Below are 57,142 nucleotides of genomic sequence, written 5' to 3'. Positions count from 1 at the left end.
GGCAGCGGCGGCAACCTATGGTACCACCGGGTTGACAGTCACCTCTATTAGTATCGCTGTCGCGATTCCTCTTTTGAATGTGGCATCCATTGTTGTGCTGATGTATTACGGCCAGGGGACGAAGCCCGCACAAGCCCAGATAATCAGGGCATTGGTACGTAATCCTGTCATTATTTCGGTGCTTGCCGGGCTGCTCTTTAATATTGCGCGTTTGCAGTTACCACAGACTGTATCTGACATTTTGCATATCCTGGGGAGTGCTTCTCTGCCTCTGGGGCTACTGGCTGTTGGCGCAGGTCTTGACCTTAAAGCGGCCCGTGCCTCTCACGGCGCCGTGTTGCAGTCAACATTCGTTAAGCTGCTGTTTGTTCCGCTGGTGACATTGCTTATTGGCATAGGGTCAGGGATAAGCGGCCCTGTTCTGGCAACTGTCGTACTCTTTAACGCGCTTCCCTGCACACCCTCTGCCTACATCATGTCCAAACTGCTTGGTGGAGATTACCGCCTGTCAGCAGGCATTATTTCTGTCCAGACGGTATTAGCGGCGGTAACAATTCCGGCAATTCTGTTTCTGACCACATTGTCACCGAGCTAAGGGGTGTGTGCTGCTCATACTGCGCCCAACTTTCTACAAACCACGCATCGCTTCCCTGCTGCTTACACAGCAGGGCAAGCCCTTCATGACATAACTCATGGGCCTGTGCATACAAGTTTTGATCTCCGGCTGTCAGGACGCTTAACAACCGCTTCATCTCTAAAATATACTCACGGGCAAAAATCGGATCCCGTGCCACAATATCTCGCGCATTATCAATAAGGTCACATAGCTTTATGGTCTGCGCTGCGGCATTTGCCTGCGCGCTATGAATGAGATTGGCGTTCTTGCGCTCAATACGAGAGCCTCCCGTTCGCCGGGTCCTGACATCTGTAAGCATTTCAACATATTGTCCGACCTCCGCGCCGAACAACGCATTGATGGTTTCAAGGGTGACACCAGTATCTTCAACGACATCATGGAGCCATGCCGCTGCGACCATTTCTTCGGTTGGGTTTATGCTTTGAAGTAATTTGACAACGGATGCCGGGTGGACAATGTAGGGTTCGCCTGTGAACTTTCGTTTTTGACCGGCTTCACGATGCGCTTGGGTAGCAAAGCGTCTGGCTCGTTCACTGAGTGTCATGATTTTCACCTAAAGCTTTATTTTATATTGTGTTTTTTATGTTTGTTCCAGACCGAAATATTATATCTTATCCTTCATTCGATTAAGACGCCCGCCAGACGAGACATTGTGCCGACAGAGGCATAAGCCATATGTGGCTGCCTGGTATGGAGAGGGGACATTCAGGTGAAAAAAAAACGCATCCTTTTTAATAAGATACGGTTTGCTTACTTCCCCGGATAAGATGACGTATCCCAGGAATATGACATGTGACGGGGCGTTTTTATCGCAGATAGCAAAAAAGCGCCTTTAGGGCGCTTTTTTACATTGGTGGGTCGTGCAGGATTCGAACCTGCGACCAATTGATTAAAAGTCAACTGCTCTACCAACTGAGCTAACGACCCGAAATGGTGGGCGATGACGGGCTCGAACCGCCGACCCCCTCCGTGTAAAGGAGATGCTCTACCAACTGAGCTAATCGCCCATTTCGGAACTGCTGCGATAAGGTGAGAATGGTGGGCGATGACGGGCTCGAACCGCCGACCCCCTCCGTGTAAAGGAGATGCTCTACCAACTGAGCTAATCGCCCAATCTCAATACTTATCTACACTGCGAGTCTACGTGAAGTAGATGGTGGGTGATGACGGGCTCGAACCGCCGACCCCCTCCGTGTAAAGGAGATGCTCTACCAACTGAGCTAATCACCCCCGCTGTGTGGAGTCGCATTATAGGGAGAGTTGAAAATGAGTCAACGCATTTTCTAAAGTTTTTATTCGTTCGTCGTAAAATTAAACAAAACGATCGCGAAACGGGCTGTGGCGCATGATTTCTAAACAAAAATCGCAAACCTGGTCACGATAAAGGGAACAACATTGAGGAATCGCCCCACAGTGATAGAATATTGCCCATTGTTTTTTCCCCGGGATTTGCCGATTGCCGGCATCTTTATAACGTAAGGCCATTTCATGAAAATCAAAACTCGCTTCGCGCCCAGCCCGACAGGCTATCTGCACGTGGGTGGTGCACGTACTGCTCTCTATTCCTGGCTTTTTGCACGCCACAACAAAGGTGAGTTTGTGCTGCGTATCGAAGACACCGATCTCGAGCGCTCCACGCCGGAAGCAATTGAAGCCATTATGGATGGGATGAACTGGCTGAATCTGGAGTGGGATGAAGGCCCTTACTTCCAGACCAAACGTTTTGACCGTTATAACGCAGTGATTGACGAGATGCTGGTCGCGGGTACGGCGTACAAGTGCTATTGCTCCAAAGAGCGTCTGGATGCGCTGCGTGAAGAGCAGATGGCGAACGGTGAAAAGCCGCGTTATGACGGCCGTTGCCGCCACGACCACAGTGAGCATGCCGCTGATGAGCCTTGCGTGGTGCGTTTTGCTAACCCGCAGGATGGCTCTGTTATTTTTGACGATCAGATCCGTGGCCCGATTGAATTCAGCAACCAGGAGCTGGACGATCTGATCATCCGCCGTACCGACGGTTCTCCAACCTATAACTTCTGTGTGGTGGTTGACGACTGGGATATGGAAATTACCCACGTTGTCCGTGGTGAAGACCATATCAACAACACCCCGCGCCAGATCAACATCCTGAAAGCGCTGAACGCCCCTGTGCCTGTCTACGCGCACGTCTCTATGATCAACGGTGACGACGGTAAAAAATTGTCTAAACGCCACGGTGCGGTAAGCGTGATGCAGTACCGCGACGACGGCTACCTGCCGGAAGCGCTGTTGAACTATCTGGTGCGTCTGGGCTGGGCTCACGGCGATCAGGAGATCTTCAGCCGTGAAGAGATGATCAATCTGTTCTCTCTGAGCTCTGTGAGCAAGTCGGCGAGCGCGTTCAACACCGACAAACTGCTGTGGCTGAACCACCATTACATCAATACCATGCCGCCAGAATATGTGGCGACATACCTGCAGTGGCATATTGAGCAGGCAAATATTGATACCCGCACCGGTCCGGAGCTGGCGGATCTGGTGAAACTGCTCGGCGAGCGTTGCAAAACGCTGAAAGAGATCGCTGAAAGCTGCCGCTACTTCTATGAAGAGTTTGATGAGTTCGACGCTGACGCGGCCAAAAAACACCTGCGTCCTGTTGCGCGTCAACCGCTGGAAGTGGTGCGTGACAAACTGGCCGCGATTACAGAATGGACCGCTGAAAATGTCCATCACGCGATTCAGGCAACCGCTGATGAACTGGAAGTGGGCATGGGTAAAGTCGGGATGCCATTGCGCGTAGCGGTGACCGGTGCGGGCCAGTCACCGGCGCTGGATGTTACTGTTCACGCGATTGGTAAATCACGCAGCGTGGCGCGCATTAACAAGGCGCTGGGCTTTATCGCTGAACGCGAAAACCAGCAGTAATTCAAGCTGAAATGCGAAAACGGCAGGGTGACCTGCCGTTTTTTTATGCGTGCAATTCAGCAATACCAAGGCGCGTCAGAAAACCGCTTATACCTTCGCGTTTTAACAACGCGTCAAGACGCTCCTGTTCAAGCCGGGTCATATTTTCCAGCGTGTCGACGATCTGGGGAAGCAGATTCGACGATGCTGACTCGCCATACAGGGACGTGACTTCCGCCAGATGGTAAACCGCCTGACGGTTACGAATGGCCGGGAGGCTCATAATGTGCTCCTTCACGCGAGCATCAATATGAATCAGCCGCGCCCGACCGCCTTTTACGCCGTTGATCCCTTCCGTTTTCCAGCCCTGCTGACGGATCCAGCGGTTAACGGTTTGTCTGGCCACGCCCAGACTGTTCGCCAGCTCTTCCGTGGTCATCTTACTGCGTAATCTTTTCATATCAGTTATGGTCGCGAATCCCTAAACGTTGCAACAATCCGGTAATCCCTTCCCGCAGTAACAATGATGTCATCTGCTTTTGCTCTTCCGGCGTCATTTCATTCGCCAGCGTCAGGAGTAAAGTGTGAAGTGAACCGTTCAGCAAAGCGCTTTCTGGCATATCAGACGTTTCCGTTGCCCGGCGCGCGCTGCGGATAAAATCACGCACTTTCTCGTTCACATGTACCAGGCGCGCTTTCCCGCCCTGTACTCCTGGTTTCGGCGATGTAATCCAACCCTCTTTGCGTACCCATTTATTGATGGTCTGTCGGCTATAGCCAGTGAGAAGGGCCAACTCCTCTGGCGTCATACGTTCCTTGATCATGCAATTTCCTGAATATTTGTGGGGTTAATTAACGGTTCATTTTATAGCACCGTTTTAGGTGAAAACGTGACAGGATTAACTTCTGACTGCGAGGCGGCTCGCAAAGTGATTCATTTGCATGATTTTTCGGCGATTGAACAGCGGCTATTGATTTTGCCGTTGACACTCCGCAGCGGAATTCATATTATGCCGCCCGTCAACATGACAGCTTTACGATGGGGCTATAGCTCAGCTGGGAGAGCGCTTGCATGGCATGCAAGAGGTCAGCGGTTCGATCCCGCTTAGCTCCACCAAACTCTGAACCCAACAGAGTAGGGTAAGTAAAGTAACATGTGGGGCTATAGCTCAGCTGGGAGAGCGCTTGCATGGCATGCAAGAGGTCAGCGGTTCGATCCCGCTTAGCTCCACCAAAATTTAAACCCTCGTCGAAAGACGGGGGTTTTTTTATGCGTTTGTAATCACTTTCCATGACTTTTGTTGCCAAATTAGAGGTATTTCTATACCTCACCTCAATCCATCACAATAAACGAGTCTATAAATAGACTTCAACTTGATTCGCGCAATTAATAAACCTATTATCCATCCGGTCAATGATTTGAATGGTAAAATAGATTACCCACCTTAATGAATAGAAAAACTTACAATAATGTAAAGATATTTATGATTGCTCTGGCACTGTGTCTGATTACAGTGCCATTTTCCCGTTATATTTCGCCACGGGCTATCGTAAATGGTCATGATGTTTATCTGGCATGGTTGCCGTTAAGCGTTATGCTGGCCGTGATCCTGTTATTTGGGCGTCGGGCGATCATTCCCATTCTGTTAAGTTTTACTATTGCTAATATATTCAATATTAATTTAGTACCACTACAATATTCAGTATTATTGTTCTGTCAGACGTTTTCAGTCTTTGCCGCCTGTGGCGTCCTCCGCCTTGTGCTGGGCAAGCGCTGGCGCTACTGCGTGCCGAACAAACACATCGGGCTGCGTATATTCTGGCTGGGCTTTATGGTGCCGATAGGCATTAAAGTGTCGATGTATCTGGCTGGTTATTTATTTGATTTTCCCGTTACTATCTCCACGTTCTTCGGCGAAGGCACCGCAATTTACAACATCGTTGATATTCAAAGCCTGATATGCGCGGCGTTGATTTTTACCATGATGTTCTATTATCCATTAAGAATGATAATTAATCCCCGCTATGCCAGGATCTTCTGGCTGCGGAGTGTGAAGCCGGTGTTTTTTCACAAAAAATCATTGTATATATTCATCTGGCTGTCGCTTTTAATTTTCATCCTTGCAATTTTATGTGCGCCTTTTGAGTCTCCTGTTATTGCAGGCTATTTGATGCCAGTGATTTTTATTCTCTTTACGTTAGGTATCAGTCGCCTCAGCTATGCGCTCATCTCTTTGTTCTGGGCGGCGTCCGCGCTTCTGCTGTTGAGCTATAACTACAACTTCCTCACAGGCGTGGAATCAGGACATTCACTCTCTTTCATCCTGTCCGTGCTTATCTCTTTCGCTATCTGTCTGCTTTACATGTCGCGGATCTACCAGCGAAGTAACTGGCTGAAGCAGGGCTGGCAGGACAGGGCGCTTACCGATCCGCTGACCGGTTTACCCAACATTCGCGCACTGGAGGAGTTTCTTCATCTCCATCCGGATGCGAAGGTCTGTTGTCTGCGGATGGACAACCTCGAGTTTTTAAGCCGCCACTACGGCATTCTCATGCGCGTGCATTGCAAACGCAGAGTGACCATGTCGCTGCAACCTCTGTTACACAAAGATGAGAAGCTCTTCCAGCTGCCTGGAAGCGAGCTGGTCGTGGTATTGCTGGGGCCAGAAACCGCTGAACGGCTGCAATATATGGTTGATCAGCTAAACAGTCGTAAAATTTACTGGAACAACACGGGTCTGGATATTGAATTCGGCGCGTCATGGGGAATGGTCGAAAACGGCGAGAGACTGCACCATACGCTGGGCCAACTCAGCTGGCTGGCCGAGCAGTCGTGCGGCGCGCACAACGTACTTGCGCTTACCAATAGTCTGGAAGCCGCGTCGGGACAAACCACCGATCGGGTATTGATGCTAGCGCGTATCAAACATGCCCTCGATGCCGGTCAGTTTCATTTATACGCCCAGCCTATCCAGAAAGCGGACGGTAGCGGCTACTACGAAATACTGGCGCGGATGGAAAGTGAGGGCGAGATTATCACGCCTGACCGTTTTATCCCGTTGATTGCCCAGTTTAACCTGAGCCATCGCTTTGATATGTGCGTACTGGAAAAATTACTGGTGTGGTTACGTGACAATCCTGCCACCCAGGCTGGCGCCCGTTTTTCTGTCAATCTGATGCCGCTGACGCTGATGCAAAAAGAGGTGGCGACCGAGATAAGCGCGTTGTTTGAACGCTATGGCATCGCACCTCAGGCTGTTGTTCTGGAGATCACCGAAGAGCAGGCATTCTCGAACTCAGGAAGCAGCATCAAAAATCTCCAGCAACTGCGGGATCACGGCTTCCGTATCGCGATTGATGACTTTGGCACCGGTTATGCCAACTACGAACGACTCAGACGCCTTCAGGCGGATATCATTAAAATTGATGGCTGTTTTGTTAAAGATATCTGTACCGATGACATGGACGCGATGATTGTGCAGTCGATTTGTAATCTGGCGAAAACAAAATCACTGAGTGTGGTGGCTGAGTATGTGGAGACGCCGGAGCAACGGGACATGCTGCTGCGCTTCGGAGTGGATTACCTGCAGGGATACCTGATAGGTAAACCGACGCCGCTTGACGCACTTCAGGCATAAAAAAACCGGGAGCCAGGCTCCCGGTTCTTATTTAACGCGACGCGTTACAGTACCAGTGCTGCGATAGAGGCAGACAGTACGCTCACCAGCGTTGAGCCGTAAACCAGTTTCAGACCGAAGCGAGAAACGACGTTACCCTGTTCTTCGTTCAGACCTTTAATCGCACCGGCGATAATACCGATGGACGAGAAGTTCGCGAAGGAAACCAGGAACACGGACAGGATGCCTTCAGCACGTGGAGAGAGCGTGCTGGCAATTTTCTGCAGATCCATCATCGCAACGAATTCGTTAGAAACCAGTTTGGTTGCCATGATACTGCCCACCTGCAGCGCTTCGTGAGCAGGGACACCCATCACCCAGGCAACAGGGTAGAAGATGTAGCCCAGGATGCCCTGGAAGGAGATCCCCAGCACCGCGGCGAACAGGGCGTTCAGGGCAGAAATCAGAGCGATGAAGCCGATCAGCATGGCGGCAACGATAATCGCCACTTTGAAGCCCGCCAGAATATATTCACCCAGCATTTCGAAGAAGCTCTGACCTTCGTGCAGATTCGCCATCTGCAGGTTCTCTTCGCCTTCCTCAACACGGTAAGGGTTGATCAGTGACAGCACGATAAAGGTGCTGAACATGTTCAGTACCAGAGCAGCAACCACGTATTTTGGCTCCAGCATGGTCATATACGCACCCACGATTGACATGGAGACGGTAGACATTGCTGTTGCGGCCATGGTGTACATACGGTTACGGGACATCTTACCGAGAATATCTTTATACGCGATAAAGTTCTCAGACTGGCCCAGAATCAGGGAGCTGACGGCGTTGAACGATTCCAGTTTACCCATTCCGTTAACTTTGGAGAGTACGGTACCAATGGCACGGATCACAATCGGCAGAACACGAATGTGTTGCAGAATACCGATCAGCCTGGAGATGAAGACGATTGGGCAAAGTACTTTCAGGAAGAAGAACGCCAGACCTTCGTCGTTCATTTTACCGAAGACAAAGTTAGTCCCTTCATTGGCGAATCCGAGCAGTTTTTCGAACATTTCGGAGAAGCCTTTTACGAAGCCAAGCCCCACGTTGGAGTTCAGGAAGAACCACGCGAGTAAAACTTCAATAACGAGAAGCTGAACAACAAAGCGAATGCGGATTTTTTTACGGTCATGGCTGACCAGTAACGCAAGCGCAGTAACGACAACGAGTGCCAGGACAAAGTGAAGGACGCGGTCCATATTTGCTCCAAATATGAGGCAGGTTTAATTTTCGTGCACATTCTATGTAACAAGCGAAAAGAAAACGAGATCAAGGACACACTATAGTTACATCCTGTGACGAGTCTCAAAAATAGTGATCCACAATACATTTTCGTTATGTTAGGTAAATGAGTGAAAAGTTAAGTTTGTGTGCTAGTCTTCACAAAAGAGCGCGCGATTTCGGTTTCTGTTAGATCGTCCTCCGCTTACCCGCCCGTCTATCGTTCAAAGCTATCAGAGAAATCACCGTAAGCTTTACAAATGATCTTGATAATCATTCTCATTTTGATAGCATTAAACATAGCAAAGGCTATATTTCAGAGGCAGAAATGACAAACAGTCGCGTTGAGGGTAGCAGTGGCAGAGCAGCACGCAAGTTGCGGTTCGCATTAATGGGACCTGCGTTCATTGCTGCCATTGGTTATATCGATCCAGGTAACTTTGCGACCAATATTCAGGCCGGGGCCAGCTTCGGCTATAAACTGCTGTGGGTCGTTGTCTGGGCTAATCTGATGGCCATGCTGATTCAAATGCTCTCGGCCAAACTGGGGATAGCTACCGGTAAAAACCTCGCCGAGCAGATCCGCGATCACTATCCTCGTCCTGCCGTATGGCTGTACTGGATCCAGGCTGAAATCATCGCGATGGCAACTGACCTCGCCGAATTCATCGGTGCGGCAATTGGTTTCAAACTGATCCTCGGGGTATCGCTGTTGCAAGGGGCCGTGCTGACCGGTATCGCCACCTTCCTGATTCTGATGCTGCAGCGTCGGGGGCAAAAACCGCTGGAAAAAGTCATTGGCGGCCTGCTGCTGTTTGTCGCTGCGGCCTATATTGTTGAACTGATTTTCTCACAGCCGAACCTGGTGCAGCTCGGTAAAGGGATGGTGATCCCAAGCCTGCCAACCTCTGAAGCGGTGTTCCTCGCCGCCGGGGTACTGGGGGCGACCATCATGCCGCATGTGATTTACCTTCACTCCTCGTTAACCCAGCACCTGCACGGTGGGACGCGTAAAGAGCGCTATTCGGCAACCAAATGGGATGTGGCTATCGCCATGACGATTGCCGGTTTTGTGAATCTGGCGATGATGGCTACTGCCGCCGCCGCTTTCCACTTTAATGGCCACACCGGTATTGCCGATCTCGACCAGGCCTATCTGACGCTGGAGCCGTTATTGAGCCATGCAGCTGCGACCATATTTGGTCTAAGCCTGGTGGCGGCAGGTCTCTCCTCCACGGTGGTGGGAACACTGGCCGGGCAGGTGGTCATGCAAGGGTTCGTTCGTTTCCATATCCCGCTGTGGGTGCGTCGTGCCGTCACGATGTTGCCGTCATTTGTGGTGATCCTGATGGGGCTGGACCCAACACGCATTCTGGTCATGAGCCAGGTGCTGCTGAGCTTTGGGATCGCACTTGCGCTGGTGCCGCTGCTGATCTTTACCAGCAACAAAGACCTGATGGGCGAACTGGTTAACACTACGATGGTGAAACGGATCGGATGGGCTATCGTGGTCGTGGTAGTGATGCTGAACCTGTGGTTACTGATAGGCACGGCATTGGGGTTATAAAAGAAAAAGGAGCCGGGAGGCTCCTTTTTTATGATTAGTGTCGACCGTGGCCGTGGCCATGTCCACCGCGACCTTTACCGCCGCGATCCCAGCCGCCACGGCGGTCATCACGGTCGTTCCAGCCTTCGCGATAACCACGCTCGTAGGCGTTGTTTTTATACCAGCCGCGGTGCAAACCATTATCATGTTTCCACCAGCGGTCGCCGCGCCACTCATAGTGACGGTGCCAGTAGTCACGGTCGCGCCAGTAGCCACCGTCCCAGTATCTGCCGTAGTCGTCACGATCGCCAATTTGTAATTTTACTGATGGCAACAGGGTGATTTCGCCAGCAGTGGCGACCAGCGGGGCCGAAGCCAGTAATACCGCTGCAAGAATCAGTGACCTGAACATACTCTTCTCCTTCACGATCGGGGCCTTGTTGGGCCTGTTAACGCAATTTTACGAGTTGGTAAAGGCTCGTTTCATCGCCTCAACTCCGAATTCAGACGTGATAGCACTTTTTGCTAAAATAGGATTTATTTTGAGCTATTCAGGATCCCGTCAATGGTGGTCAGCTCTTCCGCCGTGAAATGGCGGTTCTCCAGCATGCCCACTGCATCGTCTATTTGCCCGGTTTTACTGGCGCCAATCAGTACGGAAGTTACCGCCTCGTGGCGTAAAATCCAGGCCAGCGCCATCTGAGACAGCTTCTGTCCCCGGCTTTCTGCCAGCGCGTTCAGTCTTCTGACTTTTTCCAGTTTCTCCTGGGTTATCTGATCCGGATTCAGGAACTTACTCCCGCTCGCGGCACGGGAGTCTGCCGGAATGCCGTTCAGATAGCGATCGGTCAGTTGCCCGCCCGCCAGCGGCGAGAACGGAATGCAGCCGACCCCTTTTTCCTGCAAAACGTCCAGCAAGCCCGCTTCCGGCGCACGTTCAAACATTGAATATTTCGGCTGATGGATCAGACACGGCGTGCCGAGGTCATTGAGGATGTCGATAGCCTGCCGTGCAAGCTCGGCCGGATAATTGGACAAACCGACATACAGGGCTTTCCCCTGGCGCACCAGATGGTCAAGCGCTTTCATCGTCTCCTGCAGCGGCGTTTCCGGGTCAGGACGGTGGTGGTAGAAGATATCGACATACTCCAGCCCCATACGTTTCAGACTTTGATTCAGGCTTGCGATGAGATATTTGCGCGATCCCCAGTCACCGTAAGGGCCGTCCCACATGGTGTAGCCCGCTTTCGTCGAGATGATCAGTTCATCGCGCCACGGCAGAAAATCTTCCTGCAAAATGCGGCCGAAATTGCGCTCGGCGGAACCGGGAGGCGGACCATAGTTATTGGCAAGGTCGAAGTGTGTGATACCAAGATCAAACGCGCGCTGTAAAAGTTGACGGCTGTTTTCGATAAGCGTGGCGTCACCGAAGTTGTGCCAGAGCCCAAGAGAGATGGCGGGTAATTTAACGCCACTTTGCCCACAGCGACGATACAGCATTGTCTGATAACGGTTTTTATCTGGCTGATAACTCATGCTCATGACCTCTGGCGCTAAAAAGAAATAACCGTGTATACGTTTACACTGATGCGAAAAAAAAGAGCATAGCGCAGCCGTTTTTGTAAAGCATTCTTTCCATGACCTTCTTTCTGTCATTTCTGGACAGCCATCACGCTTATTTAATACTCAAAGTGAGGTCAACGTCAGAAGGACACCTGTTATGCGAACCCCATACTGCGTCGCCGATTACCTGCTGGACCGTCTTACAGATTGTGGTGCCGATCATCTGTTTGGCGTGCCGGGCGACTATAACCTGCAGTTTCTCGACCATGTCATCGACAGCCCGGATATCTGTTGGGTGGGCTGTGCTAATGAGCTAAACGCATCTTATGCCGCTGACGGATATGCCCGATGTAAGGGCTTTGCCGCGCTGCTGACAACATTTGGCGTAGGGGAGTTAAGTGCCATGAACGGCATGGCCGGCAGCTTTGCCGAACATGTTCCGGTGTTACATATTGTGGGGGCACCGGGTACGGCCTCACAGCAAAAAGGGGAGTTGCTGCACCACACGCTGGGTGATGGTGAGTTCCGCCACTTCTACCATATGAGTGAACCGATCACGGTCGCACAGGCGATCCTGACCGAACAAAATGCCTGCTACGAAATCGACAGAGTGCTCACCACCATGCTGAGGGAGCGCCGTCCCGGCTACCTGATGTTGCCTGCCGATGTGGCTAAAAAATCGGCTACGCCGCCTGTAAGCGCTCTCACTCTCAAACCGGTTCATGGCGATACTGCCTGCCTGAAAGCGTTCCGTGATGCCGCCGAGAGCAGGCTGAAAACGAGCAAACGTACTGCGCTGTTGGCCGATTTCCTTGTCCTGCGCCACGGTCATAAACATGCGCTGCAAAAATGGGTGAAAGAGGTGCCGATGGCACACGCCACCATGCTGATGGGCAAAGGAATATTCGATGAACGGCAGGCCGGATTTTACGGTACGTACAGTGGCTCGGCGAGTGCTGGCGCGGTAAAAGAGGCGATTGAAGGCGCGGATACGGTGTTGTGCATCGGGACACGATTTACCGATACGCTGACCGCCGGCTTCACACATCAGTTAACCCCGGCGCAAACGATAGAAGTTCAGCCGCATGCCGCCCGCGTCGGTGATGTCTGGTTTACCGGGATCCCGATGCTTCAGGCGATTGAGACGCTGATGGATCTGTGCAAACAACACGTGCACGATACGCCTGTACCGTTGTCTCAGAGCGCGATGGCCTACCCGCAGACGGAGGGCTCACTCACCCAGGAGAATTTCTGGAGCACGCTGCAAACCTTTATTCGCCCGGGTGACATCATTCTTGCCGACCAGGGCACTTCGGCCTTCGGGGCGATTGATCTGCGTCTGCCTGCAGACGTGAATTTCATCGTCCAGCCGCTGTGGGGCTCCATTGGTTATACCCTGGCCGCGGCGTTTGGTGCGCAAACCGCCTGCCCGAACCGGCGCGTGATTGTACTCACCGGTGACGGTGCCGCCCAACTGACCATTCAGGAAATGGGATCGATGCTGCGTGATAAACAGCACCCCATCATCCTGGTGCTTAACAACGAAGGGTACACGGTAGAGAGAGCCATCCACGGACCGGAACAGCGCTATAACGACATTGCTTTATGGAACTGGACCCAAATCCCGCAGGCACTGAGCCTGGATCCTCAGGCGCAATGCTGGCGGGTCAGTGAAACGGAACAGCTGGCGGACGTGCTCGAAAAAGTGGCGCACCACGAACGGCTTTCGCTGATTGAGGTGATGCTACCAAAGGCGGATATCCCGCCGCTGCTGGGGGCGATTACCAAAGCGCTGGAGGCGCGTAACAGCGCCTGATCACTTGTCGTTACGCCAGGCCATCAACATCGGTTTGCCCGCCAGCAGGAGCCAGGCGGGCAACATCACGATGCAAAGTAACGGGATGAGGGTGGTATCCGGAACCACCACTGCGGCCATAAACAGGCTCAGCCAGGCATCGCGCGTCACCACCAATACCAGCCCCAGAATAGAGCAGGAGACAGTAATCGCCGCCGGCACTGCATCCACATGTTCATGCAGCATCAACCCCAGCGCGACGCCGACAAAGACCGCCGGAAAAATCCGTCCGCCACGAAAACCGCACGCTGCCGCCACCACCAGTGCCGCCAGCTTTATCAGCGCAAACAGCAGATAATCGGACACGCTAAACACCTGACTGAAGGCCAGCTGCTGCATCTCATCCAGACCTTTAAACAGCGTGACCTTACCGCCGATGGCCCCCAGAATGCCGAGCATCAACCCCCCGACGCCGAGGATCAATACCGGATGTTTGAGCTTATGCACCTGGCGGTGCAGACGCGGCAGACACCAGACCGCGATCATCCCCAGCGCAATGGCAATAGCGACCACAACCGCACCGCTGAAGATATCGGCTATCTGCATCTGGCCGTAGTGGGGAAGGGAGAGCGAGAAGTGCGGATTGAAAAACAGACTGGTGGTGAGTGCGCCGGCCGCGGCGGCCATCAGTGGCGCAAAGAGTTTATCCCAGAGCGGGACGTCGTTATTGCTGGAGAGCGTTTGCGAGAAGATCAGCGCGGCCGCGACCGGCGTGCCGAAGAGTGCGCCGATGGTGCCGGCAGACGCCAGAATCGTCCAGTCCAGGGCTCCGACCCGGGGCAAAATGCGTGAACCGAGAAATACCGCCAGGCCAATATTGACCGCCATGATGGGATGCTCTGGCCCCAGGCTAACGCCGCCTGCCAGACCAATAATTAACGCGATAATGAGCCCAGGCAGCGCTGCAGGTGCGACCGGGGCACCAATCAGCGGTTCCAGCGCCGGATCCGGCCCGGCATGCCCTGGGCTAAAGCGGATCACCAGACCCACCGCAACGCCCGTCAGGGTCAGCATCATAATGATCCACGCCGGCGAATCAACGTTGATACCCATTTGAGCCGGAAGCGCTGTCCATAACATCGTTTGCACCACCGAGGCGACTTTCATCACGATGATAAGTACCAGGCTTGAGACAATACCAATAATTAAGGCCGGGATTGCCAGCAACAGCATGGTTCTGGCTCGCGGGTGGAGCATGATAATTTCCTTGTACAAAAAGGTATTACGTTACTTTGCACAATCAGCATTGTGGCAATAGTGCAAAAGGTGCTGAAACGGTAAAGTTATTCTGTGACGAAGATCGATAATCCCGGGGCATTCACCTTCCGGTCGTTGTTGTTATCACGCCTTGAATTTACAGTGTTCCAAAGATTTATTCTGACTTTAGCGGAGCAGTAGAAGAATGACAAAGTATGCTTTGGTAGGAGATGTGGGCGGCACGAACGCGCGCCTGGCATTATGCGATGTAAGTAGTGGTGAAATTTCCCGGGCGAAAACCTATTCAGGCCTGGATTACCCCAGCCTTGAGGCCGTTGTCCGCGTCTATCTGGAAGAGCACAAGGTCAGCGTTGACGATGGCTGTATTGCTATTGCCTGCCCGATTACCGGCGACTGGGTCGCGATGACCAACCATACCTGGGCATTTTCCATCGCCGAGATGAAAAAAAACCTCGGCTTTGCACATCTGGAAATCATCAACGACTTTACGGCGGTGTCGATGGCTATCCCGATGCTGAAGCCAGAGCACCTGACTCAGTTTGGCGGTACCGCACCGGTAGAAGGCAAGCCGATTGCCGTTTACGGTGCCGGTACGGGTCTTGGCGTTTCACATCTGGTGCATGTCGATAAGCGCTGGGTGAGTCTGCCGGGTGAAGGTGGCCACGTGGACTTTGCACCGAACAGCGAAGAAGAGGGCATTATTCTGGAAGAGCTACGCGCTGAGATCGGCCACGTGTCGGCTGAGCGCGTGCTTTCCGGCCCGGGGCTGGTGAACCTGTATCGTGCGATTGTGAAATCTGACGGCCGTCTGCCGGAAAATCTGCAGCCGAAAGACGTGACCGAGCGCGCACTGGCAGACAGCTGCATCGACTGCCGTCGCGCACTGTCGCTGTTCTGCGTGATCATGGGGCGTTTTGGTGGCAACCTGGCGCTTACGCTCGGCACTTTCGGTGGCGTTTACATTGCCGGTGGCATTGTGCCGCGCTTCCTGGAGTTCTTCAAAGCGTCAGGCTTCCGCGGTGGGTTTGAAGACAAAGGACGTTTTAAAAGCTACGTGCAGGACATTCCTGTTTACCTGATTGTGCACGACAACCCGGGTTTACTTGGCTCGGGCGCCCACCTGCGTCAGGTGCTCGGCCAGATCCTCTAAAACCCAGCCCCTCTCTTGCGGGAGAGGGGATTTACAGATGCATTAACTGTCGGAACTCTTTGACCTTGCTGCGGCTCACTGGTACCTGAAAATCAAGATCCTTCAGGCGCAAAATGTAGGTATTGTTAAACCACGGCTCGATCTCGCGGATCTTGTTTAAATTCACGCAAAACGATCGGTGACAGCGAAAGAAATGCGCTGTCGGCAGCTTGCTGCAAAACTCGGTAATGTTCATCGCCATCACGTACGATTCCCGCCGCGTATAGACAAACGTCATCTTTTCATGGGCTTCGGCATAATAGATATCGTTAACCGGCGTCACGATGATACGTTCATCCTTCACCAGATTGATGGTGTCATTCTCACGTACTGTCGGGCTTGCGGTGACAGGCGCGGTTTGCTGTTGCCACGCGGCCTCCAGCTTTTGCAGCATGGTGATGATGCGCGACTCCTGGTAAGGCTTGAGGATATAGTCAAACGCCTCCAGTTCGAAGGCTTCAACGGCGTGCTCTTTCCAGGCGGTGACGAAAACAATGAACGGTTTATGGGCAAACTGATTGATGTTTTGCGCCAGTAATACGCCATCCAGCGACGGAATGTTGATATCAAGAAAAATGGCATCAACGCGGTTATGCTGCAAAAACTTCAGCACGTCCAGGCCATCGTCAAACGTGCCCACAATCTCCATCTGACTGTGCGTTTTGATAAGCCAGCTCAGCTCCTGTTGAGCCAGAAACTCATCTTCTACAATGATCACTTTCATCGGTTACTCCGGCTTAAGGTAACAGGGACGTTGATGCATGAACGGGAGAGCGTTCGTTCGGGATATAAAAGGCGATCTCGGTGCCCGGTTCAAGGCGCTGAATATGCAGCCCGTCGCCGTACAGGAGCTTGACCCGGTGGTGGACATTCAGCAGCCCAATCTTATTCCCTGGCATTTCGTTGGCTTCAACGCGTTCAATGACTTTGGGGTCAATCCCGTGGCCGGTATCGCGCACGGCAATCCGCACACGGTTGCCGCTTTCGGTCACGCTGATGGTCACCACCCCTTTCCCTTTACACGGCTGGATCCCGTGGACGATGGCGTTTTCAACCAGCGGCTGGATCAGCAGGCTTGGGATCACACAGTTTACCTCTTCATCAATATCGTAAATGACCGTCAGTTTGTCGCCAAAGCGCGCCTGCTCAATCGCAATGTAATCCTTGATCTGATAAAGCTCTTTTTTAATGTCGATCTGCTCATCGTCTTTCAGCTCGATGTTGTAGCGCAGGTAGCGCGACAGATTGAAAATGAGCTGACGTGCGGTATCCGGGTTCAAACGAATGGAAGAGGAGATAGCATTCAACGCATTGAACAGAAAATGAGGATTGATTTTACTCTGCAGTGCACGCAACTCTGCCTTATTTGCCATCTCACGCAGCTGTTCCGCACGGGAGACCTCCAGCTGGGTAGAGATAATCTGCGACAGCCCGATGGCCATCTCCTGCAGGGAGGAGGTGATCTGGTGCGCGTGGCAGTAGTAAATTTTCAGGGTTCCCGTTACCACGCCTTTCTCCCACAGCGGGATCACCAGCATGGAGTGGATTTCCGGGGTTCTGTGGGCTTCATCATTGTTTTTAATGATGATTTTACCGTAATTGATCGCCTGTCGGGTGGTCGGGCTGATGGTGTCATCGCTGTCCTGATAGTTATGCTCACCCACGCCAACATAGGCCAGGACATGATCGATATTGGTAATGGCGACGGCATCGGCATGAATATCGCGACGGATAATGTCGCAGACCTGCCGTAAGGATTCAGCATTAACATGGCGGAAGAGCGGCAGCGTTTTGTTGGCGATGTCGAGCGCCAGCTTGGCCTGACGTGCGGCGCTGGCCTCTTTCTCCCCTTCGACGCTTTGTACCAGCAGCACGATAAAACCGATGCAGACGCTGCCGAGGATCATCGGAATACCGATCTTAGAGACAATATCCAGCCCCAGCGCGATAGTAGGGGCCCAGACGACCACCAGAACCATGGTCAGCGTTTCGCACAGCATGCCCGCGATGATCCCGGCGCGCCAGTGCTGTTTTTTCGGTATTTTGCGGTTAATCCAGCCGGAAAGGACACCGGCGATGATGCTGGTGATAAAACAGGGCACCGCCGTCACGCCGCCAATATCTATCAGGTAACGATGTGTCCCGGCAATCAGGCCGGTAATAATGCCCACCCAGGGGCCAAACAAGATCCCGCCGGACATCACGGCAATAACCCGCACGTTAACCAGCGACCCTTCTACCGGCACTCCGGACCAGGTACTGAACAGGGCGAACAGTGAAAAGATGGCGGTAACGGCCAGCAGCTCTTTTGCCGAGTGGGCGGACTTGTGCAACAGTTCGCGAAACAGGCGAATGCGAATGAGGAAAAACAGGCAAATCAGCATTAATGCCGCACGGTCAAAAACCGCCAGCAGCATATCGAATATTTCGTGCACGAGTCGACCAGCGAAAAGAGGAAAGCCTAATGATAAAAAACCTGACGCCTGTTGACCAGCTATCCGTCGGGTTTATCAAATGAGGAAAAACCATAATCTTCAAAGGGGATTGCAGGCGAGTTCCTGAAGATTCCAGATTTTTTACTCATGAAGAACGTCAAGGTAACGGCTTTGATATCATCATGTTAAATACTGGGTGTTAAAATTGCGTAATGAGCAGGAACGCTTCCGCTTTCGGTTTCAGAGGGTTCCCGTTTTTAACGCAACATCTTTTTTTTGCGTTCCCCCTCGACAGCATGTTTTTTTTCAGGTTATTTTCTAAACACGCCACATCGGTGGCAGCGTCGCTCGGACGGTCCGGGCGCTAACGTTATTCTGAGGAATCTATGGCTGAATTCAGTCCTGAACGCCGTTTTACGCGTATCGATCGTCTCCCCCCTTATGTTTTCAATATCACTGCTGAACTGAAGATGGCTGCGCGTCGTCGCGGCGAAGACATTATCGATTTCAGCATGGGTAACCCTGACGGCCCAACGCCTGCGCATATCGTTGAGAAACTCTGCACGGTCGCCCAGCGCCCGGATACGCACGGTTACTCCACCTCTCGCGGCATTCCTCGATTACGTCGTGCGATCTCCCGCTGGTATCAGGATCGCTATCAGGTTGATATCGATCCGGAAAGTGAAGCCATTGTCACCATTGGCTCGAAAGAGGGGCTGGCGCACCTGATGCTGGCTACGCTGGATCACGGTGATACGGTGCTGGTGCCTAATCCAAGCTACCCCATCCATATCTACGGCGCGGTGATTGCCGGCGCGCAGGTTCGCTCTGTGCCGCTGGTGGAAGGGGTCGATTTCTTTAACGAACTGGAACGTGCGATTCGTGAAAGCTATCCGAAACCGAAGATGATGATCCTCGGTTTCCCGTCGAACCCAACGGCGCAGTGCGTGGAGCTCGATTTCTTCGAGAAAGTGGTCGCGCTGGCGAAGCGTTATGACGTGCTGGTCGTACACGACTTAGCCTACGCCGATATTGTGTACGACGGCTGGAAAGCGCCTTCCATCATGCAGGTTCCGGGCGCACGTGATGTGGCGGTGGAGTTCTTTACCCTGTCGAAAAGCTACAACATGGCGGGGTGGCGTATTGGCTTTATGGTGGGTAACAAAACGCTGGTGAGTGCACTGGCGCGTATTAAGAGTTACCACGATTACGGCACCTTTACCCCATTGCAGGTGGCCGCTATCGCCGCGCTGGAAGGCGATCAGCAGTGTGTTCATGATATTGCCGCCCAGTATAAACGCCGTCGCGATGTGCTGGTTAAAGGGCTGCATGAGGCTGGCTGGATGGTGGAAATGCCGAAAGCGTCAATGTATGTCTGGGCAAAAATCCCTGAGCCTTACGCGGCGATGGGGTCACTGGAGTTTGCCAAAAAGCTGTTGCAGGACGCGAAAGTCTGCGTCTCGCCGGGCATTGGCTTCGGTGATTATGGCGATACCCATGTGCGGTTCGCGCTGATTGAAAACAGCGACCGTATTCGTCAGGCGGTGAGGGGCATTAAGAGTATGTTCCGCGCCGACGGGCTTCTCGCATCAAAGAGTGCCGCTGAACAGCACGAATCTTCATAACATAAAAAAACAGGAGCCAACGGCTCCTGTTTTTTTGACTGCATGTTCTTCGCTAGATCATCAGGGCGAAGGTTCCGGCCCACACTAAAACAATCACCGAAATGCCCATAAAGAAATATTTCACGTTTCATCGCTCCGCGTATCTTCTGGTACGCACTTAAAAACAGAGTCCACCTGATTATAGAGAACTGACATTTGCCTGAGACGGAAATGAGAATTATCCCGTTACGATGCAAACTCCAGCTCAGAATTCTGTGCTTTCCTGTTGCCAGACGGCGCTAATGTACGCCTAAAAATGAGGGGTGACAAGAGGCATTTTTTTAAATACTTTCCGTAACTTACGAGTGTCGTGGAACGGCGACAGTTTGATTTCAGAGCGCAATAAATCCGCGTTGAGCGACGGCAAGAAAAGACAATTACTCAGGGTGATTACAGGTGATTGAAAAGGTTAGTTTCTTAGCGAAACTAACCTTTCTACACATTAGATATAGAGAGACGCTTCGCCAAGCGGCCGCGTTTTGAAACGGCGATGCATCCACAGATACTGTTCCGGCGCGCGCATAATTTCGGTCTCGATCACTTTATTGATGAACGCCGCGGCTTCACATTCGTTTTCCGGATAGTTAGCCATCTCCGGTGAGATGTGCAGACGATAGCCAGACTTATCAACCTTTCTCACCATTGTCACGGTCAACATCGCGGCACCTGACAGACGTGAAATCACAAAGGTGCCGTTGGTGGTGGCGACATTTTTAACCGCAAAGAAGGGCGCAAAACTGCTGCCTTTACGTCCGTAGTCCTGATCGGGGGCAAACCAGACGGCTTCGCCTTTCTTCAGGGCGCCGACCATACCGCGCAGATTGTTACGGCTGATCATCGCCTTGTTGGAACGCATGCGGCCACGCGTTTGAACCCATTCCATCAGCGCGCTGTTGTGCGGGCGGTAGGTAGCCATCATCGGCTGACAAAGCCCCATCACGCGGCCGCCCAGTTCCAGCGACATAAAATGGACACCGACAACCATCACGCCGCGGTTTTGCATTTGCGCGCGTTTCAGGTTTTCGAGACCTTCAACGTCAAACCATTTGCGGACGCGCTCATCAGGCCAGAACCAGGCCATGCCGGTTTCAAGCAATGCCATGCCGATAGATTTAAAGTTCTCGGCAATCAATGTTTCGCGCTGCTGCGCATTATACTGGGGAAAGCACAGTTCGAGATTTTTACGGGCAATAGATTCACGACGTTTGAGGAAGTGGCGGGATGCGCTGCCGAGCTTAGAACCCAGTACACGAATGACAGGGTATGGGAGTTGAACCAGCAGCCAGAGAACGCCAAGACCAAACCATGTAAACCAGTAACGCGGGTGTAAAAACTCACGTTTGAATTGGGATTGAGACAAAATAGTGAACCTATGTAAAGCCGGTGAAAGTAACGCATAAAGCGATACCACGTGCCAATTAGACCGTTGGACAAGGTCATGGTTGCAGGCTTTACCGATCTTTACGGCGTTGCCTGACCACTGCTGACGTTGGGTGGGCGGCGTAATGTAGCACCGTTATACGATATGTGCTATTACTCGTTTTTGATTAAAAAAGCGACAGCTGGAAAGGGTGTTGATTTTGTTGCTGTTGTTGATTGTCACGCATGCCAGACGGTGAATCTGAGCGCTCAATTTATGCCGGGCAAGATAACGATCTTCTCCTGGAGGGTGTAAATGGAAACCTATTTACAAACCGTAAGGGATGAGTGGATTCAGTTGATTAATGAAACGGATCCCCTCGTTCATCAACTTACTGCGCAACTGGCCAGCGATCATGCTTCTGGTCTGATTACGGAGTTTTATCGTGTTGTACTGGCCGATCCCCACGTAGCGGAGTTTCTGACCACTGAACAGGTTGAAAGGCAACTGCAGGAGGCGTTGCGCCGTTGGCTTGTTGATGTTCTCTCCTGTCGGGTTGAACAGGTTGATGAACAGATACGGGCTCAGCAGCGCGCCGCCGACGTTCACGCCCGAATAGGTATCTCGGTCGACCTGGTTGAGATGGGTTTCCGGATCCTGAAAAAGCTATTATTACCCCTTATTAATGCCACACCACACCCTTCTGAGACCAAGTTAAGCATCTATCACTACGCCATTAACAGCATTGATCTGGCCATGGAGGTGATGTCGCGCGCCTATGTCTTTAGCGAGAACAATGCGGCAAAAGAAGATGAGAACTATCGAATCTTCTCCCTTATGGAAAATGCGGAAGTCGAGAAGGAGCGGCAGACCGCCGCATTACTGACGTGGGAACTGTCGCTGCTCTATAAAGTGATGCTGGATTCCAGCATCGACAACAGCCGGCCTCTCGGGCAGTCCGACTTTGGGCTGTGGTTCAGTCATAAGGGACGTCACTATTTCAGTGGTATTGCCGAAGCAGGGCATATCTCTCGTCTTATACAGGAGTTCGACGCGGCTTTTCATGACGTTCGTCAGACAGACGATGCCCTTCACGACAGACTGCGCCAGGTGCAATTTTTGCGGCTGACGCGAACGACCTTCTCGCAAATCGTGACCCTGCTGCATGAGCTATTTGATGAGGTTGCCCGCCATGAGGTAGGTGTGGATGTGCTCACGCGTCTGCTCAACCGTCGCTTTCTGCCAACCATTTTTAAACGTGAAATTACCCAGGCAAGTCGTTCTGGTTCGCCGCTGTCGGTGTTGCTGATTGATGTCGATAAGTTCAAGCAAATCAACGATACCTGGGGGCACAACACGGGAGATGAAATATTAAGAAAGGTTGCCGGGGCGTTTTATGACAATGTTCGCACCTGTGACTATGTCTTCCGCTACGGCGGAGATGAGTTCTTGATTGTGCTAACGGAAATCACCGAAGCCGATACCCTGCGCATTGCCGAGCGGATCCGCCGACGTGTGGAAAAAATTAAGGTTCATTCCCCGACAGGCGAGCCAATACCGTTGTCGCTTTCGATTGGTGCGGCCATGTTTAATGGTCATCCTGACTACGAACGTCTGATTCAGGCTGCGGATGAGGCGTTGTATGGGGCAAAACGACGGGGGCGAAACTGCGTGGAGTTATGGAAAGCGCAGTGATGTTTCTAAAGTGTCCCCTGCAGGAATCGAACCTGCAACTAGCCCTTAGGAGGGGCTCGTTATATCCATTTAACTAAGGGGACGAGGCGGCACGAGTATAGCGTTATTTACACTTTGCGTTAAGCGCATTGCCGCCCGACTGCTCAAAGAGTCACCATTCAGGCCGATTTTTTTGCCGCTTTATCATCATTTTCCCGCGCTTTCAGTTCGGCTTTACGCTTGTTAGACATGTCGTTACGGATCTGGGCATGACTCAACAGTGCAAAAATAAAGGTTCCGCCGCAGATGTTGCCTGCAAGCGTGGGCAGTGCGAATGGCCAGAAGAAATCGCTCCAGTGAAGGGTGCCATTAAATACCAGATAGAGGATTTCTACCGTACCCACCACGATATGGGTGGTGTCGGCCAGCGCAATCAGCCACGTCATTAATATGATCACCACAATTTTGGCGCTGCCTGCGGACGGGAACATCCAGACCATTGTCGCGATAATCCAACCAGAGATAATCGCATTAGAGAACATTTCTACTGGCGTGTTTTTCATCACATCCATACCGATTTTCACAAACGCATCCCGGGTGGGTTCATCAAATATCGGCATATATTCAAACGCCCAGGCGGCGATACCTGTGCCGATAAGGTTGCCCAGCAGGACTACGCTCCACAGACGCATCAGTAAGCCAAAGTTACCCAGGGTCGGGTTTTGCATGACCGGCAGAACGGCGGTGACCGTGTTTTCAGTAAAAAGCTGCTGGCGGGCCATAATGACGATGATAAAGCCGAAGGTGTAGCCCAGGTTCTCCAGCAAAAAGCCACCGGGTACACCTTCTAGCTGCACATGGAAAATGCCCTTTGCAAGTAGCGATGCTCCCATGGAGAGGCCTGCCGCGATAGCGGACCACAGCAGGGCCATGGCATCGCGCTCCATCTCCTTTTCCCCATCCTGACGGATATGTTCATGGATCGCCATTGCGCGGGAGGGAAGGCGATCTTCATCAATCTCAATCTTTTCACCGCGCTCTTTTTCCTCGCTCTCAATTTCAAGTTCTTCATTGCTCTCGCCAATTTTCTCTTCGCCCACGTCTTTCATAACCGCTCCAGTTGGGTGTTCTTTCTTTTAAGCGTAGCGGCTTTTAACAAAATGCCCGTGGGGATGCTCTTAAAGTGAGGGTAATGGCAACAAAGGTGAGACATCTCATTCAAAGCCATTATAAAATTGCCAGCGAAACGAATTCTAAAAGCCAGGCTATGCTGAGATCAGAGTGACGGTGGTTACTGCCCGTAATTGTGCTCATAGACATCGGTAAACGTGCTGATACAATCACTTGCACGTTTACAGACGGAGCATCAAATGCTCCGTTACGGATGGCAATCAACGATAGCCATACTGAACAGGGAGAATTTTATGAAACTTCGGCTGTCGGCGCTTGCGCTGGGCGCGACGATGCTTGTGGGCTGCGCCAGCTCCGGGGAGCAAACGGGACGCTCCGATCCTCTCGAAGGATTTAACCGCTCAATGTATAGCTTCAACTATAACGTGCTGGATCCGTATGTGGTTCGCCCGGTGGCGGTTGCATGGCGTGATTATGTTCCCCAGCCTGCGCGTAACGGGTTGAGCAATTTCACCAGTAACCTTGAAGAGCCAGCGGTGATGGTCAACTACTTCCTGCAAGGCGATCCGTATCAGGGGATGGTGCACTTTACTCGCTTCTTCCTGAACTCCCTGCTGGGGATGGGGGGCTTTATCGATGTCGCCGGCATGGCAAACCCGAAACTGCAGCGTGAACAGCCGCACCGCTTCGGGAGTACGCTGGGTCATTATGGCGTCGGTTACGGCCCTTACGTTCATCTGCCGTTCTATGGCAGCTTTACCGTGCGTGATGATGGCGGTGATATGGTGGATACGCTGTATCCGGTCCTGTCGTGGCTGACCTGGCCGCTGTCGATTGGTAAATGGACGGTAGAAGGGATTGAAACCCGCGCGCAACTGCTCGATTCAGACGGTCTGCTGCGTCAGTCTTCCGATCCATACATCATGGTGCGTGAAGCTTACTTCCAGAATCATGACTTTATTGCCAATGGCGGCAAGCTGAAGCCGGAAGAGAATCCAAACGCGAAGGCAATCGAGAACGAATTAAAAGATATCGATTCGGAATAAATAAAAAAGGTGAGCGATGCTCACCTTTTTTGATCCCTGCGCGGATTAGAACGCGTAGTTGAAGTTCAGGCCATACAGCCAGGCTTTACCTTCGGAAGAGAACTCATACGGACCTTCCTTGAAGCTGACTTTTTGACCGTGCATATACGAAACACCCGCATCGACAGAGGCATCTTTGTTGAATGCATAGGTCGCACCGGCGCTCAGCCAGAAGCGATCCTGATCCGGAATAGAGATAGAACGTTTGTCTGCCGGAACCGGGCTATCATCGAAGGCAATACCGGTACGGAACGTCCAGTTGTCATCCATGTAGTAAGTGGTACCCAGTGCGATGCGGTAGGCATCACGGAAGCTTTCATCTTTATAGAACAGCGTGTCGCCTTTGCTGTTGGTCGCTTTCAGCTCCTGGAACTGGCTCCAGCTGGTGTAGGTCAGGCTATAGTGAATCGCCCACTGTGGTGCCACGCGGTTATAACCGGACAATTCCCACATTTCCGGTAAGTGCAGGCTCAGAGAACCGCCAGTGGTACGGCCATCGGTGCCCATTGGCAGGCCGAAGGTGCCGAGGATCTGATTATAAGCAGAAGGCAGGCTGCTCTTGTAGTCGCCGTCAAAGTCGATTTTCACTTCGGAACGGTAGGTGAAACCGTAACGGTTGTTTTTATCGAGTTCATAAAGGATACCGGCGTTCCAGCCAAAGCCCCACTCGTCACCCTTCAGATACGCGATCTGTGTGTCTGCCGGGATCCCTGCAACCTGTTGTGCCAGAGGCGGCGGCAGTGCGCCGGAGCCCGCAACGATTTTGCCGAGATCGCCCGCGTAACGTTCGATTTTCGCTTTAGCGTAAACGGCATCAAAGCCAACGCCGAAGCTCCAGTTACTGTTCAGACGGTAAGCACCGCTCAGGTTCAGGTTCAGGGTCTCAAGGTCGGTCTTACCGCCGTAGGCGCCTGCTGCGTAGTCGTTATTAAACTCGGTGGCTAAACCATAGTTAGAGGTTACGGATGCACCCCAGCCAAACTGGTCGTTGATTGGCGCGACGAAGTGCAGGTTGGGCACCCAGGCCGTTGGCGCGATGTTATCGGAATTCAGGCTGGCTCCGCTCGGGGAACGGCCCGTAATATCCACACCCGGATCAACAAAGATAGCGCCCGCTGAGAACGTTGGGCGATCAAACATCATGATCAGCGCAGGGTTACGACTGGCGTTACCTGCATCATCAGCAATTGCACCTTCCCCGGAATACGCACGGCCAAGGCCAGAGGAAGAAAATTCGTTTAACTGGAAGCCCGCTGACCAGGCGGACGTAGAGACGATTGCCACTGCGACTGCCAGCGCAGTCTTGTTGAACAGGGTTTTCTGGCTCATGACCATAACCTCATTGAGTTATTTTTATTCAATAATTGTTACATACCGTAACAGGAGCGCGAAGTGTAGGGTCTGAGGTATGACATACAAATCAGACCAGTGGCCAGAGTATAGGTCTGACCAGCTAGAATGTTGCAAGTTTGTTTATTAATATTTTCAAACATGTTTCTTGAAACGAGATCTGGTTGGCAAAAATGTGACCATCCCGACTCACCCAAAAGGGTGAATTTTGTTTTAGATCATTTTTTAGTGTGATATTGGTCACTTATCCCGTTTTGCGCCATTAACGGCTGGAGAGCGTCTGCATCGGGGCGTAAAATATCAGCATCGTGTTTGTCTCGCGTCCTGCGCGAATACAGAGGAAATTGAGATATGAGTAAATGCAGTGCTGATGAAACCCCGGTTTGCTGCTGTATGGATGTTGGTACCATCATGGACAACTCCGATTGCACCGCCTCTTACAGCCGCGTGTTCACCAACCGTGCCGAAGCGGAAGAAACCCTGGCGGCGCTGAGCAAGCGTGCGCGCGACGTAGAATCCGATCCGTGTGAAATCAAGTCCACCTTCACGGAAGTGGACGGCGGCGTGAAGCTGGATATCGACTTTGTCTTCGCCTGCGAAGCTGAAACGCTGATTTTCCAGTTAGGCCTGCGTTAATTCCTGCGGTCTGGAGCCCTCACCCCAGCCTTATCCACGGGTGAGGGTATAAACACTCAAAACGGTAACCTCTGGGTTACCGTTTTGTTTTTACCTCGGGGCATTTTCTTTTTCTTCTCTGTGTTTTAGTTCGCATTTTTTCGTTTCCCCAATTGGCTGAATGTAAAAAAATGGTTAAGACTATTTATCAGGTCAGACCACTTTATGTTTGCAAAAATTTTTACAGGGGAATGTTATGAGTCAGGCATTACCGCTTATCACCCGACAAGGTGACCGCATTGCCATTGTCAGTGGATTGCGTACGCCGTTTGCGCGTCAGGCGACAGCGTTTCACGGCATACCGGCTGTCGATCTGGGGAAAATGGTGGTGGGGGAGATGCTGGCTCGCAGCGAAATACCGCCTGACGTCATTGAGCAGCTGGTTTTTGGCCAGGTTGTTCAGATGCCTGAAGCCCCCAACATTGCACGAGAAATTGTCCTCGGCACCGGGATGAACGTGCATACGGATGCCTACAGCGTTAGCCGTGCGTGTGCAACCAGCTTTCAGGCGGTGGCAAACGTGGCCGAAAGCCTGATGGCGGGCACCATCCGCGCCGGGATCGCCGGCGGGGCAGACTCCTCCTCCGTACTGCCGATAGGGGTCAGTAAAAAGCTGGCCCGCATTCTGGTGGATGCAAATAAAGCACGCACCGCCGGGCAAAAACTCAAACTCTTCTCGCGTTTACGCCTTCGTGACCTGATGCCTGTTCCACCCGCTGTGGCTGAATATTCCACCGGCCTGCGCATGGGCGATACCGCCGAGCAGATGGCCAAAACCTACGGCATTACCCGGGAGCAGCAGGATGCGCTGGCTCACCGTTCCCATCAGCTGGCGGCGAAAGCCTGGTCGGAAGGCAAACTGGCCGATGAGGTGATGACCGCGTATATCCCGCCTTATCGCGAACCGCTGGCGGAAGATAACAACATTCGTGGCACCTCGACGCTGGCGGATTACGCCAGACTGCGTCCGGCATTTGACCGTAAACACGGTACCGTTACGGCCGCCAACAGTACTCCGCTGACGGATGGTGCTGCCGCGGTGATCCTGATGACGGAATCGCGTGCCAGAGAGCTGGGTCTTACCCCGCTCGGTTATCTGCGCAGCTACGCGTTCACGGCGATTGATGTCTGGCAGGACATGCTGTTAGGCCCGGCCTGGTCCACGCCGCTGGCGCTGGAGCGTGCGGGGTTGACTCTCGCTGATTTAACGCTGATTGATATGCACGAGGCCTTTGCTGCGCAGACTCTGGCTAACGTTCAACTGCTGGCCAGTGAACGTTTCGCGCGTGATGTGCTTGGCCGCGCCCATGCCACCGGAGAAGTGGATCAGAGTAAATTTAACGTGCTGGGCGGCTCTATCGCCTACGGTCATCCGTTTGCGGCAACGGGCGCAAGGATGATCACCCAAACATTACATGAGTTACGTCGCCGTGGCGGCGGCTTTGGCCTCGTCACCGCCTGTGCCGCAGGTGGTCTGGGGGCAGCAATGGTTCTGGAGGCTGAATAATGGCAATGGCATCTGCATTTAATTTGACGGTTCGCCTCGATAACGTGGCTGTGATTACCATTGACGTGCCCGATGAAAAGATGAATACCCTGAAGGCAGAATTTGGCGTTCAGGTGCGCGAGATGTTAAAGCAGATCCGCGAAAACAAAGCGATTCGCGGACTGGTATTTATCTCGGCGAAGCCAGACAACTTTATAGCCGGGGCCGATATCAATATGATCGCCCGGGCGCAAAGTGCGCAGGAAGCTGAAGATCTGGCGCGCCAGGGGCAGCAGGTGATGGCGGAGATCCACGCTCTGCCGATCCCGGTGATCGCCGCGATCCACGGTGCATGCCTGGGCGGCGGGCTGGAACTGGCATTGGCCTGCCATAGCCGTATTTGTACTGACGACGCGAAAACCGTTCTCGGGTTGCCGGAAGTACAGTTAGGGTTACTTCCCGGGTCCGGTGGGACGCAGCGTCTGCCGCGGCTGGTGGGCGTCAGCACGGCGCTGGAGATGATCTTAACCGGTAAACAGCTGCGCGCCCGTCAGGCGCTGAAAGCGGGACTGGTTGATGACGTCGTCCCGCACTCCATTTTGCTGGAAGCCGCCGTGGAGCTGGCGCTGAAGGGACGTCAGGCAAAACGTGTTCTGCCGGTGCGTGAGCGCATCCTGGCCGGGCCATTGGGACGAACGTTGCTGTTCAGCATGGTGGGCAAGAAAACCGAACAAAAGACCAAAGGTAACTATCCGGCGGCGAAGCGCATTCTTGAGGTGATTGAAACCGGATTGTCGCAGGGCAGCAGCAGCGGCTATGCCGCAGAGGCAAAAGCCTTCGGTGAGCTGGCGATGACACCGCAATCGCAGGCGCTGCGCAGCATCTTCTTTGCCAGCACTGACGTTAAAAAAGATCCGGGTAGCGATGCTGAACCAGCACCGCTCAACGCCGTGGGCGTCCTGGGGGGCGGATTGATGGGCGGCGGCATTGCGTTTGTCACTGCCAGCAAAGCCAAATTGCCTGTACGTATCAAAGACATCAACCCGAAAGGGATCAATCACGCGCTGCAGTACAGCTGGCAGAACCTTGATCAAAAGGTTAAACGCCGCCATATCAAGGCAAGCGAGCGGGATAAAACCGTGGCCATGATCAGCGGGACCACCGACTACCGTGGTTTTGCCCATCGCGATCTGGTGATTGAAGCGGTGTTCGAAGATCTGGCGCTTAAACAGCAGATGGTCGCCGACGTTGAGCAACATTGTGCGCCACACACCATTTTTGCCTCGAACACCTCTTCATTACCGATCGGTGATATCGCAGCGAAAGCCGCGCGCCCTGAGCAGGTGATTGGCCTGCACTTTTTTAGCCCTGTCGAAAAAATGCCGCTGGTGGAGGTTATTCCACACGCGTCAACCAGCCCGCAGACTGTCTCTACGGTAGTGAAACTGGCGAAAAAGCAGGGGAAAACCCCGATCGTCGTGGCGGATAAAGCGGGATTCTACGTCAACCGAATTCTGGCGCCGTATATTAACGAAGCGATGCGCCTGCTGGTGGAAGGGGAGAAGATCGAACACGTCGACGAGGCGCTGGTCAAGTTTGGTTTCCCCGTTGGCCCAATCCAACTTTTGGATGAGGTAGGAATAGACACCGGCACTAAAATTATACCTGTGCTGGAGGCCGCATATGGCGAGCGTTTTAGCCCGCCTGCAAACATTGTTTCTGCAATTTTGAAGGACGATCGCAAAGGCAGAAAAAATGAACGCGGTTTCTATCTTTACGGTGCAAAAGGGCGTAAAAGCAAGAAACAGGTCGACCCTTCGGTCTATGGGCTTATCCCGACAACCGGACAGGCGAAACTGTCTGCCGTTCAGTGTGCTGAACGCTGTGTGATGATGATGCTTAATGAAGCCGCGCGCTGTTTTGGCGAGCAGGTGATTAAAAGCGCACGCGATGGCGATATTGGCGCCGTATTTGGTATTGGTTTCCCGCCGTTCCTTGGCGGCCCGTTCCGTTACATGGACACCCTCGGAGCGGGTGAAGTGGTTGCGATTCTGCAACGTCTTGCCGCGCAGTATGGTCCCCGGTTTACACCCTGTGACGAATTATTGCAGATGGCGGAACGGGGCCAGACATTTTGGCCAGCAAGGGAAACTGTCCTCGTAAGTTGAGGTCAAAAAAGGGTAAATCCGTCGGTGAATGAATCTGATTTGGCGATTTTGTAAACAGAGATTGACTATACTTACGCCATTGAGGTAAAAAACAGCGTTTCATTCACCGAATGGATCAGGCACAATGCCCGGCCATCGGGTTTTCTACCTCAAGCATTAATCGCGGGTAGTTAACGCCGGTGATTCTGGTTAACAAAAGCGGTGCAATATGCAAGTTTTTATCATGCGTCACGGCGACGCGGCACTCGATGCCGCCAGTGACTCAGTACGTCCTTTAACCGTCTGTGGCTGTGACGAATCTCGTCAGATGGCTAACTGGCTTAAAGGTCAAAAAGTGGACATTGAACGCGTTCTGGTGAGTCCGTTCCTGCGTGCTGAACAGACGCTGGATGTGGTAGGGGAGTGTATGAACCTGCCGACCAGTGTGGATGTTCTCCCTGAACTCACGCCGTGTGGTGATGTCGGCCTTGTCAGTGCCTACCTGCAGGCGCTGTGCAATGAAGGTGTCGCTTCTGCACTGGTCATTTCCCACCTGCCACTGGTTGGCTATCTGGTATCTGAGCTGTGCCCGGGCGAGACGCCACCGATGTTTACAACCTCCGCCATTGCCAACGTTACCCTCGACGAAACCGGCAAAGGGGTCTTCAACTGGCAAATGAGTCCATGCAATCTCCGGATGGCGAAAGCAATCTGAGGTGACGTGCGATAAGGCGGGAGCAACGATGCCTCCCGCCATGTTCTCAGGGCAGTTCTGGCGGTTGCCACTCTTCAACTTCAATCAACACCAGCAAGGCGGCATCTCCGCCGTACTCTTTAGGTGCCTGATGAAACGCCATCACGTGTGGATGCTGAGCCAGCCACAGCGGCGTTTGTTGCTTAAGAACATGTTTACCGTGGCCGTGCATCACGCAGGCACAAAACACATGTTCGCGGCGGCAGGCGGCAATCAACGCCCCCAGCTCCTGCTTTGCCTGCATCTGCGTTAAACCGTGCAGATCGAGAAACAGCTCGGGTGAATAATCTCCCCGGCGTAATTTTTTCAGCTCAAAATGGCTGACATCGTCGCGTACATATTTCACCGCGCCCTGCGTGTTAAGCAGCGGCTGAAATTCATCTGAAAAATAGTGGCTATTATCCGCCTGCTCCTGCAACAGCCTTTTGACCGGCACTTCGCTGACTTTTTTGCGCATCGGCCGGTGGACAATCGTGTCCTGCTTGATTTGACGCGTCCCGGTCATGAGCTGACGGAAGAGCGCCTGATCCTCCTCGCTGAGCGATGTTTTCTTTTTCATTCGTCGTTCTCATCTCGTATTTCCGATAGTGTACCCGACTAAACGCATTTTTTAACCTCAAGCGGTATGCGTCATTGCTGATTTATCGCCGTCTTCATGGCAAACTAGCCGCCGAAAATTATGCGAGCATGCCCTGGAGGAAAGAGTGGATAAAATTTTTGTCGATGAAGCAGTAAACGAGCTGCATACCATACAGGACATGTTGCGCTGGTCGGTTAGCCGCTTCAGCGCCGCCAATATCTGGTACGGACACGGCACCGATAACCCGTGGGATGAAGCTGTTCAACTGGTGCTGCCTTCTCTCTACCTGCCGCTCGATATTCCGGAAGACATGCGCACCGCGCGCCTGACCTCCAGCGAAAAGCACCGCATCGTTGAGCGCGTGATCCGTCGCGTGAACGAGCGTATTCCGGTTGCCTATCTGACCAACAAAGCCTGGTTCTGCGGTCACGAATTCTATGTTGATGAACGCGTGCTGGTGCCGCGCTCGCCAATTGGTGAGCTTATCAACAACCACTTCGAAGGCCTGATTAACCGTCAACCGCAGCACATTCTGGATATGTGTACCGGCAGCGGCTGCATTGCCATTGCCTGCGCTTATGCCTTCCCGGAAGCGGAAGTGGACGCGGTGGACATCTCCACCGACGCGCTGGCGGTAACCGAGCACAACATTGAAGAACACGGGCTGATCCACCATGTTACGCCGATCCGCTCCGATCTGTTCCGTGACCTGCCAACGTTGCAGTACGATCTGATCGTGACCAACCCGCCGTACGTGGATGCGGAAGATATGTCCGATCTGCCAAACGAATACCGTCACGAGCCAGAATTGGGCCTGGCATCGGGCTCTGACGGCCTGAAGCTGACCCGCCGCATTCTGGCCTGCGCGCCGGATTATCTGACTGACGACGGTGTTCTGATTTGTGAAGTGGGCAACAGCATGGTACATCTGATAGAGCAGTACCCGGATGTGCCGTTCACCTGGCTTGAGTTCGACAACGGCGGTGACGGCGTCTTTATGCTGACCAAAGCGCAACTGCTCGACGCGCGTGAACATTTCAGCATCTACAAAGATTAATCCAGCGGGCTTCGGCCCGTTTCACAACGCTCAAACACAAAAAACAACATCGGAGCCGTGATGGCAGGAAACAGTATTGGACAAGTATTCCGCGTGACCACCTTTGGTGAGTCGCACGGGCTGGCACTGGGCTGTATCGTTGACGGCGTACCGCCCGGCATCGAGCTTACCGAAGCCGATTTACAGCACGATCTCGACCGTCGTCGTCCGGGCACCTCTCGCTACACCACGCAGCGTCGCGAGCCGGACCAGGTCAAAATTCTCTCTGGCGTTTTCGAAGGCCGCACCACTGGCACCAGCATCGGTCTGCTGATTGAAAACACCGATCAGCGTTCTCAGGACTACGGCGCCATCAAAGATGTGTTCCGCCCGGGCCACGCCGACTACACCTACGAGCAAAAGTACGGTTTCCGCGATTATCGCGGCGGCGGACGCTCTTCGGCGCGCGAAACCGCAATGCGCGTGGCAGCTGGCGCCATTGCCAAAAAGTACCTGCAGCAGAAATTTGGCATCGTGATCCGCGGTTGCCTGACCCAGATGGGCGACATTCCACTGGCCATTAAAGACTGGGATCAGGTTGAACAGAACCCGTTCTTCTGTGCCGATGTCGATAAGCTGGAGGCGCTGGACGAACTGATGCGTGGCCTGAAAAAAGAGGGCGACTCTATCGGGGCTAAAGTGACCGTGGTGGCTGACGGCGTACCGCCAGGCTGGGGTGAGCCCGTGTTTGACCGCCTGGACGCCGACATTGCCCACGCGCTGATGAGCATCAACGCGGTGAAGGGAGTCGAAATTGGCGACGGTTTTGACGTGGTATCCCTGCGTGGCAGCCAGAACCGCGACGAAATTACAAAAGAGGGCTTCCAGAGCAACCATGCGGGTGGCATTCTCGGCGGCATCAGCAGCGGGCAGCAGATTATCGCCAATATCGCGCTGAAGCCAACCTCCAGCATTACCGTGCCGGGCCACACGATTAACCGCTCTGGTGAAGAAGTTGAGATGATCACCAAAGGACGTCACGATCCGTGCGTGGGGATCCGCGCGGTGCCGATCGCAGAAGCGATGCTGGCAATCGTGCTGATGGATCACTTCCTGCGTCAGCGTGCGCAGAATGCGGATGTGACGACCACCATTCCACGCTGGTAACTATGAAAAAAACCGCAATTGCTCTGCTGGCGCTGCTTGCCAGTGGAGCCAGTCTGGCCGCCACGCCGTGGCAAAAAATCACCCACCCGGTGGCGGGAAGCGCGCAGTCGATTGGTGCGTTTTCCAACGGCTGTATCGTTGGCGCGCAGGAACTGCCTCTGCAGTCGGATACCTATCAGGTGATGCGTACCGACCAGCGTCGCTACTTCGGCCACCCGGATCTGGTGCTGTTTATCCAGCGTCTGGGCAACCAGGTGCATAACCTGGGGCTGGGTACGATGCTGATTGGCGATATGGGAATGCCTGCTGGCGGGCGTTTCAACGGTGGGCATGCCAGCCACCAGACCGGGCTGGATGTGGATATCTTCCTGCAGTTGCCCAAAGCGCGCTGGAGTTCTGCACAATTGCTGAAGCCGCAGGCGCTGGATCTGGTGGCGCGCGACGGCAAAAGCGTTGTGCCGTCGCTGTGGACGCCGGATGTCTTCAGCCTGATTAAGCTGGCAGCCAAAGATAACGACGTCACGCGGATCTTCGTTAACCCGGCCATCAAACAGCAGCTCTGCCTGGATGAAGGGACCGATCGTGACTGGCTGCGCAAAGTGCGACCGTGGTTCCAGCATCGTGCCCATATGCACGTGCGTCTGCGTTGCCCGGCGAACAGTCTGGAATGCGAAGATCAGCCGTTACCGCCGCCAGGCGATGGCTGTGGTGCGGAACTGCAAAGCTGGTTTGAACCGGCAAAACCTGGAACCTCTAAGCCTGAGAAGAAGACACCGCCTCCGTTGCCGCCTTCCTGCCAGGCGCTACTGGATGAGCATGTACTTTAATGGATAATTTCGTCGATCTGTTTATGGTGTCACCGCTGCTGCTGGTGGTGCTGTTCTTTGTTGCGATGCTGGCCGGTTTTATCGATGCCCTTGCGGGCGGTGGCGGGTTGTTAACCGTCCCGGCGCTGCTGGCGGCGGGCATGAGCCCGGCCCAGGCGCTTGCCACTAATAAACTTCAGGCCTGTGGCGGATCCCTTTCCGCATCGCTCTATTTTATCCGCCGTAAGGTGGTCAATCTTGCCGATCAGAAGCTCAATATTCTGATGACCTTCATCGGTTCGACCTCCGGTGCGCTGTTGGTTCAGCACGTGCAGTCTGACATCCTGCGTCAGATCCTGCCGGTGCTGGTCATCTGTATTGGTCTCTACTTTCTGCTGATGCCAAAGCTCGGTGAAGAGGACAGGCAGCGTCGGCTGCATGGTCTGCCGTTCGCGCTTATCGCAGGCGGCTGCGTCGGGTTTTACGATGGCTTCTTTGGCCCTGGCGCCGGGTCGTTCTATGCCCTGGCGTTTGTCACGCTGGCCGGATTTAACCTCGCCAAATCGACCGCCCACGCTAAAGTGCTGAATGCCACCTCGAACGTCGGCGGCCTGCTGCTGTTTATCATTGGCGGCAAGGTTATCTGGGCAACCGGGTTTGTTATGATGGCGGGGCAGTTTTTAGGCGCACGCGCGGGTTCGCGTCTGGTATTAAGCAAAGGACAGAAGCTGATTCGCCCGATGATCGTCATCGTTTCGGCGGTGATGAGCGCCAAGCTTCTTTATGACAGCCATGGACAGGAGATCCTCACCTGGTTGGGGATGAACGCATGAACAGGACGCATCACTATGAACAGCTGATTGAGATCTTTGACGGCTGTTTTGCTGACGATTTTAATACCCGTCTGATTAAAGGCGACGACGAACCGATCTATCTTCCTGCTGATGCAGAGGTTCCGTATAACCGCATCGTGTTTGCGCACGGTTTCTACGCCAGTGGTCTGCATGAGATTTCACACTGGTGTATTGCGGGAAAAGCGCGTCGCGAGCTGGTGGACTTTGGTTACTGGTACTGTCCGGACGGACGTGACGCGGCGACGCAGGGTCAGTTTGAAGATGTGGAAGTCAAACCGCAGGCGCTGGAGTGGCTGTTCTGCGTGGCGGCAGGATTCCCGTTCAACGTCAGCTGTGACAACCTCGAAGGGGATTTTGAGCCAGACCGCATTGTCTTCCAGCGCCGCGTGCATGCGCAGGTGATGGAGTATCTTGAGAAAGGCATCCCGGAACGCCCGGCACGCCTGATCAAGGCTTTACAGAATTATTACCATACGCCGGAGATCACGGCGGAATGCTTCCCGTGGCCGGAAGATCTTTAACAGAGGAAAGAAGATGATCGCAGAATTTGAATCACGCATTCTGGCGTTAATTGATGACATGGTGGAACACGCCAGTGATGATGAGCTGTTCGCCAGCGGTTATCTGCGTGGTCACCTGACGCTGGCCGTTGCCGAGCTGGAAGCCGGGGACGATCACTCTGCCGAGGCCATTCATGATGAAGTGACCCGTAGCCTGGAAAAAGCCATTCAGGCCGGCGAACTTTCTCCCCGCGACCAGTCTCTGGTGCTGGGCATGTGGGACAACCTGTTCCAGCAGGCGAAAGCGAAGTAAGCGTTTCACCTCCCTCTCCCGGTGGGAGAGGGTAGGGCACCCTACTTAACCTGCTTCCCCTTCAGTAATTTCCGCACCCACAATCGATTCGGGTTCAGCCCTGCGAGCGTAGTTCTGTCCAGCGGAATGGGCTCATCGCTCATGTGCGCGGCTAACACTTCCGCCAGCAGCGGCGCAGAACACAACCCGCGCGAGCCCAGCCCGCCCAGCATAAACAGCTCCGGATGCACCGGTGCGGCCACCGCCGTTTCCTTGTGCTCAGCCAGATCCTGATACGCTTCAAGCGTTGCCTCATAGTCCGGTACATTTCCCGCCATCGGCAGATGATCGCGAGTCGCACAGCGCACGCCGCAGCGCGCTTCTCCCTCGCTGACGTCAACCTCTCTCGCCCACGCCGCATCCGGGAAGCAGTCAATCAGGCGCTGGCGGTTTTGCTGCTGATCCTCCTCGCGGTAATGCATGTCCGTTTCACCGCGATGGTAGCTGGCTCCGATGCAGTGATGAGCATTAGACGGATTTTGCGGCGTCAGGTAGCCGTCATAGCACAGCACCTGGCGCAGTTTGCTCAGTGCGGGCGCGGTCGGGATATGGCTTACCTGGCCGCCGACCGGATAAACGGGCAAGGTTTCTGTCTGGATAAACTGGTTGATGTGATGTCCGTTTGCCAGCACAACGCTGGCATGCGTGGCCTCTTTGTCATCGGCAAAGCGCAGGGTCCAGTGGGCTGTCCGGCTAAGCGATGCAACCTTATGAGCATAATGCACCGTCAGACCGCGTGACTGCGCCAGTGTCATTGCCGCAGTGGTCAGTTCGGCGGGGCACAGCCAGCCGCCGAGGGGATACTGAATACCGCCGCAGCCCGTCTCAACGCCGGTGGTGTCTGTCACCGCTTGCGCACTTACCGTGCGGGCAATCTCTTCCGGCAGGCCCAGCGACAGCATCTGCGTGATTTTTTGCTGACTCTTCTCATCCCAGCCGAGCTGCGTTACGCCGCACCAGTCATGGTCGAACGCCACCGGAAGGGCGTCGTATACGCGACGGGCGAAGGTAAAGGCGGCCGGGAAAAACTGGAACAGCGCCGGGTCGTGTGCGCTTAAAAGCGGATAGAGTGCTCCCTGACGGTTGCCGGAAGCCCCGCTGGCTGGCGCAGCGTCAGCACAGTAGAGGGTCACCTGCCAGCCCCGGTGCAGCAGCGCGAGAGAGAGCAGGGCGCTGGCGATCCCTCCGCCAACGATCGCCACCTCGCGGGATGCGCTGGCGCGGCGTGCAAACCAGGGCGCACGGGCGGGGAGCGCCAGCGTCTGTTCCATCGTCCCGACCAGCATGTCGCGCTTGCGGCCAAACCCTTTGGTCTTTCGCATCGTAAAGCCCGCTTCCTGCAACCCACGGCGAACAAAACCGGCGGAGGTAAAAGTCGCGAGCGTTGCGCCAGGTCGCGCCAGGCGAGCCATGGCGCTAAACAGATGCTGGTTCCACATGTCCGGGTTTTTAGCTGGCGCAAACCCGTCAAGGAACCACGCGTCCACCTTCTGATTCATTGAATCATCAAGCTTATCGGTCAGCTCATTGATATCACCGAGCCATAAGTCCAGCGTGACGCGTCCACCGTCCAGCAGCAGACGATGGCAACCGCCGATGGCGGGCGGCCACTGTGCCTGAAGCTGTTCTGCCCACGAGGCAAGCTCCGGCCAGTGCTGATGTGCCTGCCGCAGATCGTGCGCGGTGAGCGGAAATTTTTCGAAACTGATGAAATGTAATCTTTGTAGCGTAGCCTCAGGATGGGCAGCGTGAAACTGGTCGAAAGCCTGCCAGAGGGTCAGAAAATTCAGCCCGGTACCGAATCCGCTCTCTGCGACCACAAACAGACTGCGCGAATGAACGGGGAAGCGTGCGCTGAGCTGATTTCCGTCGAGGAAAACATAGCGGGTTTCTTCCAGTCCGTTATCATTAGAAAAATAGACGTCATCAAAATCTCGGGAAACAGGTGTACCCTCAGCGTTGAATTCGAGGTTGGCGGGTTGTATAGCGTTTTGTTTCACGTAAGTTACTCGTCTGACAGGCAGTGGCACGATCTTAACGATGTGAGTCCATCGGTGCAAATTTCCGCAGAAAATGTCTGATCGGACTTGTTCGGCGTACAAGTGTACGCTATTGTGCGACTCGAAACTTACTATAGTGCGACTTACAGAGGTATTGAATGAAACGTGCAGTGATTACTGGCCTGGGCATTGTTTCCAGCATCGGTAATAACCAGCAGGAAGTCCTGGCATCTCTGCGTGAAGGACGCTCCGGGATCACTTTCTCTGAAGAGTTTAAAGATTCAGGTATGCGTAGCCACGTATGGGGTAACGTCAAACTGGACACCACCGGTTTGATTGACCGCAAAGTGGTTCGTTTCATGAACGATGCCTCTATTTATGCTTATCTCTCCATGCAGGAAGCGATCAAAGATTCCGGCCTGAGCGAAGAGGTTTACCAGAACAACCCGCGTGTGGGTCTGATTGCCGGTTCCGGTGGTTCGTCCAAAGCGCAGGTATTCGGTGCTGACGCCATGCGCAGCCCGCGTGGTCTGAAAGCAGTAGGTCCGTACGTGGTGACCAAAGCCATGGGTTCTGCGGTTTCCGCGTGCCTGGCTACCCCATTTAAAATTCACGGTGTGAACTACTCCATCAGCTCTGCATGTGCCACTTCCGCACACTGCATCGGTAATGCTGTTGAGCAGATCCAACTGGGTAAACAGGACATCGTATTTGCTGGCGGCGGCGAAGAGCTGGGCTGGGAAATGGCCTGTGAATTCGACGCGATGGGTGCCCTGTCTACCAAATACAATGAAACCCCGGATAAAGCATCCCGTACCTATGATGCGCACCGTGACGGTTTCGTTATCGCAGGCGGCGGCGGTATGGTTGTGGTTGAAGAGCTGGAACACGCTCTGGCACGTGGCGCGCACATCTACGCTGAGATCGTGGGCTACGGTGCAACGTCTGACGGCGCTGACATGGTTGCTCCATCCGGTGAAGGCGCGGTGCGCTGCATGAAGATGGCGATGCACGGCGTTGATACCCCAATCGACTACCTGAACTCCCACGGTACTTCTACGCCGGTAGGCGATGTGAAAGAATTGGGTGCGATCCGTGAAGTCTTCGGTGACAACAGCCCGGCAATCTCTGCAACCAAAGCCATGACTGGTCACTCTCTGGGTGCGGCTGGCGTGCAGGAAGCGATCTACTCTCTGCTGATGCTGGAAAACGGCTTTATCGCGCCAAGCATCAACATCGAAGAGATGGACGAGCAGGCGGCGGGTCTGAACATCGTGACCAAACCAACGGAAGCGACACTGACGACCGTCATGTCCAACAGCTTCGGTTTCGGTGGGACTAACGCCACGCTGGTGATGCGCAAGCTGAAAGCATAAGTTTTATGTCTGATTAGAAAGGGGAGCCATCAGGCTCCCTTTTTTTATGCATTGACAAGCGGCTGATCGCACAGGCAAACTTCACACCTCAACATTATCCTCACGATAATGCGTAAGCGTTTAACGTCAACCAACGCACCTTAATCCTGATATTCAGGTGGAGGGGGCGTGGCATTTTCCCCGCCTTACTCTTCATTTCGGAGTAAAGCATGACTGCAGTCACTCAAACAGAAACCCTCCCGTCAGCGAACGTCTCGCTGTTTCGTATCGCCTTTGCGGTGTTCCTGACCTATATGACCGTTGGCCTGCCGCTGCCGGTGATCCCGTTGTTCGTACACCAGGAGCTGGGCTATGGCAACACCATGGTCGGCATCGCCGTGGGTATCCAGTTTTTAGCGACGGTTTTAACCCGCGGCTACGCCGGACGTCTGGCGGACCAGCACGGTGCCAAACGTTCGGCGCTGCAGGGCATGTTTGCCTGCGGGCTGGCGGGCGGCGCATGGCTGCTGGCTGCGCTTCTGCCGGTAGACGCGGCGTATAAATTTGCCCTGCTGGTGCTGGGACGTTTGATTCTCGGCTTTGGTGAAAGCCAACTGCTGACCGGCACCCTGACCTGGGGAATGGGGCTGGTAGGCCCCGCGCGCTCGGGCAAAGTGATGTCCTGGAACGGCATGGCCATCTACGGCGCACTCGCGGCAGGTGCGCCGCTGGGGCTGTTGATCCACAGCCAGTTCGGTTTTGCCGCGCTGGCGGCCACCACCATGCTGTTACCGCTGCTGGCATGGGCATTTAACGGCTCGGTTCGCAAAGTCCCGGCCCATAAAGGTGAACGTCCTTCCCTGTGGAGCGTGATAGGTCAAATCTGGCAGCCGGGTCTGGGACTCGCGCTACAGGGCGTGGGGTTCGCGGTGATTGGGACATTTGTTTCGCTGTACTTTATGAGCCGCGGCTGGGCAATGGCGGGCTTTACGCTAACCGCCTTTGGTGGCGCGTTTGTTCTGATGCGCGTGCTGTTCGGCTGGATGCCGGATCGCTTTGGTGGCGTGAAGGTGGCGGTGGTGTCACTGGTCATTGAAACCATCGGCCTGCTGCTATTGTGGAATGCGCCCGTGGCCTCTGTTGCGCTTCTTGGCGCGGCGCTGACCGGCTGCGGCTGTTCACTGATCTTCCCGGCGCTGGGGGTTGAGGTGGTAAAACGCGTCGCGCCACAGGTGCGCGGTACGGCGCTGGGCGGTTATGCGGCGTTTCAGGACATCTCATACGGTGTCACCGGACCGCTGGCGGGGCTCCTGGCCACGTCGTTTGGCTATCCCTCCGTCTTCCTGGCGGGAGCCGTTTCCGCGGTGGTGGGGATTGTGGTGACGCTGGTGGCGTTTCGCCGGTCTTGAGCCGTTGTTGCCGGGTGGCCGCTGCGCCTTCCCCGGCTTACGGTTCGAGTCGTCATAGGCCCGGTAAGCGCAGCGCCACCGGGCAAAACATCAGGCAACCAGCCAGAAAATCGCCAGCGCAATCATCAGGGCAACAAACAACAGCCCCGGACGGGCAGATAGCGTTCTGAAGGTCTCCACGACCGGCGCAAACAGCGGGCTGTATATCGGCTGAATATCCCTGACTTCCGGCACGCCGCCTTCGCGCTCGGCGCGGCGGATAAAGATCTGATTCAGCAAATCCTGCACCTGCGCGGTGGTCAGTACCGTTTGCGGCGTGGCCTGCCAGGTCTGCTGGGCGTAATCCCGAATCACCTCAAATTCATGCGGCTCCAGCGGCTGTTTTAGTGCCGCCTGTAGCGTATGCAGGGTCGGGGTACTCTGGGTACTCAGCGTCTGGCGGGCCTGTAGCCAGGTGACCAGATGCGTAAACTGTTTGGCCGGGATCAGCTCACCCGCTTTCACGCCGGAAAGCTCCAGCATCGATTGCCAGATAAGCTTCGTTGACTCGCCGGTGGCGGCGGCCAGTTTGGTCACCATCTGGTTCAGCGTATTGTGTTCAGCAGGCAGAAGTGGACGCTCGGTTGACGGACGCTGTTGCGGTTGCGGGATGGCCAGCTGATTGGTTTGCAATAGCGTCAGCACGGTTTTCAATTGTTCTGGCGTCAGCTGGCTCAGGGCGGTCTGGCCAAACTGCTGGCGAATGAAATCACTGACCGCCTGACGGTTATTGCCCTGGCCTAACAGCTCGGTGAGCTGTGAAACAATCTGCCGGGTGGTGTGATTTTGCTGCGCGGCGGTAATACGCTGATTCAGATTTTGCTCGGCCGCAGGGAAGTGGCGCGACTGCAACGGTGCATCGTTTTTGACACCTAAATCATGCTTTACCCCGGCCCAGACTTCCGCATTTTGCTGGGAAGTCAGCGCGATCAGGCGCGTGATCAGGCGCTCCAGCACGGTGCGCTGTTGCGTGGATAGCGGTTGTTCACCTGCAACGTTTGGCGTGACAGGGCCTTCACCCGGAGGGCGTGGTGGCGTACCTGAAATAGGCTGCATCGTCAAAAATCCTTAAAGTCTAAACTCAGCGTAAACCCGGCATGCGTATATGCCTGGCGGCCAGATTATGGCACACTTGGCAGGTTTTCTTCCTCTCAAACAGGTACTCAGACGTGAAAATCCTCGTTGATGAAAATATGCCTTACGCCCGCGAGCTGTTTAGCCGCCTTGGTAATGTTAAGGCTGTCCCTGGTCGCCCCATTCCGGTAAACGAGCTGGATGATGCAGATGCCCTGATGGTGCGCTCGGTGACCAAAGTAAATGAGGCGTTGCTCTCCGGTAAAGCGATTAAATTCGTTGGAACCGCAACGGCCGGGACGGATCATGTGGATGACAAATGGCTTAAGCAGGCGGGGATCGGTTTTTCCGCCGCGCCTGGCTGTAACGCCATTGCGGTAGTGGAATACGTTTTCTCTTCCCTGCTGATGCTGGCAGAGCGCGACGGGTTTGCGCTGAAAGACCGCACCGTAGGCATTGTCGGGGTGGGCAACGTGGGGGGACGCCTGCAAAAACGCCTTGAGGCGTTAGGCATTCGCACCCTGCTGTGTGACCCGCCGCGTAAAGACAACGGTGATGAAGGTGACTTCCGCACCCTGGATGAGCTGGTTGAAGCGTGCGACGTGATCACCTTCCATACGCCCCTCTTCAAAGAGGGGGCTTATAAGACGCTTCATCTTGCTGATGAGGCGCTGATCCGCCGTCTGAAGGCTGGCACTATTCTGATAAATGCCTGCCGTGGCCCGGTCGTCGATAACGCCGCGCTGCTGAAATGTCTGGAAGAGGGGCAGGAGCTCAGCGTGGTGCTGGACGTCTGGGAGCCGGAGCCCGATCTCAACGTTGCGCTGCTGAACAAGGTCGATGTTGCGACCGCGCATATCGCGGGTTATACGCTTGAAGGAAAGGCCCGCGGCACCACCCAGGTCTTTGAGGCCTATAGCGCCTTTATTGGTCATCCGCAGCAGGTGGCGCTGGACACCTTACTCCCCGCGCCTGAATTTGGCCGTATTACCCTCCATGGCCCGCTCGATCAGGCAACGCTGAAAAGGCTGGTACATTTGGTGTATGATGTGCGCCGCGATGATGCGCTGCTGCGTAAAGTGGCGGGGATCCCGGGTGAGTTTGACAAGCTGCGCAAGAATTACGTTGAGCGTCGTGAATGGTCTTCTCTGTATGTGATATGCGATGACGCGGCGGCGGCAACACTGCTACACAAACTGGGTTTTAACGCCGTTCATCACCCGGCGCATTAATGTCTTCTTAACGCTCCCTGTTGGATACTCCGACAGGGACGCTTTTTTATTTCTGGAGTAAACCACCATGTCTGAAGGCTGGAACATTGCCATTTTAGGTGCCACGGGTGCCGTGGGTGAAGCCCTGCTCGAAACCCTTGCTGAGCGTCAGTTCCCGGTGGGTGATATCTATGCACTGGCCCGCACCGACAGCGCCGGTGAGCATCTGCGTTTTGGCGGCAAATCCGTCATGGTTCAGGATGCCACCGAATTCGACTGGACGCAGGCGCAGCTGGCGTTTTTTGCGGCAGGTGCTGAAGCCACCGCGTCGTACATTGAAGAGGCGACGAATTCTGGCTGTCTGGTGATCGACCTGAGCGGCCTGTTCTCAATGGAGCCGGATGTCCCGCTGGTGGTGCCGGACGTGAACCCGTTTGTGCTGGCCGACTACCGTAACCGCAATATCATTGCGGTTCCCAATAGCCTGACCAGCCAGCTGCTGACCGCTCTTAAACCTTTAATCGACGATGGCGGTCTGTCGCGTATCACCGTGACCAGCCTGCTTTCCGCTTCTGCGCACGGCAAAAAGGCCGTCGACGCGCTGGCAGGACAGAGTGCGAAGCTCCTGAACGGCATCCCGATTGATGAAGACGATTTCTTCGGCCGTCAGCTGGCATTCAATATGCTGCCGCTGCTGCCGGATCGTGAAGGCTCCGTGCGCGAAGAGCGCCGTATCGTCGACGAAGCGCGCAAAATTCTGCAGGACGAGGGGCTGATGATCTCCGCAAACGTCGTGCAGTCGCCGGTCTTTTACGGTCATGCGCAGATGGTAGGTTTCGAAGCCCTGCGTCCGCTGGCCGCAGAAGAAGCGCGTGATGCATTCGGCCGTGGTGAAGACATTGTGCTCTCCGAAGAGAGTGAATTCCCGACGCAGGTTGGCGATGCCACCGGCAGCGCGCACCTCTCGGTGGGCTGCGTGCGGAATGACTACGGTATGCCGGAGCAGGTTCAGTTCTGGTCCGTTGCCGATAACGTGCGCTTCGGCGGCGCGCTGATGGCGGTCAAGATCGCTGAAAAACTGGTGCAGGAGTATCTGTACTGATGTCAGACCTGGAACAAAAGCCGGTTCATAAAGTCGCCCTCGGTATCGAGTACGACGGCAGTAAATATTATGGCTGGCAGCGTCAAAATGAGGTGCGCAGTGTCCAGGAAAAACTGGAGAAAGCGCTCTCTCAGGTGGCGAACGAACCGATTAACGTCCTGTGTGCAGGGCGCACTGACGCCGGTGTCCACGGAACGGGGCAGGTGGTTCACTTTGAAACCACCGCCGTGCGCAAGGACGCTGCCTGGACGTTGGGTGTAAATGCGAATTTACCTGGTGACATTGCGGTGCGCTGGGTGAAAGCTGTGCCGGATGATTTTCATGCGCGATTCAGCGCCACTGCGCGCCGTTACCGCTATGTCATCTACAATCAGCGTCTTCGTCCGGCGGTATTAAGCCAGGGCGTGACGCATTTTTACGAGCCGCTGGATGCAGAACGTATGCACCGTGCGGCGCAGTGTCTGATTGGTGAAAATGACTTTACCTCGTTTCGTGCGGTGCAGTGTCAGTCCCGCACGCCGTGGCGTAATGTCATGCACATAAACGTCAGCCGTTTTGGCGCGTATGTGGTGGTGGATATCAAAGCCAATGCCTTTGTACATCATATGGTGCGGAATATTGTGGGCAGCCTGATGGAAGTGGGCGCCGGACACCAGCCGGAGAGCTGGATTGCAGAACTGCTGGCAGCGAAGGACAGAACGCTTGCGGCAGCAACGGCGAAAGCGGAAGGGCTGTATCTGGTCTCGGTGGACTATCCGGACCGGTTTGACCTGCCAAAACCGCCAATGGGCCCGCTGTTCCTGGCGGACTAAACAAAGGTGCAATTAAGGCTTAGACAATATGGACGTAATACGTTTTCTGATTGATTTCATTCTGCATATTGATGTTCACCTGGCGGAGCTGGTCGCGCAGTATGGCGTCTGGGTGTATGCCATTCTGTTCCTCATTCTGTTCTGTGAAACCGGTCTGGTAGTCACGCCGTTCCTGCCGGGGGATTCGCTGCTGTTCGTCGCGGGGGCGTTATCCGCGCTGCCCACCAACGATTTGAATGTGCACATAATGGTGGTGCTGATGGTGATCGCCGCAATTGTCGGTGACGCGGTCAACTACACCATTGGACGGGTCTTCGGTGAGCGCTTATTCAGCAATCCGGACTCAAAAATTTTCCGTCGTAGCTATTTAGATAAAACCCATGCGTTTTATGAGCGCCACGGTGGGAAAACCATTATCCTTGCGCGTTTTGTGCCTATTGTGCGTACATTTGCACCGTTTGTGGCGGGAATGGGGCACATGTCCTATCGTCATTTTGCGGCATACAACGTAGTTGGCGCGCTGCTGTGGGTGCTGCTCTTTACCTATGCAGGCTACCTGTTTGGCGATCTCCCTGTGGTTCAGGAAAACCTTAAGTTACTGATTGTAGCGATTATTGTGCTTTCCGTTTTACCGGGTGTTATCGAAATTATTCGCCACAAGCGCGCGGCGGCAAAGCAAGCGAAGTAAATGCACGCAGGCGGTTCGACCACTTTTTTATCCAAAGTTTCGGGCTGTTATGTTTTAATGTGCAACATTCATGGTCTGTTGGAGGCAAAAATGGCATTATTCGCCTCTTACAGCAAAACTGGCATACGACCAGGTTCAGGCAGAAAGGTTATCAATGAGCTGGATTGAACGAATTAAAAGCAACATTACCCCAACGCGTAAAGCGAGCATTCCTGAAGGGGTATGGACGAAGTGTGATAGCTGTGGTCAGGTTCTGTATCGCGCAGAACTGGAGCGCAATCTTGAGGTGTGTCCGAAGTGTGACCACCACATGCGCATGACGGCGCGTAATCGCCTGCACAGCCTGCTGGACGAAGGTTCTCTGGTAGAACTGGGTAGCGAACTTGAGCCAAAAGATGTGCTCAAGTTCCGTGATTCCAAAAAATACAAAGACCGTCTGGCCTCTGCACAGAAAGAGACCGGCGAGAAAGACGCACTGGTCGTGATGAAAGGCACCCTGCACGAGATGCCAGTGGTGGCCGCCGCGTTTGAGTTCTCCTTCATGGGTGGCTCAATGGGCTCCGTGGTGGGGGCGCGCTTTGTGCGTGCTGTTGAGCAAGCGCTGGAAGACAACTGTCCGCTGATCTGCTTCTCTGCCTCTGGCGGTGCGCGTATGCAGGAAGCGCTGATGTCATTGATGCAGATGGCGAAAACCTCTGCTGCGCTGGCGAAAATGCAGGAACGCGGTCTGCCGTACATCTCTGTACTGACCGACCCAACCATGGGTGGCGTCTCCGCAAGCTTTGCGATGCTGGGCGATCTGAACATTGCTGAGCCAAAAGCGCTGATCGGCTTTGCCGGCCCTCGCGTTATCGAGCAAACCGTACGTGAAAAACTGCCGCCGGGCTTCCAGCGCAGTGAGTTCCTCATTGAGAAAGGCGCGATTGACATGATTGTCCGCCGCCCGGAAATGCGCCTGAAACTGGCGAGCATCCTGGCGAAGCTGATGAATCTGCCAGCGCCGAACCCGGATGAGCCGCGCGAAGGCGTGGTGGTACCGGATCAGGAACCCGAGGCCTGATAACTGAAAAGGGCAGGGCCGGTTGGCGCTGCCCTTTTGCTTTGTAAACTGTTAATGACAACCGGGCATCATGGAAAATAAAAGCATTCCCCAAGCCACGTCGCCCCTGGCCACGTGGCTTTCTTATCTGGAAAACCTGCACAGTAAAACCATCGATATGGGGCTTGAACGCGTAAGCCAGGTCGCTGCGCGTCTCGATGTGCTGAAACCGGCGCCGTTTGTTTTTACCGTCGCCGGCACCAACGGTAAAGGCACCACCTGCCGAACGCTGGAAGCTATCCTGATGGCAGCCGGTTACAAGGTTGGCGTTTACAGCTCTCCGCACCTGGTGCGCTATACCGAGCGGGTTCGCGTGCAAAACCGCGAACTGCCAGAGTCTGCGCATACGGCGTCGTTCGCGGAAATTGAAGCAGCGCGCGGTGAAATTTCATTAACCTATTTCGAATACGGAACCCTGTCGGCGCTGTGGCTGTTTAAGCAGGCGCAGCTGGATGTGGTGATTCTGGAAGTGGGTCTCGGCGGGCGTCTTGATGCCACCAATATGGTGGATGCCGATGTTGCGGTGGTCACCAGCATCGCGCTGGATCATACCGACTGGCTTGGCCCCGATCGCGAAAGTATCGGCCGTGAGAAGGCCGGTATTTTCCGCACGAATAAGCCTGCTGTGGTCGGCGAGCCGGATATGCCGCACACCATTGCCGATGTGGCAAAAGAGAAGGGCGCTCACCTGCTGCGACGTGATGTTGACTGGCAGTATGAGGTCCGGGACAACGGCTGGCGTTTTAGCGATGCACAGGGTGCGCTGGACAACCTGCCGCTGCCGCAGGTACCACAGCCTAACGCGGCAACCGCCCTGGCGGCACTGCGCGCAAGCGGACTGGCGGTGAGCGAACAGGCAATCCGCGACGGTATCCAGAATGCGATTCTGCCCGGGCGTTTTCAGATTGTCAGCGACGCTCCGCGGCTGATTCTGGATGTCGCACATAACCCGCATGCTGCGGCGTATCTCGCCGCGCGTCTCAAATCGTTACCAAAAACCGGGCGCGTGCTGGCGGTTATCGGTATGCTTCATGATAAAGATATCGGCGGTACGCTGGCCTGCATGGAGAGTGTTGTCGATAGCTGGTATTGTGCTCCTCTGGAGGGGCCGCGCGGCGCGACGGCTGAGCAGTTGCTGGAACATCTCGGCAAAGGCGCAATCTACAATAGCGTGGCTGAGGCCTGGCAAGCCGCGATGGCGGATGCTAAACCAGAAGATACCGTGCTGGTGTGTGGTTCGTTCCACACGGTGGCACATGTCATGGAAGTAATGGACGCGGGGAGAACCGGTGGCGAGTAAGTTTCAGAACCGTTTAACAGGAACCATTGTGCTGGTCGCGCTCGGGGTGATTATCCTCCCGGGTCTGCTCGACGGGCAGAAAAAGCATTACCAGGATGAATTTGCAGCCATTCCGCTGGTGCCGAAGCCGGGCGATCGCGACGAACCGGATATGCTGCCTGCGGCGACCCAGGCGCTGCCTGCTCAGCCGCCGGAAGGGGCAGCTGAAGAGGTGCGTGCCGGGGATGCGGCCGCGCCGTCCCTCGATCCGTCTCGTCTGGCGGCGAATAACAACATCGAAATCGATCCGGTGCCGGTAGAGCAGCCGAAACCGGTTGAAAAACCGAAGCCGGTGGAAAAAACACAGCCGAAACCGCAGCGGGATAAAGCAGCAGAACAGCTGGCCGCAGCTTCAGAGACGCCGCCTGCGGCAAAACCGGCTCAGCAAGAGGCCGCGCCGACGGGGAAAGCCTACGTCGTGCAACTGGGTGCGCTGAAAAATGCCGATAAGGTCAATGAGGTCGTGGGCAAGCTGCGCAGTGCGGGTTATCGCGTGTACACTTCACCTTCCACGCCAGTGCAGGGTAAAATCACCCGTATCCTTGTGGGGCCAGAAGCGTCTAAGGATAAGCTCAAAGGCTCGCTCGGTGAGCTGAAGCAGATCTCTGGCCTGAGCGGTGTGGTGATGAACTACAGCGCCAACTGATAAGGCTTCACCTCACACTCACCCTCTCCCCAGAGGGGCGAAGGGACGGTTTGCTCTCTCTCCCTTGAGGGAGAGGACTGGGGTGAGGGGGAATGGCAGGCGTCCACAGAGACGTCAAATGGAGGGGGCGTTGAACATTTTTTCAGCGCCTTTTTTATTTACGCGCGGGAAGGAAATCCCTACGCAAACGTTTTCTTTTTCTGTTAGAATTCGCCCCGAACTGGATGACAGGGCGTTAAATCGTGGGACACATATGGTCTGGATTGATTACGCCATCATTGCGGTGATTGGTTTTTCCTGTCTGGTTAGCCTGATCCGTGGCTTTGTTCGTGAAGCGTTATCGCTGGTGACATGGGGTTGTGCTTTCTTTGTTGCCAGTCATTACTACACTTACCTGTCTGTCTGGTTCACGGGCTTTGAAGATGAACTGGTCCGAAATGGAATCGCCATCGCGGTGCTGTTTATCGCGACGCTGATTGTCGGCGCTATCGTGAATTACGTGATAGGTCAGCTGGTCGAGAAAACCGGTCTGTCAGGAACGGACAGGGTGCTCGGGATCTGTTTCGGCGCGTTACGAGGCGTGCTGATTGTGGCCGCGATACTGTTCTTCCTGGATACCTTCACCGGGTTCTCCAAAAGTGAAGACTGGCAGAAATCGCAGCTCATTCCGGAGTTCAGCTTCATCATCAGGTGGTTCTTTGACTATCTGCAAAGCTCGTCGAGTTTCTTGCCCAGAGCGTAACCCGCTCTGAGATGTGGCTTAACGAGGAAAAGACGAATGTGCGGTATTGTCGGTATCGCCGGTTTCATGCCGGTAAACCAGTCGATTTATGACGCGTTAACGGTGCTTCAGCACCGTGGGCAGGATGCTGCGGGTATCATCACCATTGATGCAAACAACTGCTTCCGTTTACGCAAGGCGAATGGCCTGGTAAACGATGTGTTTGAAGCCCGCCATATGCAGCGTCTGCAAGGTAATATGGGGATCGGTCACGTTCGTTATCCTACTGCTGGCAGTTCCAGCGCCTCTGAGGCACAGCCTTTTTACGTTAACTCACCGTATGGCATCACGCTTGCTCACAACGGCAACCTGACAAACGCCCATGAGCTGCGTAAAAAGCTGTTTGAAGAGAAACGTCGCCACATTAACACCACTTCTGATTCAGAAATCCTGCTCAATGTGTTTGCCAGCGAGCTGGATAACTTCCGCCATTATCCGCTGGAAGCGGACAATATCTTTGCCGCCGTTGCTGCGACAAACCGCCAGATCCGCGGTGCCTACGCCTGCGTGGCGATGATTATCGGTCACGGCATGGTCGCCTTCCGCGATCCAAACGGTATCCGTCCGCTGGTGCTCGGCAAGCGTGACCTGGGTGATGGCCGTACCGAATATATGGTTGCCTCTGAAAGCGTGGCGCTGGACACCCTGGGCTTCGAATTCCTGCGTGACGTAGCCCCTGGCGAAGCGGTCTACATCACTGAGAAGGGCCAGCTGTTTACCCGTCAGTGTGCAGATAACCCGGTCAGCAACCCGTGCCTGTTTGAATACGTCTATTTCGCCCGTCCGGACTCGTTTATCGATAAGATCTCCGTCTACAGCGCCCGCGTGAACATGGGAACCAAGCTGGGTGAGAAGATTGCCCGCGAGTGGGACGATCTGGACATCGACGTGGTCATTCCTATCCCGGAAACCTCCTGCGATATCGCCCTGGAAATTGCCCGCATACTGGATAAGCCATACCGTCAGGGGTTCGTGAAGAACCGCTACGTTGGCCGTACCTTTATCATGCCGGGTCAGCAGCTGCGCCGTAAATCCGTGCGTCGTAAACTGAACGCTAACCGCGCTGAGTTCCGCGACAAGAACGTGCTGCTGGTGGATGACTCTATTGTGCGTGGCACCACCTCGGAGCAGATTATCGAGATGGCGCGTGAAGCCGGTGCGAAGAAAGTGTATCTGGCCTCTGCGGCGCCAGAAATTCGTTTCCCGAACGTGTATGGCATTGATATGCCTACCGCGAACGAGCTGATTGCCCACGGCCGTGAAGTGGACGAGATTCGCCAGATCATCGGTGCCGATGGCCTGATTTTCCAGGATCTGAACGATCTTATCGACGCGGTGCGTGCCGAGAATCCGGATATTCAGCAGTTTGAATGTTCCGTGTTCAACGGGGTATACGTCACTAAAGACGTGGACCAGCAGTACCTCGACTATCTTGATTCGCTGCGCAACGACGATGCCAAAGCCGTCCAGCTGCAAAACGATCTCGAAAGCTTAGAGATGCACAACGAAGGTTGATTGTGCAGGCAAGTGAGGGCCTTCGCCCTCACTTGCAACTCCCCGCAAAATCCTGCACAGTCTGCCCTGAAATCAGTAAGGGCAAAAATCATGAAACGACTCATTGTTGGGCTCAGCGGTGCCAGTGGCGCAATCTACGGCGTGCGTTTGTTACAGGTACTGCGTGACGTACCAGAAGTAGAAACCCATCTGGTGATGAGCCAGGCGGCGCGTCAGACTCTCTCCCTTGAAACCGATCTCTCTCTGCGCGATGTGCAGGCGCTGGCAAATGTTGTACACGATGCCCGCGATATCGCCGCCAGCATCTCCTCCGGCTCGTTTAAAACGGCTGGCATGGTTATATTGCCCTGTTCAATTAAAACCCTCTCCGGCATCGTTAACAGCTATACCGACACGCTGGTGACGCGTGCGGCGGACGTGGTGCTGAAAGAGCGTCGCCCTCTGGTGCTTTGCGTGCGGGAAACGCCGCTGCATCTGGGGCATCTGCGTTTAATGACGCAGGCCGCTGAACTGGGCGCGGTGATCATGCCGCCTGTGCCGGCGTTTTATCATCGCCCGACCTCGCTGGATGATGTGATTAATCAGACGGTTAACCGCGTGCTGGATCAGTTTGATATTGACCTGCCCGAAGACCTCTTCACCCGCTGGCAGGGTGCATGATTCTGTGCACAAACAGTGTGCATGAAAAGAGACGTTGCCCTGTTTCAGGGCAAAACTGCAACGGCGATCATATCCTCGACATTTAATTCGTTTTTTCCCTTTTTCTCTCTCCGGTTCGTTCGGCAGACCTGCTATCTTTCACCATTAAGGCAATATCGCAACGTTTTATTAACATATTTAACGTCGAATTTTTGACCAGACGGCAATGTGGCATAAGACCTGCAAGAGAAGCCTGCAACACAACACACAACACAATACATAATAAAATCACGGTACTTGAGGGTAAATGTATGAAGAAGACGGTTCTGGCTCTGTCTTTGCTGGTGGGGTTAAGTGCAGCAGCAGGTAGCTACGCAGCGCTTCCACAGACAGTGCGTATCGGTACAGACGCAACTTACGCGCCATTCTCCTCTAAAGATGCGAAAGGCGACTTTGTTGGGTTTGATATCGACCTGGGTAATGAGATGTGCAAACGCATTGCGGTGAAATGCACATGGGTGGGCAGCGACTTTGATGCGTTAATCCCGTCGCTGAAAGCCAAGAAAATCGACGCCATTATCTCTTCTCTCTCCATCACCGAAAAACGTCAGCAGGAGATTGCCTTCTCTGACAAGCTCTACGCCGCGGATTCCCGTCTGATTGCGGCAAAAGGCTCCCCCATTCAGCCAACCATTGAGTCCCTGAAAGGTAAGCATGTCGGCGTGCTGCAGGGGTCGACTCAGGAAGGGTATGCCAATGCAAACTGGCGTGAGAAGGGCGTGGACGTGGTGGCTTACCAGAACCAGGATCTGATTTACTCTGACCTGGCAGCCGGTCGTCTGGATGCGGCATTCCAGGATGAGGTTGCCGCGAGTGAAGGCTTCCTGAAGCAGCCGGCAGGCAAAGACTACGCCTTTGCTGGCCCGTCCGTGAAAGACAAAAAATACTTTGGTGACGGCACCGGTATTGGCTTGCGTAAAGATGATACCGAGCTGAAAGCCGCTTTCGACAAAGCGTTTGCAGAGCTGCGCAAAGACGGTACCTACGACAAACTGGCGAAGAAATACTTCGACTTCAACGTCTATGGTGATTGATGTTCGATGGCAATGCACCTGACTGGTGCATTGCGGGTGTGATTGATCCAATATGGTGCGCTTTGTGCACTGTATTGGATCGCTATGTGCATACTTACGCATTTATAATGCAAAAATTCCCGTCTGCAAGGCATTAATCTTTGCCTGATGGCGTGGATTGATGGCACATTAGCACCACCCCGTCGTCGTAAAAATCACGTAAGAAGACAGTTTGTTGAGGACAGATATGAAAAAACTCGTGTTGTCGTTATCTCTGGTGCTGGCCTTTTCCAGCGCTACCGCGGCGTTCGCAGCCATTCCGCAGAAAATTCGTATTGGTACCGACCCTACCTATGCTCCGTTCGAATCAAAGAATTCGAAGGGTGAACTGGTCGGTTTTGACATCGATCTGGCCAATGAACTGTGCAAACGCATCAAAGCACAGTGTACCTACGTTGAGAACCCGCTGGATGCGCTGATCCCTTCGCTGAAAGCCAAAAAAATCGACATTATCATGTCCTCTCTTTCCATCACTGAAAAACGTCAGCAGGAGATTGCCTTCACCGACAAACTCTACGCGGCAGATTCTCGTCTGGTGGTGGCTAAATCGTCTGACATTCAGCCAACCCTCGAATCACTGAAGGGTAAACGCGTGGGCGTGCTGCAGGGCACTACTCAGGAAACCTACGGTAATGAACACTGGGCACCGAAGGGGATTGAAATCGTCTCCTATCAGGGGCAGGAAAATATCTACGCTGACCTGACGGCAGGCCGTATCGACGCCGCTTTCCAGGATGAAGTCGCCGCGAGCGAAGGCTTTCTGAAGACGCCGGTAGGTAAAGATTACAAGTTTGGCGGTCCATCCATTAAGGATGTGAAGTTGTTTGGTGTCGGTACCGGTATGGGCCTGCGTAAAGAAGACAACGAGCTGCGCGAAGCACTGAACAAAGCATTTGCTGAAATGCGCGCTGACGGCACGTACGACAAACTGGCGAAAAAGTACTTCGATTTTAATGTTTACGGCGGCTAATCGCCCCGTCAAATAACGTGCGGCCCCTCCCGCTCAGGGAGGGGAAAAGACACGGTCCACCACTCACGATACGACAGGGCTCGCGGTATGCTGTACGGATTTTCTGGCGTTATTTTACAGGGCGCGCTTGTTACCCTTGAGCTGGCTATCAGCTCCGTGGTGCTGGCGGTGCTGATAGGTCTGGCAGGCGCAGGGGCGAAGCTTTCGGCTAATAAACCGCTGGCGCTGATTTTTGAAGGCTATACCACGCTGATTCGCGGTGTTCCTGACCTGGTACTGATGCTGCTCATTTTTTACGGGCTGCAGATCGCGCTGAACAGCGTGACGGACGCCATGGGGATGGGACAAATCGATATCGACCCGATGGTGGCCGGTATTATTACCCTCGGTTTTATCTACGGCGCGTACTTCACCGAAACCTTCCGCGGCGCTTATATGGCGGTCCCGAAAGGACACATAGAAGCGGCCACCGCATTTGGTTTTACCTCCTCTCAGACGTTTCGTCGGATCATGTTCCCGGCCATGATGCGCTACGCGCTTCCGGGCATTGGCAACAACTGGCAGGTTATCCTGAAGGCCACGGCGCTGGTCTCTCTGCTGGGTCTGGAAGATGTAGTAAAGGCCACGCAGCTTGCCGGCAAAAGTACCTGGGAGCCGTTCTACTTTGCGGTGGTGTGTGGCGTGATCTATCTGGTCTTTACGACTGTCTCCAATGGTGTGCTGCTTCTGCTCGAACGTCGCTACTCCGTGGGTGTGAAGAGGGCTGACCTGTGATTGAGATTATTCAGGAATACTGGAAATCGCTGCTGTGGACGGACGGCTATCGCTTCACCGGCGTGGCCATTACGCTGTGGCTGCTGATCTCCTCGGTGGTAATGGGTGGCATTCTGGCGGTGTTCCTTGCCATTGGCCGCGTGTCGAACAATAAATTCATCCAGTTCCCGATCTGGCTGTTTACCTATGTGTTTCGCGGTACACCGCTGTACGTACAGCTGCTGGTGTTCTATTCGGGCATGTACACGCTGGAGATTGTGAAAGGCACCGAGATGCTGAATGCCTTCTTCCGCAGCGGCCTGAACTGTACAGTACTGGCGTTGACGCTTAACACCTGCGCCTATACCACCGAGATTTTCGCCGGGGCCATTCGCTCTGTGCCTTACGGGGAAATTGAAGCGGCGCGCGCGTATGGCTTCTCGTCGGTGAAACTGTACCGCTGTATTATTCTGCCGTCGGCGCTGCGTATCGCGCTGCCAGCCTACAGTAACGAAGTGATTTTAATGCTCCACTCCACCGCGCTGGCCTTTACCGCCACGGTGCCGGACCTGCTTAAAATCGCCCGCGACATTAACTCCGCGACCTATCAGCCGTTTACCGCGTTTGGCATTGCGGCAGTGCTCTATTTGATTATTTCATACGTCCTGATTAGCCTGTTCCGTAAGGCGGAAAAACGCTGGTTACAGCATATAAAACCCTCTTCGACGCACTGAGAATGATGATGGCTGAGAACAAATTAAACGTAATTGATTTGCACAAACGCTACGGCGAACATGAAGTGCTGAAAGGGGTGTCGCTGCAGGCAAATGCAGGCGACGTGATCAGTATTATCGGCTCATCCGGCTCGGGTAAAAGCACGTTCCTGCGCTGCATCAACTTCCTTGAAAAGCCGAGTGAAGGCTCGATTGTGGTCAGTGGGCAGAACATCAATCTGGTGCGGGATAAAGACGGCCAGTTGAAGGTGGCAGATAAGAATCAGCTGCGTCTGCTCCGTACGCGCCTGACGATGGTGTTCCAGCACTTCAACCTCTGGAGCCATATGACGGTGCTGGAGAACGTAATGGAAGCGCCGGTTCAGGTGCTGGGGTTAAGCAAGCATGAAGCCCGCGAACGCGCGGTGAAATATCTGGCGAAAGTGGGGATTGATGAACGCCAGCAGATGAAGTACCCGGTGCATCTCTCCGGTGGTCAGCAGCAACGTGTCTCTATCGCCCGTGCACTGGCAATGGAGCCCGAGGTGCTGCTGTTCGACGAACCGACCTCCGCGCTGGACCCGGAACTCGTTGGCGAAGTGCTGCGCATCATGCAGAAGCTGGCCGAAGAGGGCAAAACGATGGTGGTGGTGACGCACGAGATGGGCTTTGCCCGTAACGTCTCGAACCACGTTATTTTCCTGCATCAGGGGAAAATCGAAGAGCAGGGGCATCCGGATGAGGTGCTGGCGAACCCGCAAAGTCCGCGTCTGCAGCAGTTCCTGAAGGGGTCGTTGAAGTAGGTTTGGCCTTTCTTCCCTCTCCCTGTGGGAGAGGGCTGGGGTGAGGGCATCAGACCGCACCGCACTCCAGCCGATACACCCAGTCGTCATACCGTACGCCGTCAATCTCGTACGCCTTCTCCAGCACCTGCGTTCGCATAAAGCCCGCTTTCTCCAGTACCCGCACCGACCCGCCGTTGTCCGCCAGCACGTAGGCGTTAATCGCTTTCACGCCGGTCTGGT

The 57,142-nt window shown here is 54.3% G+C and carries 53 protein-coding genes and 7 tRNA genes (2 of these 60 running past the window's edge); 38 read left to right on the top strand and 22 right to left on the bottom strand.

The window, feature by feature from the left end:
- Positions 1-595 carry the 3' portion of an AEC family transporter gene (locus EKN38_RS01585; protein WP_014832822.1) on the top strand. Its footprint begins 332 nt before the window's first position, so only the last 595 of its 927 coding nucleotides appear in the window; the start codon falls outside the window, past its left edge; its stop codon occupies positions 593-595.
- On the opposite strand, the gene EKN38_RS01580 is transcribed toward EKN38_RS01585, so the two are convergent.
- The 5 genes from EKN38_RS01580 to EKN38_RS01560 form a co-directional block, all read right to left on the bottom strand.
- A complete protein-coding gene (locus tag EKN38_RS01580) occupies positions 519-1,181 on the bottom strand; it encodes an HD domain-containing protein (RefSeq protein ID WP_014832821.1) in 663 nt (220 codons plus the stop codon). The genes EKN38_RS01585 and EKN38_RS01580 overlap by 77 nt on opposite strands.
- Positions 1,182-1,488: 307 nt before the next feature.
- A tRNA-Lys gene (locus EKN38_RS01575) sits at positions 1,489-1,564 on the bottom strand.
- A 4-nt stretch (positions 1,565-1,568) separates the two neighbouring features.
- Positions 1,569-1,644: transfer RNA gene (locus EKN38_RS01570), tRNA-Val, on the bottom strand.
- 29 nt (positions 1,645-1,673) lie between these two features.
- Positions 1,674-1,749, bottom strand: a tRNA-Val gene (locus EKN38_RS01565).
- 42 nt (positions 1,750-1,791) lie between these two features.
- Positions 1,792-1,867: transfer RNA gene (locus EKN38_RS01560), tRNA-Val, on the bottom strand.
- A 258-nt stretch (positions 1,868-2,125) separates the two neighbouring features.
- Here EKN38_RS01560 and gltX point away from each other — a divergent pair.
- Complete coding sequence (gltX, locus tag EKN38_RS01555; RefSeq protein ID WP_014832820.1) at positions 2,126-3,541, top strand: glutamate--tRNA ligase; 1,416 nt, start codon at positions 2,126-2,128, stop codon at positions 3,539-3,541.
- Positions 3,542-3,584: 43 nt separating this feature from the next.
- On the opposite strand, the gene EKN38_RS01550 is transcribed toward gltX, so the two are convergent.
- Positions 3,585-3,980 (bottom strand): YfeC-like transcriptional regulator, encoded by a 396-nt coding sequence (locus tag EKN38_RS01550; RefSeq protein WP_043951676.1) that lies wholly within the window; start codon positions 3,978-3,980, stop codon positions 3,585-3,587.
- A 1-nt stretch (position 3,981) separates the two neighbouring features.
- Positions 3,982-4,344, bottom strand: coding sequence for a YfeC-like transcriptional regulator (locus EKN38_RS01545; RefSeq protein ID WP_014832818.1), 363 nt, complete (start codon positions 4,342-4,344; stop codon positions 3,982-3,984).
- 217 nt (positions 4,345-4,561) lie between these two features.
- On the opposite strand from EKN38_RS01545, the gene EKN38_RS01540 reads away from it, so the two are divergent.
- From EKN38_RS01540 to EKN38_RS01530, 3 genes are all read left to right on the top strand, one after another.
- Positions 4,562-4,637, top strand: a tRNA-Ala gene (locus EKN38_RS01540).
- A 41-nt stretch (positions 4,638-4,678) separates the two neighbouring features.
- A tRNA-Ala gene (locus EKN38_RS01535) sits at positions 4,679-4,754 on the top strand.
- A gap of 214 nt (positions 4,755-4,968) precedes the next feature.
- Positions 4,969-7,158 carry an EAL domain-containing protein gene (locus EKN38_RS01530; protein ID WP_126521597.1) on the top strand — a complete coding sequence of 730 codons (2,190 nt, stop codon included), beginning with the start codon at positions 4,969-4,971 and terminating at the stop codon, positions 7,156-7,158.
- Between the two features lie 44 nt (positions 7,159-7,202).
- On the opposite strand, the gene EKN38_RS01525 is transcribed toward EKN38_RS01530, so the two are convergent.
- Complete coding sequence (locus EKN38_RS01525; protein WP_126521595.1) at positions 7,203-8,390, bottom strand: NupC/NupG family nucleoside CNT transporter; 1,188 nt, start codon at positions 8,388-8,390, stop codon at positions 7,203-7,205.
- A 350-nt stretch (positions 8,391-8,740) separates the two neighbouring features.
- Between EKN38_RS01525 and EKN38_RS01520 the strand changes: the two genes are divergently transcribed.
- Entirely contained in the window at positions 8,741-9,979 is a 1,239-nt protein-coding gene (locus tag EKN38_RS01520) for an Nramp family divalent metal transporter (protein ID WP_014832816.1), read from the top strand.
- A 34-nt stretch (positions 9,980-10,013) separates the two neighbouring features.
- Here the strand turns inward: EKN38_RS01520 and EKN38_RS01515 are convergent, their stop codons facing one another.
- Positions 10,014-10,370, bottom strand: coding sequence for a DUF2502 domain-containing protein (locus EKN38_RS01515; RefSeq protein WP_013098185.1), 357 nt, complete (start codon positions 10,368-10,370; stop codon positions 10,014-10,016).
- Positions 10,371-10,495: 125 nt separating this feature from the next.
- Positions 10,496-11,494, bottom strand: a complete 999-nt coding sequence (gene mgrA / locus EKN38_RS01505; RefSeq protein ID WP_014832815.1) for an L-glyceraldehyde 3-phosphate reductase — start codon at positions 11,492-11,494, stop codon at positions 10,496-10,498.
- A gap of 184 nt (positions 11,495-11,678) precedes the next feature.
- Here mgrA and ipdC point away from each other — a divergent pair, with 184 nt between their 5' ends.
- Positions 11,679-13,337 carry an indolepyruvate decarboxylase gene (gene ipdC / locus EKN38_RS01500; RefSeq protein ID WP_014832814.1) on the top strand — a complete coding sequence of 553 codons (1,659 nt, stop codon included), beginning with the start codon at positions 11,679-11,681 and terminating at the stop codon, positions 13,335-13,337.
- Here ipdC and EKN38_RS01495 read toward each other — a convergent pair whose 3' ends face one another.
- Positions 13,338-14,573 (bottom strand): ion channel protein, encoded by a 1,236-nt coding sequence (locus EKN38_RS01495; RefSeq protein ID WP_014832813.1) that lies wholly within the window; start codon positions 14,571-14,573, stop codon positions 13,338-13,340. It lies immediately after the preceding gene.
- Between the two features lie 205 nt (positions 14,574-14,778).
- On the opposite strand from EKN38_RS01495, the gene glk reads away from it, so the two are divergent.
- Entirely contained in the window at positions 14,779-15,744 is a 966-nt protein-coding gene (gene glk, locus EKN38_RS01490) for a glucokinase (protein WP_014832812.1), read from the top strand.
- A 31-nt stretch (positions 15,745-15,775) separates the two neighbouring features.
- On the opposite strand, the gene EKN38_RS01485 is transcribed toward glk, so the two are convergent.
- Entirely contained in the window at positions 15,776-16,507 is a 732-nt protein-coding gene (locus EKN38_RS01485; protein WP_014832811.1) for a LytR/AlgR family response regulator transcription factor, read from the bottom strand.
- A 13-nt stretch (positions 16,508-16,520) separates the two neighbouring features.
- Positions 16,521-18,218, bottom strand: coding sequence for a sensor histidine kinase (locus tag EKN38_RS01480; RefSeq protein WP_032618314.1), 1,698 nt, complete (start codon positions 18,216-18,218; stop codon positions 16,521-16,523).
- Positions 18,219-18,604: 386 nt separating this feature from the next.
- Between EKN38_RS01480 and alaC the strand changes: the two genes are divergently transcribed.
- Positions 18,605-19,843 carry an alanine transaminase gene (alaC, locus tag EKN38_RS01475; protein WP_014832810.1) on the top strand — a complete coding sequence of 413 codons (1,239 nt, stop codon included), beginning with the start codon at positions 18,605-18,607 and terminating at the stop codon, positions 19,841-19,843.
- A gap of 52 nt (positions 19,844-19,895) precedes the next feature.
- On the opposite strand, the gene ypdK is transcribed toward alaC, so the two are convergent.
- Positions 19,896-19,967 (bottom strand): membrane protein YpdK, encoded by a 72-nt coding sequence (gene ypdK / locus EKN38_RS01470; protein ID WP_099458937.1) that lies wholly within the window; start codon positions 19,965-19,967, stop codon positions 19,896-19,898.
- A gap of 357 nt (positions 19,968-20,324) precedes the next feature.
- Positions 20,325-21,242, bottom strand: coding sequence for a kdo(2)-lipid IV(A) palmitoleoyltransferase (gene lpxP / locus EKN38_RS01465; protein WP_014832809.1), 918 nt, complete (start codon positions 21,240-21,242; stop codon positions 20,325-20,327).
- A 315-nt stretch (positions 21,243-21,557) separates the two neighbouring features.
- Here lpxP and EKN38_RS01460 point away from each other — a divergent pair, with 315 nt between their 5' ends.
- Complete coding sequence (locus EKN38_RS01460) at positions 21,558-22,937, top strand: diguanylate cyclase (RefSeq protein ID WP_047361133.1); 1,380 nt, start codon at positions 21,558-21,560, stop codon at positions 22,935-22,937.
- 11 nt (positions 22,938-22,948) lie between these two features.
- Here EKN38_RS01460 and EKN38_RS01455 read toward each other — a convergent pair.
- Positions 22,949-23,020, bottom strand: a tRNA-Arg gene (locus EKN38_RS01455).
- 75 nt (positions 23,021-23,095) lie between these two features.
- Entirely contained in the window at positions 23,096-24,025 is a 930-nt protein-coding gene (locus EKN38_RS01450) for a formate/nitrite transporter family protein (RefSeq protein ID WP_014832807.1), read from the bottom strand.
- A gap of 315 nt (positions 24,026-24,340) precedes the next feature.
- Here EKN38_RS01450 and mlaA point away from each other — a divergent pair, with 315 nt between their 5' ends.
- Positions 24,341-25,093 carry a phospholipid-binding lipoprotein MlaA gene (gene mlaA, locus EKN38_RS01445; protein WP_013098159.1) on the top strand — a complete coding sequence of 251 codons (753 nt, stop codon included), beginning with the start codon at positions 24,341-24,343 and terminating at the stop codon, positions 25,091-25,093.
- 45 nt (positions 25,094-25,138) lie between these two features.
- Here mlaA and fadL read toward each other — a convergent pair whose 3' ends face one another.
- A complete protein-coding gene (gene fadL / locus EKN38_RS01440; RefSeq protein ID WP_014832806.1) occupies positions 25,139-26,461 on the bottom strand; it encodes a long-chain fatty acid transporter FadL in 1,323 nt (440 codons plus the stop codon).
- Between the two features lie 372 nt (positions 26,462-26,833).
- On the opposite strand from fadL, the gene EKN38_RS01435 reads away from it, so the two are divergent.
- From EKN38_RS01435 to sixA, 4 genes are all read left to right on the top strand, one after another.
- Positions 26,834-27,118 (top strand): YfcZ/YiiS family protein, encoded by a 285-nt coding sequence (locus tag EKN38_RS01435; RefSeq protein WP_014832805.1) that lies wholly within the window; start codon positions 26,834-26,836, stop codon positions 27,116-27,118.
- Positions 27,119-27,353: 235 nt separating this feature from the next.
- A complete protein-coding gene (gene fadI / locus EKN38_RS01430) occupies positions 27,354-28,664 on the top strand; it encodes an acetyl-CoA C-acyltransferase FadI (protein WP_014832804.1) in 1,311 nt (436 codons plus the stop codon).
- Entirely contained in the window at positions 28,664-30,811 is a 2,148-nt protein-coding gene (gene fadJ / locus EKN38_RS01425) for a fatty acid oxidation complex subunit alpha FadJ (protein ID WP_014832803.1), read from the top strand. Before fadI ends, fadJ begins: the two co-directional genes overlap by 1 nt.
- Before the next feature lie 208 nt (positions 30,812-31,019).
- Positions 31,020-31,505 (top strand): phosphohistidine phosphatase SixA, encoded by a 486-nt coding sequence (gene sixA / locus EKN38_RS01420; RefSeq protein WP_014832802.1) that lies wholly within the window; start codon positions 31,020-31,022, stop codon positions 31,503-31,505.
- 46 nt (positions 31,506-31,551) lie between these two features.
- On the opposite strand, the gene smrB is transcribed toward sixA, so the two are convergent.
- Positions 31,552-32,103, bottom strand: a complete 552-nt coding sequence (smrB, locus tag EKN38_RS01415) for an endonuclease SmrB (RefSeq protein ID WP_014832801.1) — start codon at positions 32,101-32,103, stop codon at positions 31,552-31,554.
- 145 nt (positions 32,104-32,248) lie between these two features.
- Between smrB and prmB the strand changes: the two genes are divergently transcribed.
- From prmB to EKN38_RS01385, 6 genes are read left to right on the top strand one after another with little or no spacing between them, the layout of a single operon-like run.
- Complete coding sequence (gene prmB / locus EKN38_RS01410; RefSeq protein ID WP_013098152.1) at positions 32,249-33,181, top strand: 50S ribosomal protein L3 N(5)-glutamine methyltransferase; 933 nt, start codon at positions 32,249-32,251, stop codon at positions 33,179-33,181.
- A 60-nt stretch (positions 33,182-33,241) separates the two neighbouring features.
- A complete protein-coding gene (aroC, locus tag EKN38_RS01405; RefSeq protein ID WP_014832800.1) occupies positions 33,242-34,327 on the top strand; it encodes a chorismate synthase in 1,086 nt (361 codons plus the stop codon).
- Between the two features lie 2 nt (positions 34,328-34,329).
- Positions 34,330-35,154: a penicillin-insensitive murein endopeptidase gene (gene mepA / locus EKN38_RS01400; RefSeq protein WP_046888263.1), complete on the top strand. Its 825-nt coding sequence runs from the start codon at positions 34,330-34,332 to the stop codon at positions 35,152-35,154.
- Complete coding sequence (locus EKN38_RS01395; RefSeq protein ID WP_013098149.1) at positions 35,154-35,966, top strand: sulfite exporter TauE/SafE family protein; 813 nt, start codon at positions 35,154-35,156, stop codon at positions 35,964-35,966. The genes mepA and EKN38_RS01395 overlap by 1 nt, the downstream gene beginning before the upstream one ends.
- On the top strand, positions 35,963-36,508 hold the full coding sequence (locus EKN38_RS01390; RefSeq protein WP_014832798.1) for an elongation factor P hydroxylase: 546 nt from the start codon (positions 35,963-35,965) through the stop codon (positions 36,506-36,508). Before EKN38_RS01395 ends, EKN38_RS01390 begins: the two co-directional genes overlap by 4 nt.
- A gap of 13 nt (positions 36,509-36,521) precedes the next feature.
- Positions 36,522-36,800, top strand: coding sequence for a YfcL family protein (locus EKN38_RS01385; RefSeq protein WP_014832797.1), 279 nt, complete (start codon positions 36,522-36,524; stop codon positions 36,798-36,800).
- A 41-nt stretch (positions 36,801-36,841) separates the two neighbouring features.
- On the opposite strand, the gene mnmC is transcribed toward EKN38_RS01385, so the two are convergent.
- Positions 36,842-38,839 (bottom strand): bifunctional tRNA (5-methylaminomethyl-2-thiouridine)(34)-methyltransferase MnmD/FAD-dependent 5-carboxymethylaminomethyl-2-thiouridine(34) oxidoreductase MnmC, encoded by a 1,998-nt coding sequence (gene mnmC, locus EKN38_RS01380; RefSeq protein WP_014832796.1) that lies wholly within the window; start codon positions 38,837-38,839, stop codon positions 36,842-36,844.
- A gap of 158 nt (positions 38,840-38,997) precedes the next feature.
- Between mnmC and fabB the strand changes: the two genes are divergently transcribed.
- On the top strand, positions 38,998-40,215 hold the full coding sequence (gene fabB / locus EKN38_RS01375) for a beta-ketoacyl-ACP synthase I (protein WP_014832795.1): 1,218 nt from the start codon (positions 38,998-39,000) through the stop codon (positions 40,213-40,215).
- A gap of 209 nt (positions 40,216-40,424) precedes the next feature.
- Entirely contained in the window at positions 40,425-41,603 is a 1,179-nt protein-coding gene (locus EKN38_RS01370; protein ID WP_014832794.1) for an MFS transporter, read from the top strand.
- A gap of 90 nt (positions 41,604-41,693) precedes the next feature.
- Here the strand turns inward: EKN38_RS01370 and flk are convergent, their stop codons facing one another.
- A complete protein-coding gene (gene flk, locus EKN38_RS01365) occupies positions 41,694-42,698 on the bottom strand; it encodes a flagella biosynthesis regulator Flk (protein WP_014832793.1) in 1,005 nt (334 codons plus the stop codon).
- A gap of 113 nt (positions 42,699-42,811) precedes the next feature.
- On the opposite strand from flk, the gene pdxB reads away from it, so the two are divergent.
- The 15 genes from pdxB to hisP all read left to right on the top strand — a co-directional run bounded on the left by pdxB (position 42,812) and on the right by hisP (position 56,920).
- The gene (gene pdxB / locus EKN38_RS01360; RefSeq protein ID WP_014832792.1) at positions 42,812-43,948 is read left to right on the top strand and encodes a 4-phosphoerythronate dehydrogenase PdxB; all 1,137 of its coding nucleotides are present in this window, start codon (positions 42,812-42,814) and stop codon (positions 43,946-43,948) included.
- Positions 43,949-44,015: 67 nt separating this feature from the next.
- Positions 44,016-45,029 (top strand): aspartate-semialdehyde dehydrogenase, encoded by a 1,014-nt coding sequence (locus EKN38_RS01355; RefSeq protein WP_014832791.1) that lies wholly within the window; start codon positions 44,016-44,018, stop codon positions 45,027-45,029.
- Positions 45,029-45,841 (top strand): tRNA pseudouridine(38-40) synthase TruA, encoded by an 813-nt coding sequence (gene truA, locus EKN38_RS01350; protein ID WP_014832790.1) that lies wholly within the window; start codon positions 45,029-45,031, stop codon positions 45,839-45,841. Before EKN38_RS01355 ends, truA begins: the two co-directional genes overlap by 1 nt.
- Positions 45,842-45,869: 28 nt before the next feature.
- Entirely contained in the window at positions 45,870-46,529 is a 660-nt protein-coding gene (locus EKN38_RS01345; protein WP_014832789.1) for a DedA family protein, read from the top strand.
- A gap of 154 nt (positions 46,530-46,683) precedes the next feature.
- Positions 46,684-47,589: an acetyl-CoA carboxylase, carboxyltransferase subunit beta gene (gene accD / locus EKN38_RS01340; RefSeq protein ID WP_013098138.1), complete on the top strand. Its 906-nt coding sequence runs from the start codon at positions 46,684-46,686 to the stop codon at positions 47,587-47,589.
- A gap of 70 nt (positions 47,590-47,659) precedes the next feature.
- Positions 47,660-48,928, top strand: a complete 1,269-nt coding sequence (folC, locus tag EKN38_RS01335; protein WP_014832788.1) for a bifunctional tetrahydrofolate synthase/dihydrofolate synthase — start codon at positions 47,660-47,662, stop codon at positions 48,926-48,928.
- Entirely contained in the window at positions 48,918-49,613 is a 696-nt protein-coding gene (gene dedD, locus EKN38_RS01330; RefSeq protein WP_014832787.1) for a cell division protein DedD, read from the top strand. Before folC ends, dedD begins: the two co-directional genes overlap by 11 nt.
- A 253-nt stretch (positions 49,614-49,866) precedes the next feature.
- Positions 49,867-50,355: a colicin V production protein gene (cvpA, locus tag EKN38_RS01325; RefSeq protein ID WP_000262116.1), complete on the top strand. Its 489-nt coding sequence runs from the start codon at positions 49,867-49,869 to the stop codon at positions 50,353-50,355.
- A 36-nt stretch (positions 50,356-50,391) separates the two neighbouring features.
- Entirely contained in the window at positions 50,392-51,909 is a 1,518-nt protein-coding gene (gene purF / locus EKN38_RS01320) for an amidophosphoribosyltransferase (RefSeq protein ID WP_014832786.1), read from the top strand.
- A 90-nt stretch (positions 51,910-51,999) separates the two neighbouring features.
- A complete protein-coding gene (locus EKN38_RS01315) occupies positions 52,000-52,569 on the top strand; it encodes a UbiX family flavin prenyltransferase (RefSeq protein ID WP_014832785.1) in 570 nt (189 codons plus the stop codon).
- Positions 52,570-52,859: 290 nt separating this feature from the next.
- A complete protein-coding gene (gene argT, locus EKN38_RS01310; protein WP_014832784.1) occupies positions 52,860-53,642 on the top strand; it encodes a lysine/arginine/ornithine ABC transporter substrate-binding protein ArgT in 783 nt (260 codons plus the stop codon).
- 226 nt (positions 53,643-53,868) lie between these two features.
- Positions 53,869-54,651, top strand: a complete 783-nt coding sequence (hisJ, locus tag EKN38_RS01305; RefSeq protein ID WP_014832783.1) for a histidine ABC transporter substrate-binding protein HisJ — start codon at positions 53,869-53,871, stop codon at positions 54,649-54,651.
- Between the two features lie 87 nt (positions 54,652-54,738).
- Positions 54,739-55,425 carry a histidine ABC transporter permease HisQ gene (locus EKN38_RS01300; RefSeq protein ID WP_014832782.1) on the top strand — a complete coding sequence of 229 codons (687 nt, stop codon included), beginning with the start codon at positions 54,739-54,741 and terminating at the stop codon, positions 55,423-55,425.
- Positions 55,422-56,138: an ABC transporter permease gene (locus EKN38_RS01295; protein ID WP_008502590.1), complete on the top strand. Its 717-nt coding sequence runs from the start codon at positions 55,422-55,424 to the stop codon at positions 56,136-56,138. The genes EKN38_RS01300 and EKN38_RS01295 overlap by 4 nt, the downstream gene beginning before the upstream one ends.
- 8 nt (positions 56,139-56,146) lie before the next feature.
- Positions 56,147-56,920 (top strand): histidine ABC transporter ATP-binding protein HisP, encoded by a 774-nt coding sequence (hisP, locus tag EKN38_RS01290; RefSeq protein WP_014832781.1) that lies wholly within the window; start codon positions 56,147-56,149, stop codon positions 56,918-56,920.
- 49 nt (positions 56,921-56,969) lie between these two features.
- Here the strand turns inward: hisP and EKN38_RS01285 are convergent, their stop codons facing one another.
- Positions 56,970-57,142, bottom strand: partial view of a GNAT family N-acetyltransferase gene (locus EKN38_RS01285; RefSeq protein WP_014832780.1) — the 3' portion only. The gene runs 337 nt beyond the window's last position; 173 of the gene's 510 nt are visible here — the last part of the coding sequence; its start codon lies beyond the right edge, outside the window — the gene reads right to left on this strand; the stop codon is at positions 56,970-56,972.

This window comes from Enterobacter sp. WCHEn045836, from assembly GCF_003965585.1.
Lineage (GTDB): Bacteria > Pseudomonadota > Gammaproteobacteria > Enterobacterales > Enterobacteriaceae > Enterobacter > Enterobacter dissolvens.
Note: the sequence above shows the minus strand (reverse complement) of the source record. Positions and strands in the feature narration are given on the sequence as shown.

Excerpts from the sequence above, each read along its gene's own strand:
- EKN38_RS01580 (WP_014832821.1), bottom strand. The coding sequence starts at position 1,181 with ATGACACTCAGTGAACGAGCCAGACGCTTTGCTACCCAAGCGCATCGT.
- gltX (WP_014832820.1), top strand. The coding sequence starts at position 2,126 with ATGAAAATCAAAACTCGCTTCGCGCCCAGCCCGACAGGCTATCTGCAC.
- EKN38_RS01550 (WP_043951676.1), bottom strand. The coding sequence starts at position 3,980 with ATGAAAAGATTACGCAGTAAGATGACCACGGAAGAGCTGGCGAACAGT.
- EKN38_RS01545 (WP_014832818.1), bottom strand. The coding sequence starts at position 4,344 with ATGATCAAGGAACGTATGACGCCAGAGGAGTTGGCCCTTCTCACTGGC.
- EKN38_RS01530 (WP_126521597.1), top strand. The coding sequence starts at position 4,969 with ATGAATAGAAAAACTTACAATAATGTAAAGATATTTATGATTGCTCTG.
- EKN38_RS01525 (WP_126521595.1), bottom strand. The coding sequence starts at position 8,390 with ATGGACCGCGTCCTTCACTTTGTCCTGGCACTCGTTGTCGTTACTGCG.
- EKN38_RS01520 (WP_014832816.1), top strand. The coding sequence starts at position 8,741 with ATGACAAACAGTCGCGTTGAGGGTAGCAGTGGCAGAGCAGCACGCAAG.
- EKN38_RS01515 (WP_013098185.1), bottom strand. The coding sequence starts at position 10,370 with ATGTTCAGGTCACTGATTCTTGCAGCGGTATTACTGGCTTCGGCCCCG.
- mgrA (WP_014832815.1), bottom strand. The coding sequence starts at position 11,494 with ATGAGTTATCAGCCAGATAAAAACCGTTATCAGACAATGCTGTATCGT.
- ipdC (WP_014832814.1), top strand. The coding sequence starts at position 11,679 with ATGCGAACCCCATACTGCGTCGCCGATTACCTGCTGGACCGTCTTACA.
- EKN38_RS01495 (WP_014832813.1), bottom strand. The coding sequence starts at position 14,573 with ATGCTCCACCCGCGAGCCAGAACCATGCTGTTGCTGGCAATCCCGGCC.
- glk (WP_014832812.1), top strand. The coding sequence starts at position 14,779 with ATGACAAAGTATGCTTTGGTAGGAGATGTGGGCGGCACGAACGCGCGC.
- EKN38_RS01485 (WP_014832811.1), bottom strand. The coding sequence starts at position 16,507 with ATGAAAGTGATCATTGTAGAAGATGAGTTTCTGGCTCAACAGGAGCTG.
- alaC (WP_014832810.1), top strand. The coding sequence starts at position 18,605 with ATGGCTGAATTCAGTCCTGAACGCCGTTTTACGCGTATCGATCGTCTC.
- EKN38_RS01460 (WP_047361133.1), top strand. The coding sequence starts at position 21,558 with ATGGAAACCTATTTACAAACCGTAAGGGATGAGTGGATTCAGTTGATT.
- EKN38_RS01450 (WP_014832807.1), bottom strand. The coding sequence starts at position 24,025 with ATGAAAGACGTGGGCGAAGAGAAAATTGGCGAGAGCAATGAAGAACTT.
- mlaA (WP_013098159.1), top strand. The coding sequence starts at position 24,341 with ATGAAACTTCGGCTGTCGGCGCTTGCGCTGGGCGCGACGATGCTTGTG.
- fadL (WP_014832806.1), bottom strand. The coding sequence starts at position 26,461 with ATGAGCCAGAAAACCCTGTTCAACAAGACTGCGCTGGCAGTCGCAGTG.
- EKN38_RS01435 (WP_014832805.1), top strand. The coding sequence starts at position 26,834 with ATGAGTAAATGCAGTGCTGATGAAACCCCGGTTTGCTGCTGTATGGAT.
- fadI (WP_014832804.1), top strand. The coding sequence starts at position 27,354 with ATGAGTCAGGCATTACCGCTTATCACCCGACAAGGTGACCGCATTGCC.
- fadJ (WP_014832803.1), top strand. The coding sequence starts at position 28,664 with ATGGCAATGGCATCTGCATTTAATTTGACGGTTCGCCTCGATAACGTG.
- sixA (WP_014832802.1), top strand. The coding sequence starts at position 31,020 with ATGCAAGTTTTTATCATGCGTCACGGCGACGCGGCACTCGATGCCGCC.
- smrB (WP_014832801.1), bottom strand. The coding sequence starts at position 32,103 with ATGAAAAAGAAAACATCGCTCAGCGAGGAGGATCAGGCGCTCTTCCGT.
- aroC (WP_014832800.1), top strand. The coding sequence starts at position 33,242 with ATGGCAGGAAACAGTATTGGACAAGTATTCCGCGTGACCACCTTTGGT.
- mepA (WP_046888263.1), top strand. The coding sequence starts at position 34,330 with ATGAAAAAAACCGCAATTGCTCTGCTGGCGCTGCTTGCCAGTGGAGCC.
- EKN38_RS01395 (WP_013098149.1), top strand. The coding sequence starts at position 35,154 with ATGGATAATTTCGTCGATCTGTTTATGGTGTCACCGCTGCTGCTGGTG.
- EKN38_RS01390 (WP_014832798.1), top strand. The coding sequence starts at position 35,963 with ATGAACAGGACGCATCACTATGAACAGCTGATTGAGATCTTTGACGGC.
- EKN38_RS01385 (WP_014832797.1), top strand. The coding sequence starts at position 36,522 with ATGATCGCAGAATTTGAATCACGCATTCTGGCGTTAATTGATGACATG.
- fabB (WP_014832795.1), top strand. The coding sequence starts at position 38,998 with ATGAAACGTGCAGTGATTACTGGCCTGGGCATTGTTTCCAGCATCGGT.
- EKN38_RS01370 (WP_014832794.1), top strand. The coding sequence starts at position 40,425 with ATGACTGCAGTCACTCAAACAGAAACCCTCCCGTCAGCGAACGTCTCG.
- flk (WP_014832793.1), bottom strand. The coding sequence starts at position 42,698 with ATGCAGCCTATTTCAGGTACGCCACCACGCCCTCCGGGTGAAGGCCCT.
- EKN38_RS01355 (WP_014832791.1), top strand. The coding sequence starts at position 44,016 with ATGTCTGAAGGCTGGAACATTGCCATTTTAGGTGCCACGGGTGCCGTG.
- truA (WP_014832790.1), top strand. The coding sequence starts at position 45,029 with ATGTCAGACCTGGAACAAAAGCCGGTTCATAAAGTCGCCCTCGGTATC.
- EKN38_RS01345 (WP_014832789.1), top strand. The coding sequence starts at position 45,870 with ATGGACGTAATACGTTTTCTGATTGATTTCATTCTGCATATTGATGTT.
- accD (WP_013098138.1), top strand. The coding sequence starts at position 46,684 with ATGAGCTGGATTGAACGAATTAAAAGCAACATTACCCCAACGCGTAAA.
- folC (WP_014832788.1), top strand. The coding sequence starts at position 47,660 with ATGGAAAATAAAAGCATTCCCCAAGCCACGTCGCCCCTGGCCACGTGG.
- cvpA (WP_000262116.1), top strand. The coding sequence starts at position 49,867 with ATGGTCTGGATTGATTACGCCATCATTGCGGTGATTGGTTTTTCCTGT.
- purF (WP_014832786.1), top strand. The coding sequence starts at position 50,392 with ATGTGCGGTATTGTCGGTATCGCCGGTTTCATGCCGGTAAACCAGTCG.
- EKN38_RS01315 (WP_014832785.1), top strand. The coding sequence starts at position 52,000 with ATGAAACGACTCATTGTTGGGCTCAGCGGTGCCAGTGGCGCAATCTAC.
- argT (WP_014832784.1), top strand. The coding sequence starts at position 52,860 with ATGAAGAAGACGGTTCTGGCTCTGTCTTTGCTGGTGGGGTTAAGTGCA.
- hisJ (WP_014832783.1), top strand. The coding sequence starts at position 53,869 with ATGAAAAAACTCGTGTTGTCGTTATCTCTGGTGCTGGCCTTTTCCAGC.
- EKN38_RS01300 (WP_014832782.1), top strand. The coding sequence starts at position 54,739 with ATGCTGTACGGATTTTCTGGCGTTATTTTACAGGGCGCGCTTGTTACC.
- hisP (WP_014832781.1), top strand. The coding sequence starts at position 56,147 with ATGGCTGAGAACAAATTAAACGTAATTGATTTGCACAAACGCTACGGC.